General features: G+C 68.8%; 55 protein-coding genes and 1 tRNA gene (1 of these 56 cut by a window edge). 31 read left to right on the top strand and 25 right to left on the bottom strand.

Annotated features, from left to right (window positions below):
• Window positions 1–7 precede the first annotated feature (7 nt).
• From RN51_RS09785 to RN51_RS09820, 8 genes are all read left to right on the top strand, one after another.
• Entirely contained in the window at window positions 8–823 is an 816-nt protein-coding gene (locus RN51_RS09785; RefSeq protein ID WP_045263859.1) for a sugar nucleotide-binding protein, read from the top strand.
• A gap of 49 nt (window positions 824–872) precedes the next feature.
• Window positions 873–1,508: a DUF1684 domain-containing protein gene (locus RN51_RS09790; protein ID WP_045263860.1), complete on the top strand. Its 636-nt coding sequence runs from the start codon at window positions 873–875 to the stop codon at window positions 1,506–1,508.
• A 153-nt stretch (window positions 1,509–1,661) separates the two neighbouring features.
• The gene (locus tag RN51_RS09795; protein ID WP_045263861.1) at window positions 1,662–2,180 is read left to right on the top strand and encodes an Asp23/Gls24 family envelope stress response protein; all 519 of its coding nucleotides are present in this window, start codon (window positions 1,662–1,664) and stop codon (window positions 2,178–2,180) included.
• Window positions 2,177–2,365: a DUF2273 domain-containing protein gene (locus tag RN51_RS09800; RefSeq protein WP_017829702.1), complete on the top strand. Its 189-nt coding sequence runs from the start codon at window positions 2,177–2,179 to the stop codon at window positions 2,363–2,365. The genes RN51_RS09795 and RN51_RS09800 overlap by 4 nt, the downstream gene beginning before the upstream one ends.
• Window positions 2,365–2,757 (top strand): hypothetical protein, encoded by a 393-nt coding sequence (locus tag RN51_RS09805; RefSeq protein ID WP_045263862.1) that lies wholly within the window; start codon window positions 2,365–2,367, stop codon window positions 2,755–2,757. The genes RN51_RS09800 and RN51_RS09805 overlap by 1 nt, the downstream gene beginning before the upstream one ends.
• Window positions 2,754–3,338 carry a DUF6286 domain-containing protein gene (locus RN51_RS09810; RefSeq protein ID WP_045263863.1) on the top strand — a complete coding sequence of 195 codons (585 nt, stop codon included), beginning with the start codon at window positions 2,754–2,756 and terminating at the stop codon, window positions 3,336–3,338. Before RN51_RS09805 ends, RN51_RS09810 begins: the two co-directional genes overlap by 4 nt.
• Window positions 3,335–3,949 carry a hypothetical protein gene (locus tag RN51_RS09815; protein WP_045263864.1) on the top strand — a complete coding sequence of 205 codons (615 nt, stop codon included), beginning with the start codon at window positions 3,335–3,337 and terminating at the stop codon, window positions 3,947–3,949. The genes RN51_RS09810 and RN51_RS09815 overlap by 4 nt, the downstream gene beginning before the upstream one ends.
• A 38-nt stretch (window positions 3,950–3,987) precedes the next feature.
• A complete protein-coding gene (locus RN51_RS09820; RefSeq protein WP_045263865.1) occupies window positions 3,988–4,191 on the top strand; it encodes a hypothetical protein in 204 nt (67 codons plus the stop codon).
• 45 nt (window positions 4,192–4,236) lie between these two features.
• Here the strand turns inward: RN51_RS09820 and RN51_RS09825 are convergent, their stop codons facing one another.
• Window positions 4,237–5,241: a LacI family DNA-binding transcriptional regulator gene (locus RN51_RS09825; protein WP_045263866.1), complete on the bottom strand. Its 1,005-nt coding sequence runs from the start codon at window positions 5,239–5,241 to the stop codon at window positions 4,237–4,239.
• Window positions 5,242–5,402: 161 nt separating this feature from the next.
• On the opposite strand from RN51_RS09825, the gene RN51_RS09830 reads away from it, so the two are divergent.
• Genes RN51_RS09830 through rhaI form a run of 6 tightly spaced genes read left to right on the top strand, consistent with a single transcriptional unit; the run spans window position 5,403 to window position 11,656 of the window.
• Window positions 5,403–6,929, top strand: a complete 1,527-nt coding sequence (locus RN51_RS09830; RefSeq protein WP_045263867.1) for a sugar ABC transporter ATP-binding protein — start codon at window positions 5,403–5,405, stop codon at window positions 6,927–6,929.
• A gap of 23 nt (window positions 6,930–6,952) precedes the next feature.
• On the top strand, window positions 6,953–7,945 hold the full coding sequence (locus tag RN51_RS09835; protein WP_045264029.1) for an ABC transporter permease: 993 nt from the start codon (window positions 6,953–6,955) through the stop codon (window positions 7,943–7,945).
• Window positions 7,942–8,994 (top strand): ABC transporter permease, encoded by a 1,053-nt coding sequence (locus RN51_RS09840; protein ID WP_045263868.1) that lies wholly within the window; start codon window positions 7,942–7,944, stop codon window positions 8,992–8,994. The genes RN51_RS09835 and RN51_RS09840 overlap by 4 nt, the downstream gene beginning before the upstream one ends.
• Window positions 8,995–9,040: 46 nt before the next feature.
• Complete coding sequence (rhaS, locus tag RN51_RS09845) at window positions 9,041–10,072, top strand: rhamnose ABC transporter substrate-binding protein (RefSeq protein WP_045263869.1); 1,032 nt, start codon at window positions 9,041–9,043, stop codon at window positions 10,070–10,072.
• A gap of 58 nt (window positions 10,073–10,130) precedes the next feature.
• On the top strand, window positions 10,131–10,493 hold the full coding sequence (locus tag RN51_RS09850) for an L-rhamnose mutarotase (RefSeq protein ID WP_045263870.1): 363 nt from the start codon (window positions 10,131–10,133) through the stop codon (window positions 10,491–10,493).
• Complete coding sequence (gene rhaI, locus RN51_RS09855) at window positions 10,490–11,656, top strand: L-rhamnose isomerase (protein ID WP_045263871.1); 1,167 nt, start codon at window positions 10,490–10,492, stop codon at window positions 11,654–11,656. Before RN51_RS09850 ends, rhaI begins: the two co-directional genes overlap by 4 nt.
• Before the next feature lie 2 nt (window positions 11,657–11,658).
• Here rhaI and RN51_RS09860 read toward each other — a convergent pair whose 3' ends face one another.
• From RN51_RS09860 to RN51_RS09880, 5 genes are all read right to left on the bottom strand, one after another.
• A complete protein-coding gene (locus RN51_RS09860; RefSeq protein ID WP_045263872.1) occupies window positions 11,659–13,056 on the bottom strand; it encodes a xylulokinase in 1,398 nt (465 codons plus the stop codon).
• An 88-nt stretch (window positions 13,057–13,144) separates the two neighbouring features.
• On the bottom strand, window positions 13,145–14,161 hold the full coding sequence (locus RN51_RS09865) for a substrate-binding domain-containing protein (RefSeq protein WP_419865798.1): 1,017 nt from the start codon (window positions 14,159–14,161) through the stop codon (window positions 13,145–13,147).
• Window positions 14,162–14,284: 123 nt separating this feature from the next.
• Window positions 14,285–15,292: an ABC transporter permease gene (locus tag RN51_RS09870; RefSeq protein WP_045263874.1), complete on the bottom strand. Its 1,008-nt coding sequence runs from the start codon at window positions 15,290–15,292 to the stop codon at window positions 14,285–14,287.
• Window positions 15,289–16,881 carry a sugar ABC transporter ATP-binding protein gene (locus RN51_RS09875; RefSeq protein ID WP_231579270.1) on the bottom strand — a complete coding sequence of 531 codons (1,593 nt, stop codon included), beginning with the start codon at window positions 16,879–16,881 and terminating at the stop codon, window positions 15,289–15,291. The genes RN51_RS09870 and RN51_RS09875 overlap by 4 nt, the downstream gene beginning before the upstream one ends.
• A complete protein-coding gene (locus tag RN51_RS09880; RefSeq protein WP_045263875.1) occupies window positions 16,878–17,924 on the bottom strand; it encodes an NAD(P)-dependent alcohol dehydrogenase in 1,047 nt (348 codons plus the stop codon). The genes RN51_RS09875 and RN51_RS09880 overlap by 4 nt, the downstream gene beginning before the upstream one ends.
• Window positions 17,925–18,080: 156 nt before the next feature.
• Between RN51_RS09880 and RN51_RS09885 the strand changes: the two genes are divergently transcribed.
• Window positions 18,081–19,013, top strand: a complete 933-nt coding sequence (locus RN51_RS09885) for a sugar-binding transcriptional regulator (protein ID WP_045264031.1) — start codon at window positions 18,081–18,083, stop codon at window positions 19,011–19,013.
• Window positions 19,014–19,032: 19 nt separating this feature from the next.
• Here RN51_RS09885 and RN51_RS09890 read toward each other — a convergent pair whose 3' ends face one another.
• The gene (locus RN51_RS09890; RefSeq protein WP_045263876.1) at window positions 19,033–20,481 is read right to left on the bottom strand and encodes a rhamnulokinase; all 1,449 of its coding nucleotides are present in this window, start codon (window positions 20,479–20,481) and stop codon (window positions 19,033–19,035) included.
• A 41-nt stretch (window positions 20,482–20,522) separates the two neighbouring features.
• Window positions 20,523–21,308 (bottom strand): SDR family NAD(P)-dependent oxidoreductase, encoded by a 786-nt coding sequence (locus RN51_RS09895; protein WP_045263877.1) that lies wholly within the window; start codon window positions 21,306–21,308, stop codon window positions 20,523–20,525.
• 108 nt (window positions 21,309–21,416) lie between these two features.
• Between RN51_RS09895 and RN51_RS09900 the strand changes: the two genes are divergently transcribed.
• The 5 genes from RN51_RS09900 to RN51_RS09920 all read left to right on the top strand — a co-directional run bounded on the left by RN51_RS09900 (window position 21,417) and on the right by RN51_RS09920 (window position 28,305).
• Window positions 21,417–22,178, top strand: coding sequence for a DeoR/GlpR family DNA-binding transcription regulator (locus RN51_RS09900; protein WP_045263878.1), 762 nt, complete (start codon window positions 21,417–21,419; stop codon window positions 22,176–22,178).
• Window positions 22,179–22,280: 102 nt separating this feature from the next.
• Window positions 22,281–24,317, top strand: a complete 2,037-nt coding sequence (locus RN51_RS09905) for a bifunctional rhamnulose-1-phosphate aldolase/short-chain dehydrogenase (RefSeq protein WP_045263879.1) — start codon at window positions 22,281–22,283, stop codon at window positions 24,315–24,317.
• On the top strand, window positions 24,314–25,723 hold the full coding sequence (locus RN51_RS09910; RefSeq protein ID WP_045263880.1) for a rhamnulokinase: 1,410 nt from the start codon (window positions 24,314–24,316) through the stop codon (window positions 25,721–25,723). Before RN51_RS09905 ends, RN51_RS09910 begins: the two co-directional genes overlap by 4 nt.
• Before the next feature lie 534 nt (window positions 25,724–26,257).
• Window positions 26,258–26,683 carry a hypothetical protein gene (locus RN51_RS09915; RefSeq protein WP_156149155.1) on the top strand — a complete coding sequence of 142 codons (426 nt, stop codon included), beginning with the start codon at window positions 26,258–26,260 and terminating at the stop codon, window positions 26,681–26,683.
• Window positions 26,680–28,305, top strand: a complete 1,626-nt coding sequence (locus RN51_RS09920) for a peptidoglycan DD-metalloendopeptidase family protein (RefSeq protein WP_045263882.1) — start codon at window positions 26,680–26,682, stop codon at window positions 28,303–28,305. The genes RN51_RS09915 and RN51_RS09920 overlap by 4 nt, the downstream gene beginning before the upstream one ends.
• 74 nt (window positions 28,306–28,379) lie before the next feature.
• Here RN51_RS09920 and RN51_RS09925 read toward each other — a convergent pair whose 3' ends face one another.
• Window positions 28,380–29,303: a DUF1295 domain-containing protein gene (locus RN51_RS09925; protein WP_045263883.1), complete on the bottom strand. Its 924-nt coding sequence runs from the start codon at window positions 29,301–29,303 to the stop codon at window positions 28,380–28,382.
• 16 nt (window positions 29,304–29,319) lie between these two features.
• Window positions 29,320–31,149: an AMP-dependent synthetase/ligase gene (locus tag RN51_RS09930; RefSeq protein ID WP_045263884.1), complete on the bottom strand. Its 1,830-nt coding sequence runs from the start codon at window positions 31,147–31,149 to the stop codon at window positions 29,320–29,322.
• A 184-nt stretch (window positions 31,150–31,333) separates the two neighbouring features.
• Here RN51_RS09930 and RN51_RS09935 point away from each other — a divergent pair, with 184 nt between their 5' ends.
• On the top strand, window positions 31,334–31,861 hold the full coding sequence (locus RN51_RS09935; RefSeq protein WP_156149156.1) for a hypothetical protein: 528 nt from the start codon (window positions 31,334–31,336) through the stop codon (window positions 31,859–31,861).
• 54 nt (window positions 31,862–31,915) lie between these two features.
• On the opposite strand, the gene RN51_RS09940 is transcribed toward RN51_RS09935, so the two are convergent.
• Window positions 31,916–31,989, bottom strand: a tRNA-Gly gene (locus tag RN51_RS09940).
• Between the two features lie 102 nt (window positions 31,990–32,091).
• Between RN51_RS09940 and dcd the strand changes: the two genes are divergently transcribed.
• On the top strand, window positions 32,092–32,697 hold the full coding sequence (gene dcd / locus RN51_RS09945; RefSeq protein WP_045263886.1) for a dCTP deaminase: 606 nt from the start codon (window positions 32,092–32,094) through the stop codon (window positions 32,695–32,697).
• Window position 32,698: 1 nt separating this feature from the next.
• Window positions 32,699–33,208, top strand: coding sequence for a hypothetical protein (locus RN51_RS09950; protein WP_156149157.1), 510 nt, complete (start codon window positions 32,699–32,701; stop codon window positions 33,206–33,208).
• Here the strand turns inward: RN51_RS09950 and RN51_RS09955 are convergent.
• The 4 genes from RN51_RS09955 to RN51_RS09970 are packed head-to-tail and all read right to left on the bottom strand — an operon-like array spanning window position 33,205 to window position 38,157.
• A complete protein-coding gene (locus RN51_RS09955; RefSeq protein ID WP_045263888.1) occupies window positions 33,205–34,971 on the bottom strand; it encodes a glycoside hydrolase family 9 protein in 1,767 nt (588 codons plus the stop codon). The genes RN51_RS09950 and RN51_RS09955 overlap by 4 nt on opposite strands.
• A gap of 1 nt (window position 34,972) precedes the next feature.
• A complete protein-coding gene (locus RN51_RS09960; RefSeq protein WP_231579271.1) occupies window positions 34,973–35,890 on the bottom strand; it encodes a carbohydrate ABC transporter permease in 918 nt (305 codons plus the stop codon).
• Window positions 35,891–35,904: 14 nt separating this feature from the next.
• Window positions 35,905–36,819: a carbohydrate ABC transporter permease gene (locus RN51_RS09965; RefSeq protein WP_045263890.1), complete on the bottom strand. Its 915-nt coding sequence runs from the start codon at window positions 36,817–36,819 to the stop codon at window positions 35,905–35,907.
• Between the two features lie 57 nt (window positions 36,820–36,876).
• On the bottom strand, window positions 36,877–38,157 hold the full coding sequence (locus tag RN51_RS09970) for an ABC transporter substrate-binding protein (protein ID WP_045263891.1): 1,281 nt from the start codon (window positions 38,155–38,157) through the stop codon (window positions 36,877–36,879).
• Window positions 38,158–38,408: 251 nt separating this feature from the next.
• On the opposite strand from RN51_RS09970, the gene RN51_RS09975 reads away from it, so the two are divergent.
• A complete protein-coding gene (locus RN51_RS09975) occupies window positions 38,409–39,176 on the top strand; it encodes a GntR family transcriptional regulator (protein ID WP_045263892.1) in 768 nt (255 codons plus the stop codon).
• On the opposite strand, the gene RN51_RS09980 is transcribed toward RN51_RS09975, so the two are convergent.
• From RN51_RS09980 to RN51_RS09995, 4 genes are read right to left on the bottom strand one after another with little or no spacing between them, the layout of a single operon-like run.
• Window positions 39,166–40,104, bottom strand: coding sequence for an N-acetylglucosamine kinase (locus RN51_RS09980; protein ID WP_231579272.1), 939 nt, complete (start codon window positions 40,102–40,104; stop codon window positions 39,166–39,168). The two genes, RN51_RS09975 and RN51_RS09980, sit on opposite strands and share 11 nt — an antisense overlap.
• Window positions 40,101–41,117: an SIS domain-containing protein gene (locus RN51_RS09985; protein WP_045263893.1), complete on the bottom strand. Its 1,017-nt coding sequence runs from the start codon at window positions 41,115–41,117 to the stop codon at window positions 40,101–40,103. The genes RN51_RS09980 and RN51_RS09985 overlap by 4 nt, the downstream gene beginning before the upstream one ends.
• A gap of 28 nt (window positions 41,118–41,145) precedes the next feature.
• A complete protein-coding gene (locus tag RN51_RS09990; protein WP_045263894.1) occupies window positions 41,146–43,092 on the bottom strand; it encodes a primary-amine oxidase in 1,947 nt (648 codons plus the stop codon).
• 34 nt (window positions 43,093–43,126) lie between these two features.
• Complete coding sequence (locus tag RN51_RS09995) at window positions 43,127–44,164, bottom strand: Gfo/Idh/MocA family protein (protein ID WP_045263895.1); 1,038 nt, start codon at window positions 44,162–44,164, stop codon at window positions 43,127–43,129.
• Window positions 44,165–44,372: 208 nt separating this feature from the next.
• Between RN51_RS09995 and RN51_RS10000 the strand changes: the two genes are divergently transcribed.
• The 5 genes from RN51_RS10000 (at window position 44,373) to RN51_RS10020 (ending at window position 49,413) form a co-directional block, all read left to right on the top strand.
• Window positions 44,373–45,647 carry an ABC transporter substrate-binding protein gene (locus tag RN51_RS10000; RefSeq protein ID WP_197073228.1) on the top strand — a complete coding sequence of 425 codons (1,275 nt, stop codon included), beginning with the start codon at window positions 44,373–44,375 and terminating at the stop codon, window positions 45,645–45,647.
• 70 nt (window positions 45,648–45,717) lie between these two features.
• Window positions 45,718–46,602, top strand: coding sequence for a carbohydrate ABC transporter permease (locus RN51_RS10005; protein ID WP_045263896.1), 885 nt, complete (start codon window positions 45,718–45,720; stop codon window positions 46,600–46,602).
• A gap of 9 nt (window positions 46,603–46,611) precedes the next feature.
• A complete protein-coding gene (locus RN51_RS10010; RefSeq protein ID WP_045263897.1) occupies window positions 46,612–47,526 on the top strand; it encodes a carbohydrate ABC transporter permease in 915 nt (304 codons plus the stop codon).
• Window positions 47,527–47,569: 43 nt separating this feature from the next.
• Window positions 47,570–48,946: an aldehyde dehydrogenase family protein gene (locus RN51_RS10015; protein ID WP_045263898.1), complete on the top strand. Its 1,377-nt coding sequence runs from the start codon at window positions 47,570–47,572 to the stop codon at window positions 48,944–48,946.
• Window positions 48,934–49,413, top strand: coding sequence for a hypothetical protein (locus RN51_RS10020; RefSeq protein ID WP_045263899.1), 480 nt, complete (start codon window positions 48,934–48,936; stop codon window positions 49,411–49,413). The genes RN51_RS10015 and RN51_RS10020 overlap by 13 nt, the downstream gene beginning before the upstream one ends.
• 3 nt (window positions 49,414–49,416) lie before the next feature.
• On the opposite strand, the gene RN51_RS10025 is transcribed toward RN51_RS10020, so the two are convergent.
• Both RN51_RS10025 and RN51_RS10030 read right to left on the bottom strand, forming a co-directional pair.
• Window positions 49,417–50,448, bottom strand: a complete 1,032-nt coding sequence (locus RN51_RS10025; RefSeq protein ID WP_045263900.1) for an FUSC family protein — start codon at window positions 50,446–50,448, stop codon at window positions 49,417–49,419.
• 43 nt (window positions 50,449–50,491) lie between these two features.
• A complete protein-coding gene (locus RN51_RS10030) occupies window positions 50,492–51,349 on the bottom strand; it encodes an alpha/beta fold hydrolase (RefSeq protein WP_045263901.1) in 858 nt (285 codons plus the stop codon).
• 72 nt (window positions 51,350–51,421) lie between these two features.
• On the opposite strand from RN51_RS10030, the gene RN51_RS10035 reads away from it, so the two are divergent.
• Entirely contained in the window at window positions 51,422–52,066 is a 645-nt protein-coding gene (locus RN51_RS10035; protein ID WP_045263902.1) for a TetR/AcrR family transcriptional regulator, read from the top strand.
• A gap of 70 nt (window positions 52,067–52,136) precedes the next feature.
• On the opposite strand, the gene RN51_RS10040 is transcribed toward RN51_RS10035, so the two are convergent.
• Window positions 52,137–52,859: a hypothetical protein gene (locus RN51_RS10040; protein WP_045264034.1), complete on the bottom strand. Its 723-nt coding sequence runs from the start codon at window positions 52,857–52,859 to the stop codon at window positions 52,137–52,139.
• 118 nt (window positions 52,860–52,977) lie between these two features.
• Here RN51_RS10040 and RN51_RS18700 point away from each other — a divergent pair, with 118 nt between their 5' ends.
• A complete protein-coding gene (locus RN51_RS18700; RefSeq protein WP_231579273.1) occupies window positions 52,978–53,565 on the top strand; it encodes a MarR family winged helix-turn-helix transcriptional regulator in 588 nt (195 codons plus the stop codon).
• Window positions 53,566–53,600: 35 nt separating this feature from the next.
• Here RN51_RS18700 and RN51_RS10055 read toward each other — a convergent pair whose 3' ends face one another.
• From RN51_RS10055 to RN51_RS10065, 3 genes are all read right to left on the bottom strand, one after another.
• Complete coding sequence (locus RN51_RS10055) at window positions 53,601–54,152, bottom strand: hypothetical protein (protein WP_156149158.1); 552 nt, start codon at window positions 54,150–54,152, stop codon at window positions 53,601–53,603.
• A 99-nt stretch (window positions 54,153–54,251) separates the two neighbouring features.
• Entirely contained in the window at window positions 54,252–55,169 is a 918-nt protein-coding gene (locus RN51_RS10060; protein ID WP_045263905.1) for a cation diffusion facilitator family transporter, read from the bottom strand.
• 48 nt (window positions 55,170–55,217) lie between these two features.
• On the bottom strand, window positions 55,218–55,747 hold the end of the coding sequence (locus RN51_RS10065; protein ID WP_052674672.1) for an MFS transporter. Its footprint extends 877 nt past the window's final position; the window shows 530 of its 1,407 coding nt (coding positions 878–1,407); its start codon lies off the right edge, out of view — the gene reads right to left on this strand; the stop codon is at window positions 55,218–55,220.

Below are 55,747 nucleotides of genomic sequence, written 5' to 3' on the forward strand. Positions count from 1 at the left end.
GATCTCCGTGAGCACTCCCGATCCGTCCTCCGGCCGCACCCTCCTGGTCGGTTACGGCAAGCTCGCCACCCGACTCGCACCGCTGCTCCTCGCCCGCGGTGAGGAGGTGATCGCGCTCCGACGTACCGAGGGGGCGCTTCCCGACGGGGTCGAGGGCATCACCGCCGACCTGGCGCACCCGTTGCCGACCTCCCTCGAGCGGGTGGACGCCGTGCTCGTCACGCTGCCGCCCGGCGAGACCGAGACCTTCTACCGCACTGCGCTGGGGCACCTCGCGCGTGCCTTGCCGGAACCTCCCGCTCGCACTGTCTTCGTGTCCTCGACGGGCGTGTTCGAAGGGGCCGATCCCGAGCATCGCCTCACGGAGCAGGACGAGCCGGCCCCGACGACACCGCGATCGCGCGGACTCGTCGACGGCGAGAGGGCCGCGGTGGAGCTCTTCGACGCCGTCGTCGTGCGCCCGGCCGGCATCTACGGGCCGGGGCGGGAATTCCTGCTGCGGAAGGTGCGTGAGGGCGCGGCCGTGGATCATTCCCGTCGCACGAACCGCATCCACGAGAGCGACCTCGTGCGCGCTCTCGACCTGCTGCTGCGGATGGACGACCCGCCTCGCGTGCTGCATGCCGTCGACCAGGGCCCCGCTCCACTCGGAGACGTCGTGCGGTTCCTCGCCGCACGGCTGAACACCGAAGTGCCGCCGGATTCCGGACCGGCCGGACCGCGTGGAGTCGTCTACGACGGTGCCCTGCTGTGCTCTCTCCTCGGTGGCCTCGAACACCCGACGTACGAGTCGGGCTATGCGCAGATGGTCGAAACCGCTTGACGGGGCGCCGCACCCACCGGATCTCGTCGACGGCGTCTAGCCTGAGGGCATGACCAGCGCCCCTGCACGCACCGCGCTCGAGGTCGCCGACTGGCGACGTCGGGTGTTCGCCCTGTACGACGCCGTGCGCCGTGCCGACTCCGCGGAGGAAGCACACGAGCTCTGGCGGATCGAGCGTGACGACCTGATGCTCCGCCACCCGGCGACGCCCCTTCTGCCCGAGGACCGAGCGCTGTTCGAGGGGCTGCCGATCGCCTCGTACGATCCGCAGTGGCGATTCGAGCTGCCGATCCTCCCCGCCGACCCCGGTGGGTTCGACTTCGCGACCGGCACCGACGGCATCGTGCCCTTCGAGCGCATTGGGCGTGTGGAGGTGCCTGCTGCGGGAACACTGGATGTCTGGCGGCTGACCACGTACGGCGGCGGGATCTTCATCCCCGTGCGGGATGCGCTGGCCGGCCGACCCGGGGGAACCTACGGCGGCGGGCGGTATCTCCTCGACACGATCAAGGGCGCCGATCTCGGATCCGACGCGGAGCGCGGCACGATCGTGCTCGACTTCAACTTCGCCTACAACCCCTCCTGCGCCTACGACCCGGCCTGGGCGTGCCCGCTCGCGCAGCCGGGCAACGTGCTCTCCGTTCCGGTCCCCGTCGGCGAGATGCACGGCGGCACCGGCGACTGAGAGCCCCCTCCTGCGGGTGGCCCGGGCGGCGCGGAAACGACTTTGTGACGAATCCGGCAGCACGTCCGTCCTATCTCCGAGCGAGCGTTTCGCTCCCGGCGGGAGTTCCACACGGGACCCGCGACCGGTCTTCAGATCGAGATGGGACACCTCATGGCAAACCAGGACCAGACCACCCCCGCTCCGGCCGAGAAGGAGCTCGCACAGGCCGCTCCGAAGGCCGCCGGCGCTTCCGCGTCGCGCGTCGACCGGTCGAGCGGATTCTCCGCATCGCGCGTGCCCGCCGACGAGAACGCCGCGGGCAAGACCACCATCGCCGACGGTGTCGTGGCCAAGGTCGCCGGCATCGCCGCGCGTGAGGTCGCCGGCGTCTACGCCCTCGGTGGCGGCGGCGCACGCGCCTTCGGCGCCATCCGCGACGTGATCAACGCGACCGACCTCGCGCAGGGCGTGAAGGTCGAGGTCGGCGACACGCAGGCGGCGGCCGACCTGACCATCGTCGTCGAGTACCCGGCGCCGATCCAGGACGTCGCGAACAACGTCCGTGCTGCTGTCGCAGGTGCGATCAGCCGTCTGGTCGGCCTCGAGGTCGTCGAGGTCAACGTCGAGGTCAACGACGTGCACGTGCCCGGCGACGACAGCGACGACAACGAGGAGTCGCGCGTCTCATGAGCGCCACAACGGTCGGCGCCCTGATCGGCGCACTGCTGGCCCTCGCCGCCCTCCTGTTCGGTTTCTGGGGATTCCTCCTCATGGCCGTTTTCGCGGGCATCGGGGCGCTCGTCGGCCGGATCGCCTCCGGCAAGCTCGACGTCCGCGGACTCGCCGACGTCTTCACCGGGCGGCGTACCTCCTGATGGGTGCCGACCAGCACATCGCCGGCGGCGCGCTCTCCGGAGCCGCCGCCGGCGGGGCCGCCGTCCGCGGTCGCGTCGAGGTGAAGGACCGTGTCTACCGCACCGTCACCGAGAAGGCGTCCGCGACGTTGATCGGGGTGCCTCGCAGCGACGTGAAGGTCGATGTCGCGGAGCACCCGCGCGGGATGACCGTGCGGATCGCCACTCCGCTTCCCGTCCCGAGCCTGGACGATACGGCAGCGATCGCTCGGGCCGTCCCCGTCCTCGAGCGGGCACGCGAACTGCAGGAACAGCTGCAGCAGAACCTGAGCACGATCCTCGGTCGCAACGTCATCCGCATCAACCTCACCATCACCGGTGCCGTCATCCCGGAAAGGAGACGAGTGCAATGAGCACCCCGGTCCTGCGCCGCGTCATCCGACGCGAGACGCACTCGCCGCGAACCGTCGCGATGTTCGTCGCAGTCGTCCTGCTCATCCTCGCCCTCGCGTATATCGGCCTCGAGATCGTGCTGAGTCTCGCCGCGCAGCCCGCCCTCCTGGTCGGTCCTGCTGCGGCGGCGGGCTGGCTGATCGGCCTGCCCACGGCACAGCCCGCCGGGCTCGTGATCGCCGGCAGCGTCGTACTCGCCCTCATCGGGCTGGTGTTCATCGTGCTGGCCGTCACACCGGGACGCCTGTCGAGGCATGTCCTCGATGCGGGTGAACGCGCGGTCGTCGTCGACAACGGCGTGATCGCCAGCGCCCTGGCCCAGCACCTCGCCGAGGAGACGGGTCTCACCCGCGACAGCATCACCGTCGGTGTCGGACACCGCACCGTCGACGTGACCGTGCGCCCCGGCATCGGAGTGCCGCTGGACACGGCCGACGTGCAGGCGGCGGCCGAAGCGGAGCTGCAGACGTACCGGCTGACGCGGAAGGTGCGCACCAGGGTGCGCATCGAGCGTCCCACCGAGAAGGAAGACGAGCTGTGAACAACACGAATCGCGCGCTGAACCGCATCCTGCTGCTGATCATCGGACTGCTGTTCCTCGCCCTCGGTGCGGTGGGCATCGCCATCATGAGCTGGCCCACCCTGTCGGACATCTGGACTGCGGCTGGCAAGGACGCCCGGTCCTGGCTCGACCAGGTGATCGCCGCGACGGCGATCGCCGCTGGCGGCCTGTCGTGGATCGGCATCGGCGCGGTCGCAGCGATCGTGATCGTGATCGTGCTGCTGATCCTCGCGCTCACGAGCATCGCCGGGCGCCGGTCCAAGACGGTGCTGCGTTCCAGCGGAGCGCAGAACCCGCTGGGTCGCGTGACCGTGAACGAGTCGTTCGTCTCCGACGCCGTGAAGAACTCCCTCACCACCCGCGATGAGGTTCTCTCCGCACAGGTCACCGCCAACGACATCCGCCGCCGTCCTGTGCTGCACGTGGCTGTGACGCCGCGACAGAACACCGATCCGAGGGAGCTCGTCGACCACGTCGATCGCCTGCTCGCCAACCTCGCGGTACTGACGGGGCGCGACACCGACACATTCGTCTCGGTGCACACGAGCCTGCGGGCCCGACTCGCCCACGACCAGCGTCGACTCTCCTGACCGGACGCTCCTTCGCAGCCCCACAGAAAGCAGGCATCATGCGCAACAAGATCCTCCTCATCGTCGGCGTCGCCTTCGTGGCGTACGTGTTCGGGAGCAGGGCGGCGACGGTGCAGATCAATAAGGGTGAATCGGTGAGGCATCAGCTTGTGCGGATGTGGAACGACCCGAAGGCCAGGAAGCAGCGCCGGAAGACGGCGGAGCGAGCGGCGAAGAAGGCGAAGAGAGCCCTCGGGCGCTGAATGCCCTCAGGTGCTGAAAGCCCCGCCGCGGCGACCGGCTCGCGCTCAGGCCAGTCGCGCGGTCGACTCCCGCACGACGAGCTCGGGCTGGAACACCACGCGTTCCCGCCCGGCGTGACCGCCGGCTTCTCGCAGCATCAGATCGACGGCCGTGTATCCGATGAGTTCGGCGGGCTGGCGGATCGATGAGAGCGGGACCACGGCGGCGGCCGCGAAGTCGATGTCGTCGTAGCCGATGAGCGCGATCTCGTCCGGGACCCGGATGCTGCTTCGCATCATGAGTGCTTGCAGCACCCCCATCGCGAGGAGGTCGTTCGCGGCGAAGACGGCATCAGGGCGATCATCGGGTGCGCGTGCGCTGAGGGTCTCGCCGGCGGCACGGCCCGAGAGCACGCTCAGCGAATCGGTCAGGATGACCTCGAGGGAGACCCCGGCCTCGTTCGCGGCCCTGCTGGCACCCTCCAGGCGGTCGACCACCTGTCGGATGCCCATCGGACCCCCGACGAAGGCGATGCGTCGTCGTCCCTGCGCCGCGAGATGCTGCACGGCGAGGTAACCACCTCCGACGTCGTCGACCGACACCGAGGAGAAGCTCTCGTCCGCGACTTCCCGGTCGACGAGCACCACGGTGGTGCCGCGATCGCGCAGGCGCCGCAATCGCGGGAGGTCGTCGGCGAGCGGTGAGATGAGCAGGCCGGCGATGCGCTGCTCCTCGAACAGGTCGATGTAGGCGCGCTCGCGTTCGACCTTCTCGTCGCTGTTGCCGAGCGTGACCGTCATCCGCGCCTCGGCTGCCCGTTCCTCGGCGCCGCGGGCGATGTCGGTGAAGAACGGGTTGCGCACGTCGAGCACGACCAGGCCTATCGAGCGGCTGTGCCCTGCGCGCAGCTGCCGGGCGGCGTCGTTGCGCACGAAGCCGAGCTTCTCGATCGCCGCCGTGACGCGTTCGACGGTGGCGGGAGACACCTTGTCCGGGTGGTTCAGGACGTTCGAGACGGTCCCGACCGAGACGGAAGCGGCGAGTGCGACATCTCGAACACTGACGACCACGGCGTGATTCCTTTCCGCGCCATCCGCGAACCTGTCCCTGAAACGTACCACTGGCCAAACCGTGACTTGACAGCAAGCCAGCGAGAGTCGTAAATTTCAGGTGCTCCGCTCTTTAAAACGATTCAATCCGCAGGGACGATCCTGCAGCTTAGGTCCGATCGATGACGATTACCTCTGACACCTCCGGTGCTCCACCGGCGCTCGAACTCCGCGACATCCGCAAGTCGTTCGGCGCGGTGGTCGCCCTCCGTTCCGGGACGCTGTCGGTCGACGGCGGGTCCATCCACGCCCTGGTCGGCGAGAACGGCGCCGGCAAATCCACCCTGGTGAAGATCGTCGCCGGTCTCTACCAGCGCGACGACGGGGTGTTCCGGTTCCATGGAGAGGATGTGGACTTCTCCTCCACCGCACAGTCCAAGAGCGCGGGCGTCGCGGTGATCTATCAGGAGCCGACGCTGTTCCCCGATCTGTCCGTCACCGAGAACATCTTCATGGGCCGACAGCCGACCGGGCGCTTCGGCCGTATCGACCGCAGGGGGATGCGCCACGAGGTCGAGCGCCTGTTCACCCGGCTCGGGGTCACCATCGATCCCGACCGTCCGGCGGAGGGGCTGTCGATCGCCGATCAGCAGGTCATCGAGATCGCGAAGGCCGTCTCGCTCGATGCGAGCCTGCTGGTCATGGACGAGCCGACGGCCGCGCTCTCCGGCGTCGAGGTCGAGCGGCTCTTCACGATTGCGCGGAGTCTGCGCGACGAGGGCCGTGCGCTCATCTTCATCTCGCATCGCTTCGACGAGGTGTTCGCACTCTGCGACACCGTCACCGTCATGCGGGACGGGGCCTACATCGCCACCAGTGCGATCGCCGACACCTCGGTCGAGGAGATCGTGCACCAGATGGTCGGTCGCGAGGTGACCGAGCTGTTCCCCAAGCAGGAGACGACGGTCGGCGCACCGCTGCTCGTCGTCGAGAACCTCACCAGCCCTGGCGTCTTCCACGACATCTCCTTCACCGTGCACGCGGGCGAGATCGTCGGTCTCGCCGGCCTCGTCGGGGCCGGACGCAGCGAAGTGGTGCGTGCCGTCTTCGGCGTCGACCCGTACCGCGAGGGCTCCGTCACCATGCAGGGCGCACGCATCCCCCGCAGTCGACCCACGGAGGCCATGCGTGCGGGCCTCGCCCTCGTGCCCGAGGACCGCCGCAAGCAGGGGCTCGTGATCGAATCGGGCGTCGGCGGCAACATCACCCTCTCCATCCGCCGCCAGCTCGCGAAGCTGGGCTTCCTCACCACCGGCATCGAGAACCGCGCCGCCAGGGAATGGGCGACCAGGCTCGAGGTCAAGACGCACGCCCTCGACACGGTCGCAGCGACGCTCTCCGGCGGCAACCAGCAGAAGGTCGTCCTCGCCAAGTGGCTCGCCACACAGCCGAAGGTGCTCATCATCGACGAACCGACCAGAGGGATCGACGTCGGCACCAAGTCGGAGGTGCACCGACTGCTCTCCGAGCTCGCGGGGCAGGGAATGGGGATCCTCATGATCTCGTCCGAGCTGCCGGAGGTGCTCGGGATGGCCGACCGCGTCCTCGTCATGCGCGAAGGGCGCATCACCGCGGAGATCGCCCGCGCGGAGGCGACTTCCGAGAACGTCATGTACGCCGCCACGCACGCATCGGAGCTCTCCTCGTGACCACCGCCATCCCCGTCTCGTCGATGACGAAGAAGCTCTCCGCGCTCGGTCGGGCGCGCGAATTCGGCATCCTCCTCGCCCTCGCGCTCGTGATCGTCGCCGCCACGACGAACAACTCCCACTTCCTGTTCAGCCCAGACGGCTGGCGCGACCTGCTGCTCACGCCCTCGATCCTCGTGCTGGTCGCCGTCGGGCAGGCCATCGTGCTCATCACCCGCAACGTCGACCTCTCGGTCGGCTCGGTCATGGGGCTCACCGCGTACCTCACCGGCCGCCTGTTCATCGACGTGCCCGGCATCCCCATCGTGATCGTGGTCGTGGCAGCCGTCGTCTTCGGCGCCCTCCTCGGACTCGTCAACGGTGCACTGGTCGCCTTCGCCAAGGTGCCGGCCATGGTGATCACGCTCGGTACGCTCTATGCCTACCGCGGCATCAACGTGCTGTGGACCGGCAGCGACCGGGTGAACGCGTCCGACATGCCGAAGGACTTCCTGGCCCTCGGCACCGGGCAGCTCGTGGGCATCCCGATCCTCACGATCGTGGCCCTCATCGTGCTCGCCGCGGCCGCCTGGTACATGAAGAACACGCGCGGTGGTCGGGAGTACTACGCCATCGGATCCGACCCGGCGGCTGCGGAGCTCTACGGCCTGCGCGTCACCCGTCGCGTGCTGACCGCCTTCGTCGTCTCCGGGGCGCTCGCCGGTCTCGCCGGAGTGTTCTACGCGGCCCGCTACGGCACCATCAACTCGCAGGCCGGAGCCGGGTGGGAGCTCGATGCGGTGGGTGCCGCCGTGATCGGCGGCGTCGCCATCACCGGCGGAATCGGCTCCGTGTGGGGCGCGGCGATCGGTGCGGTGCTGCTGCTCACGATCAACCGGGCGCTCCCCATCCTCGGCATCCCCGACTTCTGGCAGCGTGCCGTCGTCGGCCTGCTGATCATCGGTGCGATCGTGCTCGACCGCGTGCTCGCCGTCCGCCAGAGACGACGGCTCATCGAAGCGAGGGACAAGTCATGACCGCCGCGACCGCGACTGCGACCACCCGGGTCATCCGCGACTTCGACAAGCCGCTCTGGCGCCGCGTCCTCCTCACCAGGGAGATGGCGATCGTCGCCCTGCTGATCGTCGTCATCATCGTCTCCGCGAGCACCGTACGCGGGTTCGGGCAGCCGATCACGCTGACGTACCTGCTCCTCGACATCGCGCCGATCCTCCTGATCGCCCTGCCCATGACGCTGGTGATGATCACGGGCGAGATCGACCTGTCGGTCGGCAGCATGGTGGGCCTCTCCAGCGTCGTCACCGGGGCGCTCGTGCAGGGCGGGATCCCGTTCGAGGTCGCCGCTCTCGCGGCACTGCTCGTCGGTCTGATCGGCGGCGCCTTCAACGGATTCCTCGTGACCGTCGTCGGTCTGCCGTCGCTCGCCGTGACCATCGGAACGCTCGCGCTGTTCCGTGGCCTCGCGGTCGGCCTGCTCGGAACGACGGCGGTCACCGAGTTCCCGGAGTTCTGGACCGATCTCGCCAAGGCGAAGCTCGCCGGCACCACGATCCCCGTGATCATGATCCCGTTCCTGCTCCTCCTCGTCGCGTTCATCCTGCTGCTGCACTACACCCCGTTCGGTCGCGGTGTGTACGCGATCGGCCTCTCGAAGGACGCCGCACGGTTCTCGGGCGTGCACGTGGAGCGTACGAAGTTCATCCTCTTCGTGCTCTCCGGGGTGGTCGCCGCGTTCGCCGGGATCTTTTACACCCTCCGCTACGGCAGCGCGCGGGGCGACAACGCCACCGGCCTCGAACTGCAGGTGATCGCGGCGGTCGTGCTCGGCGGCGTCTCGGTCTTCGGCGGTCGGGGCAGGATCTACGGGGTCGTCGCGGCGGCGTTGCTCATCGGCTCGCTCGCCAGCGCACTGCGCCTGATGAACGTGACCTCCGACGTGATCAACATCATCACCGGCGCCCTCCTGGTCATCTCCGTGGTGGCCGCGAGCTTCCTCGCCTGGCTGCAGAAGGCTCGTCGCAGACCGGGACGATCGACCACCGGCGCCGCACCCACAGCTTCATGACGCCGACGCCGCGGTTGCGGCACACCCTCACGAAAGGAACAGAACAATGATGTCTGCACGTAGACGCGCGACGGCTTTCGCCGCGCTCGCGGTCGCCGCCGCGGTCGCCCTGTCCGGATGCGCGAGCACCGGTGGCGACAGTGGTGGAGGCGACGGCGGTGACGGCAACCTCGCCGTCACCTTCCTGCCCAAGAACCTCGGCAACCCCTACTTCGACACCTCCAGCAAGGGCGGCAAGGCCGCCGTCGAGGAGTTCGGCGGCACGTTCGCAGAGGTCGGGCCGGCCGAGGCGACTCCCGACGCCCAGGTCAGCTACATCAACACCGCGACGCAGCAGGGCGTCGGGGCACTCGTCGTCTCGGCGAACGACCCGAAGGCCATCTGCGACGCGTTGAACGAGGCCCGCGACGCGGGAGTGAAGGTCGTCACCTTCGACTCCGACACCAACCCGGAGTGCCGCGACGTCTTCGTCAACCAAGCTGACTCGGAGGGCATCGCGAAGGCGCAGGTCGACCAGGTCGCCGAGCAGATCGGCGGTGCAGGAGAGATCGCCGTGCTCTCGGCCTCGGCGAACGCGACCAACCAGAACGCCTGGATCGAGCTGATGAAGGACTACCTCGCCAGTGACTACCCCGACATCACCCTGGTCGAGACGGTCTACGGCGATGACGACGACCAGACGTCGTTCGACAAGGCCGCGGCCCTGCTGCAGACGCACCCGAACCTGAAGGGCATCATCTCGCCCACGACGGTCGGTATCGCCGCAGCCGCCCGCTACCTGTCCACCTCGGACTACAAGGGCAAGGTCGCGCTCACCGGTCTCGGCACTCCGAACCAGATGCGCGAGTACGTCGAGGACGGCACGGTCACGTCGTTCGCGCTGTGGAACCCGGAAGACCTCGGCTACCTGGCGGCCTTCGCGGCGCAGGCGCTGATCGAGGGCGACATCACCGGCAAGAAGGGCGACACCTTCACTGCCGGCGACCTCGGTGAGTACACGGTCGGGGAGGACGGCGTCGTGGTGCTCGGCGATCCGTTCGTGTTCAACGCCGACAACATCGGCGAGTTCGACTTCTGATCAACCTCGGGCGTCCGGCCGGCACGAGTGTCGGCCGGACGCTCCCGGAAAGGTCCTCATGATCCGCGTATGCGTGAAGCTCCAGGTGCGTCCGGAGCTTCTGGACGAGTACCGCGAGCGTCACGCGTCGGTGTGGCCGGAGATGCTCGCCGAGATCGCCGCGGCCGGTCGCCGCAACTACTCGCTCTTCCTCGCTCCCGATGGTGAGCTCATCGGCTACTACGAGACCGACGACGATGTCGCGGCGCAGGCATACCTGGCCGCGTCGCCGGTCGCCGCCCGCTGGGAAGCCGAGATGGCCCGCTTCTTTATCGGCCTCGACGGCCGTCCTGACCAGGCGGCACCCACACTTCCCGAGGTGTTCCACCTCGAAGACCAGCTCTCCACCTCCGGTCTCCCCAACGAAAGCAGTGCATCGTGAGCATCCTCAGTCCCTCGAACCTCGCCATCCTCGCCCAGCAGGGCATCGAGCTTCCCAGCTGGGCCTTCGGCAACTCCGGCACGCGCTTCAAGGTGTTCGGCACTCCCGGCACCCCGCGGGACCCGTGGGAGAAGATCGCCGACGCCGCTCAGGTCAACCACTACACGGCACTCGCGCCCGCGGTGGCGCTGCACATCCCGTGGGACGTGGTGGATTCGTACTCCGACCTTCGCAAACACGCCGAGGACCACGGGGTGACTCTCGGCACCGTCAACTCCAACACGTTCCAGGACGACGACTACAAGTTCGGCGCCCTCACGCACGAGGACGCGGCCATCCGGCAGAAGGCGGTCGACCACCACCTCGCCTGCATCGACGTGATGGATGCGACCGGCAGCCGCGACCTCAAGATCTGGCTGGCCGAGGGGTCGAACTATCCCGGCCAGGCCGACATGCGGGGGCGTCAGGATCGACTGCAGGACTCGCTGCAGAAGATCTACGGCCGCCTCGGCGACGACCAGCGCCTGGTGCTCGAGTACAAGTTCTTCGAGCCGGCGTTCTATCACACCGACGTTCCCGACTGGGGAACCTCCTACGCGCAGGTCAGCTCCCTCGGCGACAAGGCGATGGTCTGCCTCGACACGGGCCACCACGCGCCCGGCACGAACATCGAGTTCATCGTGATGCAGCTGCTGCGCCTCGGCAAGCTCGGTTCGTTCGACTTCAACTCGCGCTTCTACGCCGACGACGACCTGATCGTCGGAGCCGCCGACCCGTTCCAGCTGTTCCGCATCCTGTTCGAGGTCATCCGCGGTGGCGGCTTGAACAACCCCGACGTGGCGTTCATGCTCGACCAGTGCCACAACGTCGAGGACAAGATCCCCGGCCAGATCCGCTCGGTGCTGAACGTGCAGGAGATGACCGCCCGTGCGTTGCTCGTCGACCGCGACGCCCTCACCGCCGCGCAGAAGTCGGGGGACGTGCTCGCAGCGAACGCCGTCTTCATGGATGCGTTCTACACCGACGTGCGTCCGGCCCTCGCCGAGTGGCGCGAGACGCGCGGTCTTCCCGCAGATCCGATGGCCGCGTACCTCGCATCCGGATACCAGGAGAAGATCGCCGCCGAGCGTGTGGGCGGCGTGCAGGCCGGCTGGGGCGCCTGAGCTCAGCTCCGCGCGGCGTACTGCTCGCGGATGATCGGCCGATGGTCGACCGCGAAGGCACGTGCCTCGCCGTCGTGCCACGACGGACGCTCGCCGGTGAGCGCCCACGCCGCCTGTACCGCAGCACCGCGGGCGACCGCCTCGTCGATTCCCGGCACCACGATCGGCACGTCGAAGACCTGCGCCGCGATCCGCGAGACCGCCGGGTTGCGGGCTGCTCCGCCGATGAGCAGGATGCGCGAGGCCGGTACTCCGCACCGACGGATCGCATCGAGGCCGTCGGCGAGACCACACAGCAGTCCTTCCACCGCCGCCCGCGCCAGGGTCTCGCGACGGGTGGAGGCGAGAGACATGCCGAACAGGGTGGCCGTGGCATCCGGACGGTTCGGGGTGCGCTCTCCCTCGAAGTAGGGCTGCAGCACCAGTCCGCCCGCACCCGGCTCTGACTCCAGCGCCAGGCGCGCGAGTTCGCCGTGATCGACGCCGAGAAGCCCCGCGACGGCATCGAGCACCCGCGCCGCGTTGAGCGTGGCGACGAGGGGAAGATGGTTCCCGCTCCCGTCCGCGAAGCCGGCGACCGCTCCGGTGGCGTCGGCGATCGGGTGTTCGGACACGGCGAAGACCGTGCCGCTGGTGCCGATCGAGATCACGGCGTCGCCCGGTCGGGCATCGAGTCCGAGCGCACCCCCGGCGTTGTCCCCCAGACCCGCGCCGACCACCGTGCCCGTGGGGGTGACGCCCATCCTCTCGGCAGGTCCGAGCACGCGGGGGAGGCGCGGGACGCGACCGAACGCCTGCGCGAGCAGATCCAGATCGTAGGCACCGGTCGAGGCACTCCAGTACGCAGTGCCGCTGGCATCGGAGCGGTCGGTCGCGAGGGCATCGAGGTCGGGGCCGAGTTCGCCGGTGCCGACCGGCCCGAAACCGCGGAGCCGCCACGAGAGCCAGTCGTGGGGGAGTGCCACCGCAGCGACCGTTGCCGCATTGGCCGGCTCCTCATCGCGCAGCCACCGCAGCTTGGCTCCGGTGAAGGACGCCACGGGCACGACTCCGACCCGGCGTGCGTACTCCTGCGCCCCGACCTCCGCCACGAGCGCCGCCGCGGCATCGGCGCTGCGGACGTCGTTCCAGAGCAGGGCGTCGCGCACCACGTGCCCCTGTGCGTCGAGCGCCACGAGCCCGTGCTGCTGGGCGGCGACCGAGATCGCGGCGACGTCGTGCAGCCCGCCGGCGTCGACGATCGCGCTCTGGAGCGCCGACCACCAGGCCTCGGGGTCGACCTCCGTGCCGGACGGATGCGTCGCCCGGCCGGTGCGCACGACCTCGCCCGTCTCCAGGTCGTGCACACTCACCTTGCAGCTCTGCGTGGACGAATCCACCCCGGCGACGTACGTCGGCATCTGCTTCTCCCTCATCCGTGAACGACAAGTCCGTGAAAGACCAGAGCCGCGAAGACACCGAAGCATCTCCGCGGCCCTGGCGCGGCGGTCACTCGGACTGGCCGGTAAGACCCTCGTAGGCGATGTTGCCGCTCTTGAGGTTCTTGTTCGTCATCTCGCTCAGGTTCTTGAGGAACGCGTCCCGCTCCGTGACCACGTGGCCGATCGCCTCTTCGACGTTGTCCTTCGTGATCGCGGGCATCAGGTAGACGGGGTTCTCCTTGACGTCCTCGCCGCGCACGATGGCGGCGGCGTAGGCGACACCGGCCGACAGCTCGACCGTGCCGTTCTGCAGCGAGGTTCCGATGAAGTCACCGTTCTTGACGGCTTCGAGGCCGTCGGCGATGCCGTCGATCCCGACGATCGGCACGTCGGTCATGCCGGCTTCCTTGAGCGCCTGCAGGGCACCGAGGCCCATGTCGTCGTTCTGGGCGATCACGCCGTCGATGTCGTCGCCGAAGGCCGAGATCCAGTTGCTGACCTTGTTGACGGCCTCGTCGCGCTTCCAGTTCGCGGTGTCCTTGGCGAGCACCTTCACGTCGGGGTTCTCGGCGAGCACGTTGTCGATGCCCTTTCCGCGGTTGATCTCGCCCGAGCCTCCGAGCGGTCCCTGCAGGATGATGACGTTGCCCTTCCCGTCGAGGGCGTCCATCATCATCTGGGCCTCCTGCTCACCTGCTGCCACGTCGTCCGGCTGCACGGAGCCGGTGAGGTCTTCGCTGTTGAGCGAGGCGTTGACATCGAAGAACGGGATGTCGGCGGCCTTCGCTGCGGCGATCTGCGGCTGCAGCGAGTCGGCCTGCACGGGGATGACGACGATCGCGTCGACGCCGGCCGTCACATACTGGTCGACCTGGCTGGCCTGGGTGTTGACGTCGAGGCCCGCGGAGTTCCACAGGATCTCGATGTTGTTCTCCTCGGCGTAGCGCTCGATGCCCTCTTTGCCCTCCGTGACGAAGGACGACATGTCGTACACGCTCACGCCGATCGTGATGCGCTCCTGACCGCTGTCGTCGGCGCCGCCGGCGTTCGCGTTCGGGTCGCCGGCGCCGCACCCGGCGAGCATCAGCGCTGCGACGGACGTGACGGCGAAAGCCGCGGCGATGCGGCTCTTCTTGGTGAACATGGGTTTCCTCTCGTTGGGTGGTGCGATGAAGCAGGGTCTTCTTCGTCGGGTGGTCGTCGGGAGCTAGCGGCTTCGTCGTCGGGTCGCCCACACGTCGACGGCGACCGCGGCGACGATGAGCACACCCTTGATGACCTTCTGCCAGTAGGCGGGCACGGTCAGGATGTCGAGACCGTTGTTGAGCGTCTGGATGAGGAGCAGACCGAGGGCCGTTCCCCAGATGGAGCCGCGTCCGCCGAGCAGGCTCGCCCCGCCGATCACGACCGCTGCGATCGCGTCGAGTTCGTACCCGACGCCGAGGTTCGGTGCACCGAGGGTGACGCGGCTGGCGAGCATGACGCCGGAGATCCCCGCGAGCATGCCGGAGATGGCGTACACGCTGAAGATGGTGCGGCCCACGTTGATGCCGGCGATGCCCGCGGCGATCGGGTTGCCGCCGATCGCGTACACGCGCATGCCCCACGTGGTGCGGCGCATGATGATCGCGAGTCCCAGGATGCCGACGATCATCAGGATGACCGGGAGCGTGAGCCCGCCGAACTGCGCGTTGGCGATGCGGGAGAAGTCGGCGGGCAGCCCGGTGATGGGGGCGCCGTTGCCCGCGACATAGGCGACGCCGGATGCGAGCGTGAGCATCCCGAGCGTCGCGATGAAGGGTGGCACCTTGATCACCGACACCACGAACCCGTTGATCGCGCCGGCGATGAAGCCGACGACGACGCCGGCGACGATCGCGAGCCAGATCTGGTCGGGGAAGGCCTTCGCGGTCAGGCTGCCGAAGACGGCGGATGCGGCGATGACGCTGCCGACCGACAGGTCGATGCCGCCGGTGAGGATCACGAGCGTCTGTCCGAGGGCGATCAGGGCGAAAGGTGCCGCGGCGACGAGGATCGTCTGCAGGTTGTCGACCGTCCCGAAGCGCGCGCTGCGGTAGAGGAAGAAGGCGATGATGAGCACCATCACGATCACCATCGCGTAGCGGATGGCGAGGTCGCCGAACCAGGTGGGGCTGAAGCGCTTCACTTCCGACTCGGGCACGAAGGTCTGCGCGGCGGTGCGGGTGTCGGTCATCGGTCGTCCTTTGCGGAGGGGGCGGTGCTGCTGGCGGGGGCCTCGGAGATGTCGAGTCCACTCGCGAGGCGGAAGATGCGGTCCTGCACGTCAGGCTGCTGGAGGGCGGCCCGGTCGAGCTCGGCGACCACGCCCCCGTCCTTGAGCACGAGAGCGCGATGCGACAGCGCGAGGATCTCCGGCATGTCGCTCGAGGCCATGACCACGGCCATGCCGGAGGCGGCGAGGTCGGTGATGATGCGGTAGATCTCGCTGCGGGCGCCGATGTCGACGCCGCGGGTCGGCTCGTCGAGCAGGAGGACCTTGACCTCGCCGGTGAGCCAGCGCGCGAGCACGACCTTCTGCTGGTTGCCGCCGGACAGTGTCTCCATGAGCTGCCCGAGGCCGCGGCTGCGCAGTCTCACCGAACTCATGACCTCGGAGACCGCGTCGACGCGGGTGCGGCCCTTGAGCCATCCGGCGACGGAGAACTGGTCCATGCGCGGCAGGGTGGCGTTCGCCAGGATGTCCATGCTGAGCACGGCGCCAGCGCCCTTCCGGTCCTCCGGGACCAGCGCCATGCCTGCGGTGATCGCGTCGGCAGGGCGTCCGCGGCGGACGCGACGGCCCCCGACGGCGATCTCGCCCGCGGTCGAGGAGCGCACTCCGAACAGCGCCTCGATGAGCTCGGTGCGTCCCGCGCCGACGAGCCCTGCGAGTCCGACGATCTCGCCGCGGCGCACCTGCAGGTCGACCGGCTGCGGGGCCGGCGTGTAGTCGAGGCCGCGCACCGAGAGGGCGATGTCGTCGGACGCGGGCGGCAGGTCGGGGAAGAGGTCTTCGAGCTCGCGGCCGATCATCGCGGTCACGATATCGTCGTCGCTGAGTTCCGAGAGCGGCGCGTCCGCCACGAGGCCGCCGTCGCGGAGGACCACGACCCGGTCGGCGATCGCGCGAATCTCCTCCATCTTGTGCGTGGTGAAGAGGATCGCGACGCCGCGGTCGCGCAGCATCCGCATGTTCTCGATCAGACGGGCCACCTCGCGTTCGGCGATCGCGCTGGTCGGCTCGTCCAGCAGCAGCACGCGAGCGCCGGTGCTGGTCGCCTTGACGATCTCGACGATCTGGCGCAGGCCCACCGGCAGGGACCCCATCCGCGTGGCGGGGTCGATGTCGACGCCGAACTCCGCGAGCATCTCCTTGGCCTCTCTCGCCATGCGGCGGCGATCCACGAGTCCGAGACGACCCCGCAGCTCCCGGCCGACGAAGATGTTCTCGTACACCGTGGTGTCGAGGATCGAGGCGAGCTCCTGCGGCACGATGGCGATCCCGCGCTGATGGGCGTCACGTGCCGATCCCGCGGCCAGCTCCTCGCCGCGGACCAGCACCTGACCGGCGTCCGCCTTCATCTGGCCGGAGGCGATCTTCATGAGCGTCGACTTACCGGCGCCGTTCTCGCCTGCGAGGGCGGTCACGGTGCCCGGCTCGAGATGCAGCCCGACGCCCTTGAGCACGGGCACCCCGCCGAACGCCTTGCGGATGTCGACGCACGCGAGCATGTCGGGCTGCTCGTCGAGGGTGATGCCCCCCGTGCGCTCGAGGTCGGTCACGATTCCCTCGCGTGCTCGCGGTCCGGACGCACGATGCTCTTCAGCGTGGACGGGTGGGATGCGGAGTCGAGCGCCGCACGCACCTCGTCGAGGCCGAAGGATCCGGTCACCAGGGCATCGAGGTCGACGGCGCCGGAGGCGACCAGCTCGATAGCAGTCGGCCAGGTGTTCGCGTAGCGGAAGATGCCGGTGACGACCAGCTCGCGGTTCTGGATGGTCGAGACGGGAAGGGCGATCTCGTCGGCGCCCATGCCGACCAGTACGGCCACGCCACCGGGCTTGAGCGCCGAGATGCCCTGCTTCACGGCGACGGGGGAGCCCGAGGCGTCGACGAAGGAGTCGTATCCCGAGCCGAGGGGACCTGCGGCGGGGTCGACGGCCTGGGTCGCACCGAAACGCAGGGCGACGTCCCGGCGTTCCGCCATCGGGTCGCTGATCACGATCTCGGTGGCGCCGAAGGCCCGTGCGGTCTGCGCGGTCACGATGCCGATCGGACCGGCACCGGTGATGAGCACGCGGCTGCCCGGGCGCACACCCGCCTTCTGCACGGCGGCGATGGCGACGGACAGCGGCTCCATGAGGGCCGCGGCGTCGTCGCTGACGGAGTCGGGGACGGCATAGGCGAAGTCGCCCTGGATCGCGACGTACTCGGCGAAGGCGCCGTCGACGGGCGGGGTGGCGTAGAACTCGATGTGCGGGCAGAGGTTGTAACGGCCGCTCCGGCAGAACTCGCACACGCGGCACGGGCGCTGCGGCTCGATGGACACGCGCTCGCCGAGGCGGGAGTCGTCGATGTCGGTGCCGACCGCGACGATGGTGCCGCCGGCCTCGTGGCCGAGGACGAGGGGTTCTTCCACGACGAAGTCGCCGATGCGTCCCTCGTGGAAGTAATGGACGTCGGAGCCGCAGATGCCGACCGCGTTCACCCGGACGATCACCTGATCGGGGGCGGGCGTCGGCACGCGGCGGGTCTCGACCGTCAGCTCGCCGGCTCGGACCAGCACGCTCGCACGCATGGTCGTCGGCAGTTCAGTGCGCTTCATCGGGCTCCTCGTGGTGCGTGTGCAGTCGCGCGGTCGTGATTGCTCGACCGACATTAGCCATGCGTGACGGATGAGACAACTGGGCGCTCAGATGAGCGGAAACGGTGGAATCCGGATATGCTGATCGGACGTGACGGCGTGAGAGGAAGAGGCGACATGGGACCCGATGAGCTGGTGCGGATCTCGCACGTCGCACGCCGGCATTACCTCGACGGACGGACGAAGATCGAGATCGCGGAAGAACTCGGCCTCTCGCGCTTCAAGATCGCCCGGATGCTGGAGGATGCGCTCGAGCAGGGGCTGGTGAAGATCACGATCGAGGCGCCGGACTCGCTCGATCTCGACCTGTCGATGCAGCTGCGCGCCCGGTTCGGCCTCACGCGCGCTCTCGCGGTGATCACTCCGGGGACGACGCCCGAGCTGATCCAGGATCGACTGGGTCGTGCCGCCGCCGACCTGCTCAGCGAGATCGTCACCGACGGCGACGTGCTCGGGCTCACGGCGGGTCGCACCCTGACCGCGATGGCCGGGCACCTGCGCACCCTGGCGACGTGCGAGGTCGTCCAGCTCGCCGGTGTCGCCGCGCCGACGCCCGAGAACGGCGTCGAGGTGATCCGCCAGGTGAGTCGCATCTCGGGGGGTCGCTCCCGTGCCATCTTCGCGCCCCTGCTCGTGGAGACCGCAGCGACCGCCTCCGCGCTGCGGCGCGAACCCGGCATCATGGAGACCTTCCGCCGGTTCGACTCGGTGACCAAGGCCGTCGTCGCGGTCGGGTCGTGGAGTCCGCCCGACTCCCAGCTCTACGACAACGCGGGGCGGGCGGGTGCGCTCGACGAGTTGCTCGCCGCCGGCGTCAAGGCGGAGATCTGCGCGACGCTCATCGACGAGAGCGGAGCCGTGGTGGGGTCGGTGGCCGAGCGCTCGCTCGCGGTGTCCACCGAGCAGCTGCGGCACATCCCCGAGGTGATCGCGGTGGCGGGCGGCCCGTCGAAGACGGGTGCCGTCATCGCTGCGCTGCGTTCCGGGATCGTCGACTCCCTGGTGACGGACGCGGCTCTCGCCCGACGGCTTCTCGAGTCGCCGGTCTGAGCGCGACCTGCGCACCGCATCAGCGCGGGGCGGGTTCGTAGTTCCGCAGCTCGGTGGAGGCGCGCACCATGCGGCGCAGGTCGGCGAGGCCTCCATGCACTGCGCCGTGCGCACGGGCCTGCACCAGGAGGTTCCCCATCGATGTGGCCTCCGAGGGCCCGGCCGTCACCGTCCGGCCGGAGCGATCCGCGATCGCCTGGGCGAGGATCGACGACTCGGAGCCGCCCCCGACCAGATGGATCACCCGTACGTCCACGCCCGAGAGCGTCGCCGCTTCCTCGACCTGCCGGGCGACGAAGGCCCCGAGGCTCTCCAGCACCAGCCGCACGACGGCGGCGCGATCGGTCGGCATACGTCCACCGGACTCGGCCACAAGCTCGGCGATGCGCGCGGTCATCTGTCCGGGGCGCAGCAGGCGGGGGTCGCCGGTGTCGACGAGCACTCCGGAGCTCGGCGCGGCGTCCGCGCGGGCCAGCAGATCGCGGCGGGCTGCTGTGCTGCGCGTGCCCCAGCCGTCCAGTCCCCACTCCCGCATGCACTCGTTGACGATCCAGAGTCCCGCGGCGATGCGCAGGAATCGCACGGTGCCATCGAGACCGAGCTCGTTCGTGAAGCCGGCGTCACGGGCGCGGTCGCTGGTGATCAGGTCATCGACCTCGACACCGGTGAGGATCCAGGTGCCGCACGACACAAACGCGAAGTCCTGATCCCGGGCGGGCACGGCGATCACCGCGCTCGCGGTGTCGTGCGAGGCCACGGCGGTGATGGCGGTCGCGTCGCCGGGGGCGAGGACGCCCTCGGTGACACGGCCGGTCACCATGCCGGGCGAGACGACCTCGGGGAAGATCCTCGACGGCAAGCCGAGCGCCTCGATCCGGCTGGCATCCCAGCCACCGCCGCGGGGGAGTGCGAGACCGGTGCTGGAGACGTTCGTGGCCTCGGCGACGCCCTCGGCGCCGAGCCAGCGTCCGAGCAGGTCGGGCATCAACAGCATCTGCTGCACGGTGTCGAGTCGTCCGGCCTTGCGGTCGGCGGCCAGCTGATAGATCGTCATGATGGGGAGGGCGGTGACCCCGGTCACGCGGAAGGCCTCGGCGGCGGGCAGGATCTCCTCGACGATCGGGAAGCTGCGCTCGGTGCGGGCGTCGCGCTGATGGAAGGGGGCGTCGAGCAGGCCGTCATAGCCGAGGAGGCCGTAATCCCCCGACCACGCGTCCACGCCGACGCTGGTGAAGGCCGGCCCTTCCCTGCGCAGACGGGTGAGGCCGACGAGCGCATCTCGATACAGCCGTTGCGCGTCCCACCGCAGGCCGAGCTCATCCGTGAACGCACGGTTGCGGAACCGGTGCACCCCGTCTATCCGCAACCGGTCGCCGTCGACGGTCGCGCTCACGACACGACCGCTGGACCCGCCGAGATCGACGGCGGCAGCTCGGAAGGTCGCCGAGCCGAGGGGCAGTTCGGGCATGCCTCTCAGCCTATGGTTCGGGCCGATGGTCCGGTGAGCCCTCAGACGCTGGTGTATCCCCCGTCGATGAGGATGCTCTGCCCCACGACATAGCTCGACCGCTCGCTCGCGAGATAGACCAGCAGGTCGCCGAGCTCTTCGGGCTGTCCCATGCGCCCCGCCGGGATGCGCCGCACCCACTCGTCGGCCATCTCGGGGTTCTCCGCCACGAAGTCCCTGGTCATGTCGCTGGCGAAGTATCCAGGGGCGATCGCGTTGACGCGGATGCCGAGGGGCCACCATTCGATCGCCGCGCTCTTCGTGAACATCGACACTGCGGCCTTGGAGGTGTTGTAGACGGCCTGGGTCTGCGGGATGTTCACGGCGAACGCCGACATCGATGACACGTTGACGATGCTGGCCGGATTGCCGCGGGCCGACTCGACGTGCCGTCGCGCGAACTCGCGGCTGGTGACGAAGGTGCCGGTGACGTTGACGTCGAGCACGCGCCGCCAGTCTTCGGGGGTGGTCTCGAGAAGAGGTGTGCCGAGCGTGATGCCCGCACTGTTGACGAGCACATCCGCCGCGCCCAGGCGTGTGGCGACCGTATCGAAGGCAGCGACGATGGAGGCCTCCGACGTGACGTCGACGCTGACGCCGAGGCAGCGACGCCCCGACGTGGATGCCAACGTCTCGGCGGCTTCGGCGACGGTGTCGAGGCGGTCGAGGAGCGCGATCGCGGCACCCGCGGAGGCGAGGGCTTCGGCCATGGCGTAGCCGAGGCCCCGCGCTCCGCCGGTGACGACGGCCACGCGGTCGAGAAGGGGTTCCGTGGTGTTTCCGAGCATGAGCAGAGCTTAGTGGTGGCGCTCATCTCGCGACAGGACCCGCTCATCTGAGCGGATCGTGCGAAGTGTGCGATTCGTCTCACGGTGTGCACCGGATAGATTCCTCCCATGGCTCTTTCCGGCAATCTCGAGGCGCAACGTCGCCGAGACGAACTCGTCGAACTCGCCAACGGCCCGCAGGGCGTGATGATCGAGGCCGCGGCCGAGCTCTTCGCTGTGTCGTCGATGACGATCCGTCGGGACCTGCTCGAACTCGAGGCCGAGGGTCGGGTGCGCCGGGTGCGTGGTGGTGCGACGGCGGCGCCGCGCGCCCGGCCCTTCGATGCGCGTCGTGCGATCAGGGCCAGCGCGAAGCGAGCCATCGCTGAGAAGGCGCTGCGTCTCGTCCCCGCCCAGGGGAGCGTCGCCTTCGACGCCTCGTCGACGGTCAACATGCTCGCGTCGACGATCGGGCCGCGCGCGGGGCTCACCGTCTACACGAACTCGTTCGAGTCGTTCCAGGTGCTGCAGCCGCTCGACGGCGTCACTGCGGTGATCTCCGGAGGGACGGCCGAGCCCACGACGGGCAGCCTCGTCGGGCCGATCGCCCACCGGAGCGTGAGATCGGTCTACTTCGACGCCTTCTTCTCCTCCGCGGATGCGCTCGACGGCGTCGACGGCACGTCCGAGGTGTCGGTCGAGGAGGCCGAGCTGAAGCAGGCGATGGCCGCGAACGCCGGGACGACGGTCGTATGCGTCGACTCCAGCAAGCTCGGGCGCCGCTCCGTGGCTCGCGCGCTCGACAAGGACGAGATCTCCGTGCTGATCACCGAGCTCGATCCCGCGGACGAGCGGCTCGATGCCTTCCGGGAGGTCGCGGACATCCTCTGACCATCGGCGCTCTTCTCTTCGACGTCGCTTCATGTTATCTTTCACATGAAGTAACAGCACTAGTGTGCACGGTCGTGTGCACCGCCCCTGTCTTGGAGAGTCATGACCAACGCCACCGCTGCCGCTCTGATCGCCCGGTCGAACCGCCTCGGCGCCGACCCGAAGACCACCAACTACGCCGGCGGGAACACCTCCGCAAAGGGCACCGAGACCGATCCGGTGACGGGGCAGCCGGTCGAGCTGATGTGGGTCAAGGGGTCGGGCGGCGACCTCGGCACCCTCACGGAGAGCGGTCTCGCGGTGCTGCGCCTCGACCGCATGCGTGCTCTCGTCGACGTGTACCCCGGGCTCGACCGCGAAGACGAGATGGTCGCCGCGTTCGACTACTGCCTGCACGGCAAGGGTGGGGCTGCGCCGTCGATCGACACCGCCATGCACGGCCTGGTCGACGCCGCCCACGTCGACCACCTGCACCCCGACTCGGGCATCGCGATCGCCGCCGCCGCGGACGGCGAGGCGCTGACCGCGAAGATCTTCGGCGACAAGGTCGTCTGGGTGCCGTGGCGGCGGCCCGGCTTCCAGCTCGGACTCGACATCGCCGAGATCAAACGCCAGAACCCGCAGGCGATCGGCTGCATCCTCGGCGGACACGGCATCACCGCCTGGGCCGACACCTCGGAGGAGGCGGAGGCGAACTCCCTCTGGATCATCGACACCGCAGCCGCTTACATCGCGGAACACGGCAAAGCCGACCCGTTCGGCGGCGTCCGCCCGGGCTTCGAGGCCCTCCCGGCTGGGGATCGGCGTGAGCGCGCGGCGGCCCTCGCCGGCACGATCCGCGGCATCGCCTCGACCGACAAGCCGATGGTCGGCCACTTCACCGACGCCGACGTGGTGCTCGACTTCCTGGCCTCCGAGAAGGCCCCGACGCTCGCGGCCCTCGGTACCAGCTGCCCCGACCACTTCCTGCGTACCAAGGTCAAGCCGCTGATCCTCGACCTTCCGGCCAGCGCATCCGTCGAGGAGCAGACTGCACGCCTGCACGAGCTGCACGAGCAGTACCGCACCGACTACCAGGCCTACTACGACGCGCATGCCACGGCCGAGTCGCCCGCCATCCGCGGCGCCGACCCCCTCATCGTGCTGATCCCCGGGGTGGGCATGTTCTCGTACGGGGCCAACAAGCAGACCGCGCGCGTGGCCGGCGAGTTCTACGTCAACGCGATCAACGTGATGCGCGGCGCCGAGGCTCTGTCGACGTACTCGCCGATCTCCGACGCGGAGAAGTTCCGCATCGAGTACTGGGCGCTCGAGGAGGCGAAGCTGCAGCGGATGCCGAAGCCGAAGTCGCATCAGGGACGCATCGCCTTCGTCACCGGTGCCGCCTCGGGGATCGGCAAAGCCATCGCCACCCGTCTCGCCGCGGAGGGCGCGTGCGTCGTGATCGCCGACCTCGACCTCGAGAAGGCCCGGGCAGCGGCTGCCGAGCTGGGAAGCACCGATGTCGCTATCGGCATCGCCGCGAACGTGGCAGACGCCGAGGCCGTCCAGGCTGCGTTGAACGAGGCCGTGCTCGCCTTCGGTGGCGTCGATCTCGTGGTCAACAACGCCGGCCTCTCGCTCTCGAAGTCTCTGCTGGAGACCACGGAGAAGGACTGGGATCTGCAGCACGACGTGATGGCGAAGGGGTCGTTCCTGGTCTCGAAAGCCGCGGCGCGGGTGCTCATCGACCAGAAGCTCGGTGGCGACATCATCTACATCTCGTCGAAGAACTCGGTCTTCGCCGGGCCCAACAACATCGCCTACTCCGCCACCAAGGCCGACCAGGCGCACCAGGTGCGGCTGCTCGCGGTCGAGCTCGGCGAGTACGGTATCCGTGTGAACGGCATCAACCCCGACGGCGTGGTCCGCGGCTCCGGCATCTTCGCCTCCGGGTGGGGTGCGAACCGTGCCGCCACCTACGGGGTCAAGGAGGAAGACCTCGGTCAGTACTACGCCAACCGCACGATCCTCAAGCGCGAGGTCGTGCCCGAGAACGTCGCGGACGCGGTGTACGTGCTGACCGGTCCCGAGCTCAGCCGCACCACGGGCCTGCACATCCCGGTCGACTCCGGCGTCGCCGCGGCGTTCCTGCGATGACCGTTCGCGCGGTCGCGGCCGTCGATCTCGGGGCGACCAGCGGCCGCGTGATGATCGGGCGGATCGGAGAGGGGCGACTCGAGCTCGAGCTCGTGTCGCGCTTCCCGAACGGTCCCGTGGAGCGGGAGGACGGACTGCACTGGGACTTCGACGCCCTGTATGCGCACGTCGTGGACGGGCTGGCGGAGGCGGTGCGGCGCGAGCCGGGGATCGAGAGCATCGGGATCGACTCCTGGGCCGTCGACTACGGTCTGCTCGCGGACGGCGTGCTCCTCGCCGAGCCGTTCCACTACCGCGACGCCCGCACGCAGCGGGGGGTCGCGGAGGTGCACGCCATCGTGCCGTTCGCTGAGCTCCACGCCCGCAACGGGCTCCAGTTCCTGCCGTTCAACACCCTGTACCAGTACCGGGCGGACGACCGGACGGCCGACGCGGACACGGCGCTGCTGATCCCCGATCTGATCGCGTTCCTCCTCACTGGCGTCCGTGTCGCCGAACGCACGAACGCCTCCACGACGGGGTTGCTCGGCGTCGACGACGGGGAGTGGGACACAGACCTCGCGACGCGCATCGGCATCCCGCCGCGTCTCCTACCACCGTTGATCGACCCCGGCGCGGTGATCGGGTTGTTGCGCCCCGAGCTCGTCGCTCGGGTCGGCAAGGATCTCCCCGTGATCGCCGTCGGATCGCACGACACTGCCTCCGCCGTCGTCGCCGTCCCCATGACGTCGTCGTCCGCCGCCTACATCTCGTGCGGCACGTGGGGCCTGGTGGGTCTGGAACTGACGGAGCCCGTGCTGACGGATGCGGCGCGTGAGGCGAACTTCACCCATGAGCTCGGCGTCGACGGTCGATACCGCTTCCTGCGAAACGTCACAGGTCTGTGGCTGCTGAGCGAGAGTGTGCGGTCGTGGGAGGCGGAGGATGGTGCACACATCGACCTTCCCGAGCTGCTCGCGGAGGCGGCCGCCGTGTCCGATCCCGTGCCGCTCTTCGATGCGAACCATCCTTCGCTCAGTGCACCCGGCGGCATGCCCAGCCGCATCGCGACGCTGATCGAGACGTCAGGAGCCTCTGCTCCGACGGAGCGAGCCGCGTTCACGCGCAGCATCGTGGAGAGCATCGCTGCTGCGTTCGCCGAGACCGTGCGCGCGGCGTCCGACCTCTCCGGGCGTGACGTCGACGTGATCCACCTCGTCGGCGGCGGGTCTCTGAACGCGCTCCTCTGCCAGGCCACCGCCGATCGCTCGGGCCTCCCAGTGCTGGCCGGGCCCGTCGAGGCGACCGCGCTCGGCAACGTGCTCGTCCAGGCTCGTGCGCTGGGCGCAGCGGTCACCGCCGTGGAGGGGCTGCGAGAGCTGGTCGCCGCGACCCACCAGGTCCGTCGGTTCGAGCCGCGCGGCTGACCGCACCGTTGACTCGATGGTCACCCGGGCGGGCACGACGTCAGATGACGTGCGTACTCGGCAGCAAGCTCGGGGTCAGGCGTGCGTAGGCGCGGCGCCGGGTGGAGATTCGGGCGGGCGGCGGACGGAACGCTCCGATCGACCGCCACGACCGTGAACTCCTGGATCTGGGCGGGCGCATCGGGGTGAGGTGGATCATGCAGATCAGCTCGCCGCGCTCGCCGGGATGGACCACGCGATGTGTACCCAAAGGCCGTCGGGTCCGACGAGACCGTATACCGGGCCCGGCGACGGGCGCGTGGCTCCGGGGCGAAGCCACGCCAGTGGGCACTGAGTGTCGGCAGCGGATGTGTGCGGGGAAACGAGATCGTGACGCGCGTCACGCAAGCGATGATTCTGACTGGTAGCCAGCCGCCGGTGTCGTCGGGCGCGGCTTGGTCGTATTCCGCGACAACGTATCAGGGTCGGCCTCGTCGTGTCTGTAGACCGAAGAGGGGACAGCGGGAGGGCTCGGTTCGTCCATACGGTACGAGTATGAATTCACCACGCACGTCTCGCCTCGTTGAAGGGGCCGTCCTGTTTCTGAGCGTCGCCGCGTTCGCTGGTTGCGCCATGCATCCGGAGTCGTCCGGAACTGCCCCGGTGTCAACCGCGACGGGGTATGGCGATTTCTCTCAAGAGGATCTCGCGAGTATCTGTATCGATGCGACCTCGTCGGCGTTCGAGGAGGGAGTGGCGTTCGATGCGGATCGCGTCCGTGTTGAAGAGCGCGCCGTAGATCCGCAGTGGTTGGTACTGGTTCCGGCGCACGCTACCGGGTTCGCCGGTGAGGCGCAGTGCACTATCGGAGGAACACCCGCGTCACCTGAGGTCGAGATATCGAACGCGTCTATCCAGCCCCTTCCCGAGGCGCAGATCCAGAACCTCATCGACGGCAAGAATGAGGGAGGGGATCGATGATGTGCGATGAGCTGAACGAGGAAGCCGCCTTCGTCCCCACCGCTCCCGCGATGACGCGGCGTTCGCTCCTCGTCGCTTCCGGCCTCACGATGGGACTGGCGGCGTTCGGACTCGGCGCCTTCGCCCGGCCTGGAGTCGCAGTCGCAGCGGGTACCTATCTGCGTCCGTGTGGAAACGTGCCGATCTCCGATTCGTGGCAAGGGCACAAGAACCGGATTCCGCCATCGGGTGAGCCGGGAACCGACTACTCGGTCGGCAGGGGAACACCAGTCCTCGCCGCTACCGACGGAGTGATCGTCGACCGGAAGGACACGACCTCCACAGCGACCGGTAGGTACCTCGCCCTGCGAGCCAGTGACGGAAACTACATCCGTTACCTGCACCTGGACTCCAGCGCCGTGAGTGTTGGCACATCAGTGACCAGAGGCCAGGTGATCGCGTACTCCGGCGCGTCCGGATTCGGCAGCGACAACGGCTACGGCGCGCACGTGCACGTCTCTCTCTGGATCGGCGGCACACCGAACCAGCTCGGCTACCCCAACACGGTGGACTTTGAGAACTACGTCGGCGCCGGCGGTCCTGGCATCCCCGCCACCGGGTCTGCGTTCGGCCCGACAGCGATCATCGATCCGTCTGATCGGGTTTCGCTCTACTCGATCCGCACCGACGGAAATCTGTGGGGTGCGAGTCAAGCGGCAGCTGGTGCCGGGCTTTCGCCGTGGCAGAAGCTGGGCGGCGACATAGGCACGCTGAGAGGTCGCCCATCGGTCCTGCGACTGTCGAACCAGACCCTTGCCGTTTACGCTCGGACCACGGCCGGAACTATCGTCGGATCGAACCAGGCGGCGCCTGGCGGGGCCTTCACATCGTGGACCACCATCGGATCGGGTGGCAATGGAATCATCGGAGACCCGGCCACTGTTCAGTTCCAAAACGGCGCGATCGGCATTTATGCCGTGACTGATGCGGGAAGCGTCGCCGGAGTCGCCCAGACATCCGTGGGATCCGCCTTCGGTGGGTGGACGACCATCGGCAATTCGAGCATGCCGTTGCTCGGCACTCCCGCTCTCGTCCACTTCGCGGATAACCGCATCGCCCTGTTCGCTCGCTCGTCGACCTCTGAAGTTTTTGCCAGCGCACAGACCAGCTCCGGGTCGACGTTCTCGGCGTGGAGCGCTCTTGGCACTGGCGGGGCCGGGGTCAGCACGGACCCTGCAGTCATCAATGATGGAGACAGGCTCACCGTCTTCGCCGGGGCGGGGACGACGGTCTCGAGTGTGAGCCAGGCAGCACCCGGGACACCATTCGGCTCGTGGGTGAACCTCGGTTCGGGCCCGGTTTCCATCGGCGCGGCGACGCCGACGGTGCTCAAGACGGGCGCGACCTATTCGGTGTATTGCCTCGGCAGCGACGGCACCGTCTGGGGAAGCACCGTTCCGTCGATACCGGCACCCGCTGGCTGGGGGCAGATCGGAAGCGGTGCCGCTCTCATGACCGCTCTCGCCAGTGTGCGAACGTCGGCGGGCCTCAACGCGGTTTATGGAACGACCACCGCTGGCGCGGTGGTCGGCAGCGGCCAGTCAGTGCCTGGTGGCGCGTTCAGCCCGTGGGCGACTATGTGACGCGAAGCCACGCGGCGAGAAGTCCCGTCCATCCACAGGATGGGCGGGACTTCTCCGGGAACACCGGGCCCCGTCTACCCGGCCGTCTCCTGCACCGTCGGCCGGGTGAGCTTCGGGATCAGCACCGGTGTCTGCTCGCGGTAGGCGACGTAGTCGGCACGGTCGCCCCATTTCTTCTCGGCGCGGGCTTCCAGCAGCGGGATGCCGCTGACGCGGGTGAGCAGCAGGATCACGAACAGGGGTGAGAGTACCGCGACCCACTGCCATCCGACGAGCACAGGGGCGGCGGTGACGAAGACTCCCACCCAGATGACGATCTCGCCGAAGTAGTTCGGGTGTCGGGATCGGGACCACAGGCCGCTGCGGATGAACTCGTCCCGGTTGCGCGGGTCGGCGCGGAACGCGGACTTCTGGGCGTCGGCGACGACCTCGATCACCATGCCGAGAGCCCAGACGACGATGCCGACGACGGTCAGCCATCCGATCGGCGCGCGGGACGAGGCATCCGCACCGATCGCGATCCAGGCGGCTGCTGCGGTCAGCGACACCCATGCGCCCTGGATGACCCATACCTGTAGGAACCGCAGCGGCGACCCCTTGATCTGGTCGAAGCGCCCGTCGGATCCGGCCTTGTGCACGCGCAGGGCCAGGAACGAACCCAGGCGCGCGGCCCACAGCATGACCATCGCCGCCAGGATCCAGCTCCGTGCGTCCGGCATCGGCGTCAGCAGGACGAGCGCCGCGGAGATCACAAGGAACGTGAGGCTGCCCGTCAGGTCGAAGAACCGCTCGGTCTTCAGCAGCATCGCCGGGATGAAAGCGATGATCTGGATCGCCAAGGCGGCCGCGACGGCGATCGCGAACAGCGGGACGCCACCGACGGTCGCGCCGCCCTGGCTGCCGACGATCGCGACGAGGGTGCCGATCACGAGGGCGACGACGATCGCGATGAGCGAGGAGCGCGAGGAACTCGCACGGGTGGGTGTGGGGGAGGACATGTGTGCTTTCCGATGCTCAGAGGTACAGGTCTTCGACGGCGTGTGCTGCACGATCCAGCACGACGCTCCGCTTCAGCTTCAAGGTCGGGGTGACGAGTCCACGGTCGTCGAGGTCGGCGAAGACCACGCTGAACCGGCGGACCTGCTCGCTGCGCGCGACGAGTGCGTTGGCCTCGTCCACGGAGCGTTGCAGGTGGGCGTGCAGCGCCGGGTCGTCCACCGCGCGGATGTCGGTCGTGCTGGTCGGGGGGATGCGGGTGCCCTGCGCTTCGGCCCAGGTGCCGGCCTGTTCCGGGTCGAGCACCAGCAGAGCCGACAGGTACGGCTTCCCCTCGCCGACCATGACCGCATGTGAGACGAGCGGATTCGCCTCGACCGCGCTCTCCCAGCGGGTCGGCACGATGGTCTTTCCGTTCGAGGTGACGATCACGTCCTTGATCCGGCCCTCGAGGATCAGTCGGCCGTCGTCGTCGAGCCGACCGAGATCACCGGTGCGGAAGAACCCGTCGATGAACGCGCCGTCGTCGTGCGCGGCATCCCGGTAGCCGTCGAAGACGCCGATGCCCCGGGCGAGCACTTCGCCCTCATCGCTGATGCGGACCGTGAGTCCTGGTAGCGGTGCGCCGACGGTACCCGAGGCGATGCGCCCCGGCAGGTTGCCGGTGAGCGGTGCGGTCGTCTCGGTCAGCCCGTAGCCCTCGATGACGGGAACCCCGATGCCGCGGAAGAACAGCGAGAGGTCGGCGTCGAGGGCCGCGCCGCCGGACAGGACGTATCCGACCCGCCCGCCCATCACCGTGCGAAGGCGCTTGTAGAAGAGGGCATCGAAGAGACGGTGGCGCAGGCGCAGGCCAAGGGAGCGCGCAGCGCCACGACCGGCATCGACCCGCTCGGCGCTGCGACCCCACGCGATGGCCGTCGCCTCGGCATGCGCCCAGATCTTCGCGAGACCTTTGTCGGCCGCCTTGCCCGCGGCAGCTGCCTGGATCTTCTGCAGCACTCGCGGAACGACCACCAGGAACGTCGGTCGGAGCGTGTCGAGCGTCGCGACGACGGTCGAGGGGTCGGACAGGTGCGCGATGCGCATGCCGCTGGCAAGGCAGATCAGCTGCAGGCCGCGCGCGAGCACGTGGGCCAGCGGCAGGAAGATGACGGTGTTGCCGGACTCGTTCACGATCTCGCTGTAGGCCGCGGCGATGTTCAGCACCTGGCCGAGGAAGTTCCGATGCGTGAGCACGGCACCCTTGGGCTCGCCCGTCGTGCCCGAGGTGTAGACGATCGTTGCGGGGTCATCCTGCGTGGCCGCCGTTCGGCGAACCTCGAGTTCCTCATCGGGCACGTCGATGCCGCGTGCGACCAGGTCGAGGAGCGTCCACGGCGAGGTCTCGGCGCTCATCACCCACGCCCCGAGGGTGACTCCGCCGGCGTGCGAGAGCGCCGACTCGAGCAGCGCCGCATGTTCGGTCGTGCCGCCGATGGCCAGGCGCACCCCGGCATCCGCGACGATCGCGTCCACCTGTGACGGCGACGAGGTCTCGTAGATCGGCACGACGACAGCACCGGCGTACCAGGCAGCGAGGTCGGCGACAGCCCATTCGTAGCGGGTGGGCGCCATGATCGCGATCGGGTCGCCGACCTGGATGCCCTGGGCGATGAACCCCTTCGCCAGAGCGCGCACCTCGTCCTCGAACGCGCGAGTGGTGACCGGCCGCCAGGAGCCCGTCGAGGCCTCCTCGACCTCGAACGCCACGTGATCCGGCGCGGCGGCGGCCCGCGCAGCCAGTAGATCGGTGACGTTGCGGTGGCCGTCGAGGGCGGCGAGCGGTGGGGTCGACGATTCGATCATCGGAGCTTCTCTCGGTCGTGCGGACGGCGCGGAGGGCGCACGAAACCGCCCTTCCTGTCTCTGTTCGGAACCGGAGCCGATTCGGATGGGATGCTTCGACGCGGCCTCAGCGGGTACGCTCGGGATTCACTCCGCGGCCAGCGCGCCGTGCGGGGTGAGCATGCGGAGCGGAGGGGGAAGCGACGTGGCGGACGATTCGATGGCAACGCTCATGGCCGCCATTGGCTGCATGGCTGACTGGCGTCTCGTGCGGACCTTCACCTGTGAGGTGGTCGTCCGCGAAGAATGCGGTCGTGTGGAGACGTTCGAGATGCACGCCGAGCCGATGCACTCCTCGTATTCGCTGGTGAACACGACATCGGGCATCGAGGAGTCCTATGTCGATGCCAGCCGCACTATCGTGACCGACGGGATGCAGGTCGAACGGATGCCGAATGCGCTGCTCACTGAACCACTGCCTGCGCGGCTCGCATTCCCGATGGCGCTGCCCATCTGGAGCCGACGCCATGACTTGTACCGCATGACCGGGGCAGAGCGAGAAGGAGATCTGGTCACGGTGGCGCTGGAACACCGGACCAACCCTGCGCGATCCGGCACCCTGACCGTCGACCTCGACCGGAGCCTGGCCGTCAAGATCAGTGCTCCGACACTCGGGATCGAGTATCGGAGCATTGTGCCTGCGCGTAGTCGCTTCGGAACGGCGCGAGCTTAGAGCCTCGTTTCCTCCCCGTCGCTGACCTGGCAGTCGAAGTCGGTGGCTCACACGTGGAGGGGCTGACGGGAATCGAACCCGCGCTGTCTGCTTGGGAAGCAGAAGTTCTACCATTGAACTACAGCCCCGTACCCGCATCCGAGGAGCGGGCGAACGCCAGCCTACCCGTCCGGTGCTCTTTGGCCAAAGCAGGCACGGCGTCGGAAGCCCGTGGCAACTAGGCTGGTGCCGTGCTTCTCAGCGACCGCGACATCAAGGCAGAACTCGCATCCGGCCGCATCGGCCTCGACCCGCGTGAAGACGGGATGATCCAGCCGTCGAGCATCGACGTGCGTCTGGACCGGTACTTCCGCCTGTTCGACAACCACAAGTATCCGTTCATCGATCCGTCGGTTGACCAGCCGGAGCTCACGCGCCTGATCGAGGTCGACCCGGACGAGCCGTTCATCCTGCACCCTGGTGAGTTCGCGCTCGGGGCGACGTTCGAGCAGGTCACGCTGCCCGACGACATCGCGGCGCGTCTCGAGGGCAAGTCGTCGCTGGGACGCCTCGGACTCATCACGCACTCGACGGCGGGCTTCATCGATCCCGGCTTCACGGGGCACGTCACGCTCGAACTCGCGAACGTCGCGACCCTGCCCATCAAGCTGTGGCCGGGCATGAAGATCGGTCAGCTGTGCTTCTTCCGGCTCACCTCTCCCGCCGAGAACCCCTATGGATCCGGCCCCTACGGCAACCGGTACCAGGGACAGCGCGGACCGACGGCCTCCCGGTCGTTCCAGAACTTCCATCGGACGGATGTCGGTACCACCGATGTCGGAGCAGTCGGAGGCTGAGATGACGGACGTCAGCGGCACGCAGCCGGAAGAGCCCGTCTCCCCGGAGGAGACACCCTCGGCGGATGGGCTCGACCTTCCGGACGAGTCGCTGGTCCCGCCCGCTGACGTGGTGATCCCGCCGCCTCCGCCCGAGATCCCCATCCCGGACGGGCTGCTGACTCCGCCGCCGTCTGATCTGCCGCCCGACGCCGCGACGTCGGACGCCTCCGCGCTCGACGCGGTGATCCCCCCGCCGGCGACGCGTCGCGCCGACCGTGCTCGCCCCACGCCTGCCATCCTCGAGGGCGAGCCGCCCGCTGCGGTGGCCGATGGCTGGGCGCTGCCGTCCGTCGCGCCGGAGGAGCCGACGTCGGGCGGCTACCGCGTGCTCACCGTCGTGATCTTCGCGTTCCTGTTCCTGCTGCTCGTCGCCGCGATCATCGTCGGCGTGTACCTGCTGAACACGACGAGTTTCCCGTTCGCAGACGCGGATGCCGCCGCGACGCCTTTCCTCAGCGGCGTGCTCTAGTCGGGACGTCCCGCCCGGCTCTCCGATGCCGCTCCGGTCGCGCTGACGGCGAGGAGGAACCAGGCCGAGTGGGGGATCCACTGCTCCGCCCACCGCCACGAATCGGGCCTCTCGGCGGTGTCCGGTGTCAGGAAGGCGATGCCGTGCTCGTCGTCGGGGTGACTCGTGATGCCGTTCACGATCCCGCCGGGGAGGTTGGGGAAGTCGGGCGTGTACTCGACGTTGTGGCGTCCGCGGCCCTGCAGCATGCACGCGTCGAACGGGTTGCGTCCGAGGACCCAGTCCACCTGATCGGAGGCGAACCTGCGCAGGCGCGACGCGAGTTCCCGGTCGCATTCGGGCAGGCCGGCGACCAGGAGAGCAGCGAAGGCGAGAGAGCCGAGGTTGGCGTTCTCGCCCTGCCACCAGTACCCGGTGTCGTTGTCGTGCGGGAAGAAGAAGGCGTCGCGCGTCTCACCGGAAAGCGGCTGGATGCGCTGGCGCGGGTAGCCGAACGGGTTGGGCACGGCGGCGGTGCGCTGCAGCAGATCTCCCATCACGGTGACCGCGAGCTCCCGGGCGGCCCCGGCGTGTCGGGCGTCCGGAACGAGGTCGACGTACCGCAGCAGAGCCACCACCGGCAGCCCGCCCTCGACGGCGGAGAAGAACGGGCGCCCATCCTCCCAGGCCTCGAACCAGCCCGGTTCCCCCGGAGAGGTGCGGTAACGGTCGATGAGGGCAGCCGCGCGCCGATCGGCTGCGGCGGCGAACCGCTCCCGGTCGTCATCGGCGGTGGCCACGAGCTCGGAGGCGGCGAGCAGCGCGCAGTAGTCGTCGACGATCGACTCGGAGCTGCCCGTCAGTGCGCCCGTCTCCAGGTCGAGCCCGAACAGGTAGTCGGCATTGCGCCGCTCGAGGTCGTCGAAGGCCCCGACGGCCGCCGCGAGGTACTCGGCATTCGTGAAGTCGCCGTGCTCCCGTTCGCGTGAGGCGCGCGCCAGGGCGGCGATCGCGAGACCGCCCCCGCCGCGGTACGAGGCGCGATACCGATCGGTGCGCACGCACTCCGGCAGGGGCGCGTTGATGACCCTCTCGTCGAGTCGCTTGGTGAGCGCGTCGAAGATGCCGCTGTAGAACGCCCCATCCGGTGCGCGGAAGCGCACCAGGAAGTCTGCGCCGAACAGGGCCTCGTCGCGCAGCCTGGCGCCCAGAGCGCGATGGAACCGAGGGTGCAGCGTCGCCAGCTGATCCCGCGCCTCCAGGAACGCCCATGCGCACAGCGGGATCTGCTGCGGGCTCATGGTCGGCGAGTAGGTCAGGTGGCTGAGGAACTTGCTGGTGTCACCCGACGCATCCAGCCAGCCCCCTCGTGCGTCCACGGTGACGCCGGAGTCGTCGCCGTAGAGACGAGCGGCGGCGTCCTTCCGCTCGATCTCGCCGCTGGATCGACCGGCCTTGAACGCGAACAGGATGTCCGACAGGGTGCCGGCGGCGACGCGCTCCTCGCCGATCGTGAACGGCTCGGACGAGACCACCTGGTCGTCGACGGCGGCGACGATCCGATATCGGCCCTGGGCCTCGACGTGGTCGAAGTCGACGCGTGCGAAGGCGCCGGTCTTCCACGCATCGACCTGTGCCGCCGGTCGGGCCTCGAGGTGCACGCGGGAGTCGTCGTCCAGGGACAGCAGCTCGACGCGGGGAGTCGCCCCCGGCAGCGACATCTCGATGAGCGCGGACTTGGGTGCCCCGGCGTCGTAGCCGAGGTGCGAGGTGAGGATGCGCATGTCAGCCCTTGAGGGCTCCGGCGAGAACGGCATTCTCCATCTTCTCCGCGAAGACCGCGTACACGAGATAGGCGGGGATCAGCGTGATGAGGATTCCGGCCGCGAGCACGCCGTACTGGGCGGCGTTCGCGATCGAGAGCGTCGGCAGCGCCACCTGGGCCGTGCGCAGCGACGCCTCCGGTCCGATGATCACGAGCGAGAAGAAGTACTCGTTCCAGAACGACAGGAAGTTCAGGATCGCGACGACCGTGAGGGTGGGGATGGCGAGCGGCACGTAGACCGACCACAGCACCCTCAGCGGGCCCGCCCCGTCGAGCAGAGCGGACTCCTCGAGCTCGGCCGGCACCGCACGCATGGCCTGGGTCAACAGGATGACCGTGAGCGGCATGGCCGATGCGGGCAGGAAAAGGATCAGGAACTCGCGGGTGTGGAACAGGCCCATCATGATCGACAGCAGGACGGTCGGCACCAGGGCCGCGAATCCGGGGATCAGGAACCCGAGCGCGAACACCCTCTCCACCATCTGGCCGACGGCGCCCTTCGCCCGAGCCAGCGCGAACGCCGCCGGGACGGCGAGAGCGAGCGTCAGGATCTCCGCGCCGACCGTGATGTACGCGGAGTTCAACAGCGCCGTGCCGAGTGAGGCCTGCGAGAAGGCGAGGCCGAAGTTGTCGAACGTGAGCGGCGTGAACGGGGAGAAGGGCTGCGTGAAGATGTCGGTGTTGTGCTTGAACGCCGAGATCACGAGGTAGTACAGCGGTGCGGCGAGCAGCACCACGTACAGCCAGACGCCGGCGTGGGCGAGGTACTTCATCGGCCCCGTGCGGGCGAGCGCGCCGCCTCGTGACCGACGACGAGCGGCGGGACGTGCCTGACGAGAAGACGGGAGCGGGGTGGCGGGTGCGGTGACGGTGGTCATGCGGGCGGGTCCGATCAGTACTTCTGCCGGAACGCCCGGCGGATCACGAGGATGCCGGCGACGCCGACGATGAACAGCACCACGGCGACGGCCTGGCTGTAGCCGACCTTCGACTGGTTGAAGGCGAAGTCGTAGACGAGGAAGGACAGCGTCGCGGTGGCATTGCCGGGGCCGCCCTTCGTGAGCAGCAGCACGACGGCTGCGGAAGAGAACAGCGTCCACAGGAACTGCAGCATCGTGACGACGCCCACGAACTCGCGGCACATCGGCCAGGCGATGCTCCACATGCGACGGAAGTGTCCGCAGCCGTCGATCTCGGCGGCCTCGAAGACCGAGGCATCGATCGAGTTGAGCCGGGCCGCGAGCATGATGGCGGAGACGGACATGCTGCACCAGATGGTCACGATGATGATCGCCCACATCGCGCTGTCGCCGTTCGCGAGCCACGGCCGGGCGAGCTGGTCGAGGCCGATCGCATCGAGGAAGCCGTTGATCATGCCCTGCGGGGCGAAGACGCCGACGAAGACCATCGCGAGCGCCGACGCGGACAGGAGCACCGGGGTGAACATCAGCGCGCGCACGAATCGGTGTCCGCGCGGCTTGAGGTTCAGGTAGTAGGCGATCATGAACGCCCCGACCACGACGATCGGGAGGGTGACCACAAGCTGGAGGACGGTGTTCCAGGTCGCGAGCCACACCACGGGGTCGTTGAACAACCGGGCGAAGTTGTCGAGTCCTGCCGGCGTGCGCGGGGCGATGAGACCCCGCCAGTTGACCGTAGAGAAGTAGAAGAGGCTGACCAACGGTCCCAGGGTGAAGACGAGGAACCAGAGCAGCGCCGGAAGGGTGGCCGACAGCTGCACGAGCTCGCCACGTCGTCGGGCCTTCGCGCGTCGGAGGGCGACGACGTCGGGGGAGTATGCGGTCATGGGGGGCTCCAGCGGTGAGGAGGGCGGTCCGGCACGAGGCCGGACCGCCCTGGCGGCTTACTTCGCGGCGGCGTAGATGTCGTCGACGGTCTTGCAGATCGTCGCGGCGTCGGTGCCGGGCGTGAACGCGATCGAGGTCGCGCGGTACATCGGGTTGGAGACGTCGGCCGGCACGTAGATGTCGGGCATCACCGGGAAGTCCACAGCCTCGGGGAGCTCGGTGAGCGACTGCGCGAGGAGGGGTGACGTGACGCCGGAGGTGTCTCCGCCGAAGTCGGCGACGGGGATGACGCCGCCCTCGTCGAGGATGCCCTTCAGCACGTCGTCGCCGTACATGTAGGTGATGAGCTTCTCGACGGCGTCGATCTTCTTCTCGCCGTTCGGGCTGATCCACCATCCGGCCGAGGTCGAGCCGCGGTAGGCGAGAGGCTTGTCGAACGGTGCTCCGTCCGCGACGGGGAGACCGCCGAGCACGGTGGCCGCGGCGAGCTCTTCCGATGCCGCCGGGTATGCCCACGAGCCGAGCGGGGCGATCGCGGCCTGGCCGTCCATGTAGGCGGCCTGCGCCTGGTCGGCGGTGTAGCCCTCGACGCCGTCGACGAAGACGCCGGCGTCGCGCAGCTCGACCAGCAGCTCGATGCCCTTCATCGCACCGGGGTTCTCGCAGGTGTCGCCCTCGGCGTAGACCTGCTTGGCCTCCTCGGTGGAGAGGAACATCTCCAGGAACTGGAGGAAGATCTTCTGCCCGGACCAGTCGATGCCGCCGAGCACCACCGGGGCGATGCCGGCCGCGCGCAGCTTCTTCGCGGCGTCGACGAGCTCGTCCGTGGTGGTGGGAACAGTGTCGACCCCTGCCTTCGCCAGCAGGTCGGTGTTGTACCACCAGGGCCACGTGAAGCCGGAGTAGGGGAACGCGCGCACGTTGTCCTCGGCGTCGGTCCAGTCCACCAGCGCGTCGTCGGGCAGACGGTCGGCAATGCCCCACTCCTCGATGTAGTCGTTGACGGGGACGACGGCGCCGTTGATAGCCCAGTCGAGCTGCTTCTCGAGGAGTCCGACCAGCAGCACGTCGGCTTCTTCGCCGGCGAGGAGGGACGTCTCGTACACCTGGTTGAGGTTGTCGCCCGATTCGAGCACCTTGACCTCGATGCCCGTCTCATCGGTGAACGCCTTGAACGCGTCGAAGAGGGGCTTGTTCTGGGCCTGACTGGCCGTCCAGTTCGTCTGCACGACGATCTGGTCGGGCGATGACGATTCGCCGCTCGCGCAGGCGCCGAGAGTCGCGGCGAGCACGAACGCGGTGGCACCTGCCAGGGGGATGGACACGCGCTTCTGCACGGAGGACCTCCTTCTCGGCCGGCGGGGCGCCGGCGGTTCCTCGAATGGTACTGTCCCGGACTCAAAGTGGTCAATACTGGTATTTCTTCTCGTGATCAAACGGTGATGCTTCCGATCAGGCGGCGAGAGGCGCCAGCGTCTGCCTCAGATGCTCGGCGGGTGATCCAGAGGACTTGCCATGGTCATTACTGGTATGGTTCCGCGGTGCCGTGTACGGTGCAGAGTGGAAAGCCACTTCCAAGGGGGCAGGAATGACGAGCAGTATCAGTGAGTCGCCGATTCGCGCGGACTACCCGGAGCCGTTGTGGATCCAGGCCGTGAATCTCATCAAGGTCGAGATCTCGTCAGGGCGCCTCGCCGAAGGCATGCGGCTTCCCCCGGAGCGAGAGCTGTGCACGCAGCTCGGCATCAGCCGCGTGACCCTGCGCAAGGCGCTGCTGCAGCTGGTGGAAGAGGGTGTGCTCAGCTCGTCGCACGGCCGCGGCTGGTACGTCGCCTCCGCCCCGGTCGCGAAGGAGTGGCCGAACAGCCTGGAGTCCTTCAGCGAGACCGCGCGCCGCATGGGGCTGGAGGCGACCTCGATCGTCCTGCGCGCCGAGACCGGCCACGCGAGCCTCGACGAAGCGGAGGCCATCGGCGTCGCGCCAGGCACCCCGATCTTCCGCCTCGACCGCATCCGACTGCTCGACGGTGTGCCGATCGCTCTGGATGCCTCGGTCGTCCCCGCCGCGCTGCTGCCGGACGTGTCGAAGACGGACTTCGCCGTCGATTCGCTCTACGAGCTGCTCGATGCCGCAGGATCCGGCCCCGAGCGCGCCGACAGCACCATCGAAGCGCGCGAAGCCGATGCCCAGGCGGCCGAGTCGCTGAACGTCGCCGTGGGCAGCCCTCTGCTGGTGATGCGACAAGCCGCGCACGGCTCGGACGGGCGCGTGGTCTCGCTCTCGACCATCCGCTACGTGGGCGAGCGCTACCGCCTGCGGACGGTGTTCACCCGCGGTTCGGGTCCTACGCGCTGACGGGCGCGCCGCCGCCGAGCCGGTCGGCGAGGAACCAGGCTCCGGCGACCGGCTGCTCTATGAGGAGCACGAAGCGCAGATCGGGGTGCCGCTCGGCGAGCAGCACGCGAACCCCGTCGGCGAGACGCGGCTGAGCGGTGATCACACCACCGGCTGCCACCACATGAGTTCCTGAGGCGCCGCGACGACGCAGCTGGTCCACGAGGCGCACGAGATGCGCGGCCCCGTGCGCGACCACCTGAGCGGCCAGCGCCGAGCCGGCGTCTGCGGCGCGGAAGACCGCCGGTGCATGCGGTGCCCAGTTCGACATGGTGGGGTCGTCGTTCACCGCGCGGGCGAGTCTCTCGGCGTCGGCGACACCGAAGTCGGAGAGCAGAGCCCCCAGCAATCCATCGTCCGGATCGCCGTCGTCGTGAGCCAGCAACGCACTGCGCGCGGCTTCGCGCACCAGTCCTGCCGCCCCGGCTTCGTCACCGATCACCCAGCCCCAGCCGCCCGTCACGAGCGGTGTGCCGGACTCATCGGTTCCGACGCCGATCGCTCCGGTGCCTGCGATCAGCCCGATCCCGGCGTCGAGGCCGGCCGCCGGAACGAGAAGCGCCGCATCGTTGACGCAGCGCACGAGCGCATGCCCGTGCGCGCGCAGCGCCTCCTCCAGCCCGAGGGCAACCTCGGCGCGGTCGAGTCCCTGGGCGCCGATCGCCAGGGAGCGGATCGTCTCACCGGTGGGCAGGGCGCGGGCGAGGACATCGACCAGCCACTGGGCCGCAGCGTCGGCGGGTTCGGCATCCCACTCCGCCGAGCTCAGGACGACGTCCGCGACGACGCGACCACGAGCGTCCGTGGCGCGGACGGCGGCCTTGGTGCCGCCCACGTCCATGCCCACCGTCAGGCCCGACCCCGTCGGGATGCTGTCCGGCGTCGTCACTGCGACGCCCCGGCATCCACCTTCGTGTCGTCGTTGTGGAACACGAACTCCTCGATCTCCACCCCGCGCGCCTGCGCGACCTCGGCGACGATCCCCTGCAGGAAGAGCGCCTCGAGCACGGCCCTGGCGTTCGACGAGGTGTGCGGCAACCGCACCACCTCCAGGTCCGCCGCGCTCTCCACGTCGTCGGTGGTCACGAGCACGACTCGGTGCCCCGCCTCGCTGAGGGTCCGTGCGACCTCGTGCTCGCGCTCGCCGCCGAACAGCAGATGAGCGCCTTCACCGGCGGATTCCATCGAGCCGTGCAGGTACTGACGGGTGCCCATCGCGCTCGCGGGGATACGGGCGACCTCGCGGAAGAGCAGCGCCCCGGCCTCGGCCGATCCGGTGGAGGCGCCTCCACCGACGAAGTCCAGGCTCGGCGCCGAGGCGATCAGAGCGGCGGCACGGGAGGTCTGGGATGCGAGCACGCCCTCAGTCTTGCGGAACAGCGCCGCGAAGTCGTGCCAGGCGGGATCGATGCGGCCTCCGCCCCACGACTCGGCCAGCATGCTGACGGCGACGACCGTCGCGGTGTACCCGATGGTCGAGGCGTAGCTGTCGGGGATGGAGCCCAGGCCCACCAAACGGGTCGCCAGCGCGGACAGCGGTGACGGCACGGTGTTGACGACGCCGTAGCGGAGGTGCGCGGGGATCGTGTTCAGCGCGGCGATCGTCTCGCTGCTCCGGCCGCTTTGCGAGACGCCGATCACGGGGTGATCTCCGGTGGCGAGGGGCAGCGGGGTGTCTCCGGCATCCAGCCGCCACGCCGTGATCCCGCGCTTGCGCAGGTGCCAGACGGCGGGAGCCGTCGCCGCGAGGCTCGCGCCGATGCCGAGGAACAGGGGCCCGACGTCGCCGAGAGCGCCTTGTGCGGCGAGCTCGTTCACCTGCCGCTCGATGTGCGGGATCGCGGTCGCGAGGGCGTCCGCCTGCGCAGCGGTGGCTGCGGTGTAGCTGATGTATCCGTCCATGTCGTTCCTTGTGCTCGTGCGCGCCCGGTCAGTGCCCGGCGTGGTGGTCGTGGTGGTCCGGAGCGGACGCGCAGTGGCCGACGGCTCCGGGGATGTCGAGGGAGGGGTTGCGGCCGAAGAACCCGTGCGGCTTGAGCACGAACCCGGCGGTGTCGACCGGCATGATCGGCCAATCCTCGATGCGCGGGAAGTGCGTGAGACCGAACGTGTGCCACAGCACGATGTCCGTGCCGTCGATGGAACGGTCCGCCTTGACCCACTCGGGGATGCCCGCGCCACCCGGGTGCAGGTTGACGAAGTCGCCCGCCGGGTACTGCTCGCTCGGCTCGTATGCCGTGACCCACAAGTGCTTGGTCGTGAACGTGGCCCGCTTGTGGATGTCGGAGTCGGCGTCCGCGAGCAGCAGCGGCTTGCCCTCGGGGTAGAGCGTCCAGCCGACGGGCTCGCCGAGGCGGTTCTGCACCTCGGTGTTGCCGACGAACCAGACGCGCCCGGTCAGGTTGTCGGCGACGCGCTGCGCCTCCGACTCGCTGCGAAGGCGCGTGACCTGCTGCGTGAAGCCGGTGCCGTGCGGGTTCTGCGGGCCGCGCGGCACGGCGACCGCCTCGATCTCGTCGACCGCGTTGGCGAGACCGTCGATCGCGACGTCCAAACGTGCGCTGAACAGGTGCTGGTGGTTCGGGGCGCCGAGGCCCGGCGCGACCTCGGTCGCGAAGGGGTAGCCCTTGCCGGGGTAGGCCGAGGTGAACACGATGCCGGTGGCCTTGACCTCGAACTCGATCGTGCCGTCCAGGCCGAAGTACCAGTAGAACCCGTAGTCGTAGTTGCCCACGGTCATGAAGAAGCTGACGACGAGGCGGCGGTTGCGTCGCGTCTCGGACGAGCCGTTCCAGTTGTCGGAGTGCTTCCACAGCACCCCTGCGTCCTCCTCGTGGATGCAGATGGCCTGGCGGATGACGCGAGCATCGCCATCGTTCCCGGCGACGACAGCGTCGAGGTAGGTGATGTCGCCCACGCAGTCGCAACCCAGCTCGAGGGAGTTGGCGAAGCCGCCGAAGAGGTACTCCCCGCCGTCGAAGAAGTTCTGGAACCAGCGCTGCGGACTCGGGTCGCCGTAGGGCACGACCATCTCGGCGATCGACGCGCGGTACAGCACCGAACGCTGCACATCGCCGTCGGCGATCGAGACGTCGTGGAGCACGAGGCCCTCGCGCTGGTCGAACGAGACCTGCAGGCGCCACCCCGCCCAGTCGAGCACGCCGTTGTCGTCGATCGTGAAGCTCGGCCCCTCCGGCTGGGTGATCTCGATGGGTTTCAGGCCCTCGCGGTCGGGACCGCGCCAGGACTCCAGGTGGTAGTTGCCGTCCTCCTGCGGGACGGGCAGGTCCACGTAGTCGATCACGTCGAGCACCTCACCGCTGACGACGTCAACCATGACGGTCACGCCGTCGACGGGATGCGCCCAGCCGAGGTCGTCGGGAGCGCGCTGCACGAACGTGAAGCAGCGCTGGATGCGACGACCGCTCTCGTGGTCGGCGAGCACACCGGCCGAGAGCGGGTTCACCCGCAGCTGCGAGAGGTCGGTGAGGCCGCGCTTCGCCATCGCCGCGATCCAGCGCTCATCCTTGTGGACGACCTCCTCGACGTAGCCGAACTCCCGGAGCACCACCGGCACGGCGCCGTCGACCGTGGGATCGAGCGCGCGGGACGACACGACGACGCCCGACGACGGCTCGACCACCACGTCGTGCGAGAGTCCCGTCACCATGTCGATGAGGAAGCTCCGCACGAGCCGCGGAGGCACCTGGCCGGCGAACAGGCGGCGCTTGTCCGGTGCCGCCACGCCCACATAGGCGTAGTGCGTGTCCGGGGTCGCGATGCCGGCGGCCTCGAGGGCGGCGCGGTTCGCGGCGATCTCCTCGATGGTGAGGGTGGCCAGCAGCGCATTCGCCGCGGAAGGCAGGGTGTTCGTCATTCGTCCATCTCCTTGGGTGGGTGGCGAGGGGTGCTCAGCGCTCGAGGAGCACCGGCTCCCAGGTGCCGGAGCGCATGGCTCGGTAGCAGGCGTCGAGGATGCAGTTCACGACCCAGCCGTCCTCGAACGTCTCCATCGGTGTGGTCCCAGCGGCGTAGTGGTCGATGAAGTGCCGCATCTGCTGCGAGAAGCCGTAGGCGCGGGTCTCCTCCGGAACGGGGTGCACCCACCCCGTCTCGGAATCCGCCTTCTCCACCAGGTAGCCGGTGGGGGTGCCGAGGAAACCCCAGACCGGCGTCACCGACGTATCGGTCACGATCCGGCCCTCGGTTCCGCTGAACTCGTGACGGAGCTGCATCCCGCCCTTCTCCGCCCAGGAGGATTCGATGATCGCGAGCTGTCCGCCCGCGAACTTCAGGAGCGCGACGGCAGTGTCCTCGCCGGTGGTCTTGTCGGTGTGCAGCAGGGTCGATCCCCAGGCGAACGCTTCGATGACGGGATTGTCTTTGCCGAAGAAGTGCCGCGCCGATTCCACGGTGTGGCATCCCATGTCGAGCAGGGCGCCTCCGCCGGCGGTCTCGGTGTCCCAGAAGTGCGCGGCGTGCGGGCCGGAGTGCGCTTCGCGCGCTCGCATCGTCAGCAGATCGCCGATGCCGCCTGCCTGCGCCATCTCGTGCGCCTTCTGCACGATGGGGGAGAACACCGAGCTCTCGGCATAGCCGTGCCAGACGCCGGCATCCTGCACGATGCGCAGGATCTCGGCGGCCTCTGCGCCGGTGCGAGCGAGTGGCTTGGTGCAGATGATCCCCTTGCCTGCCGCTGCGGCGATCCGCACCGCGTCGACGTGCGCCTCGTTGGGCAGCGCGATGACGACGACGTCGATGTCGGGGTTCGCGCACAGCTCCGCGATGTCCGTGTAACTCTTCGGGCTGCGCCAGCGCGCGGCGAAGTCGGCGGCGCGGTCGGCGTCGCGGGAGAAGTTCGCCGCCAGCACGCCGTCGCGGACGTCGAGCAGAGAATCGGCGTACGAGTCTGCGATGAATCCGGAACCGAGGATGCCGACACGAATCACGGGAGTCTCCTTCGAGGGTGTTGTCCACAAGATACCACTTGTCTTATGAATGTCTAGCAGAGGCGGTGCGAGTACGACAATCCTGCAATTCTGCAAATACCTCTTGCTACCTCTTTGAGACCTATATATGCTGACCAGCACCGCGCGCCGCCGCAAAGGTGTGGCAGGTCGTCCCGAGACCGCGCGTCCTCTCAGAGAGAAGGTCATGATGCGTTCTGCCAGAGCACCACTCGCCGCCCTCGCCGTCACCACCCTCGCCCTCGGCCTCGCCGGATGCGCCACAAGCACGGGTGACGACCCCGATTCCGTCACTCTCACCCTGGGCACCTGGCGCACGGAAGACGCCACGATGTGGGAGAACGACATCATCCCCGCATTCGAGGCAGCCCACCCCGGGATCAAGGTCTCCTACGCGCCGATCGACACCAACGACTACAACGCCGCCATCCAGTCGCAGATCGACGGCGGCACGGGTCCCGACGTGATCATGTGTCGACCGTTCGACGTCAACCGCTCCTGGATCGACAAGGGATACTTCGAGCCGCTCGACGGACTCGACGCGATCGGCTCGTTCCCCGAGTCGGCGCTCGCCGCGTGGGAGGGCGACGACGGCACGCCCTACTGCGTTCCCGTGGCATCGGTGCTCGCCGGGTTCTACTACAACACCGCGATCTTCGACGAGCTCGGGTTGGAGGTACCGCAGACGCAGGACGAGTTCCTCCAGGTGCTCGACGCGATCAAGGCCGACGGTCAGTACGCCCCGCTCGCGCTCGGCAGTGCCGACGGCTGGCAGCTCGCCTACAACATGCTCTACCAGGTCGGCCCCAACGCGTGGAAGGGCGAGGAGGGGCGGCTCGGTCTCATCGACGGCACGAAGAAGCTGACCGACCCCGACTTCGTCGAAGGCTTCCGGGTCTTCGACTCGTTCAAGGACTATCTGCCCAAGGGATACGAGTCGATCTCCTACGAGGACATGACCCAGCTCTTCACGCTCGGCAAGGCCGCGATCCTTCCCGACGGATCGTGGCAGATCTCGCAGGTGACTTCCACTGGCCTCGATGTGGGCGTCTTCGGAGCACCGCCGGCCGCCGCGGGTGACCAGCGCTACCAGCAGGAGATGGCCGACATGGCCTTCGGTCTGAACGCCGCGAGCAAGGAGAAGGAGGCGGCGACCACGTTCCTGGAGTGGCTGGGCACGAGCGAGTTCCAGCAGCTGTACGTGAACAAGCTGCCCGGATTCTTCTCGATGGGGACCGAGCCCGTGAAGTACGAGAACGCGCTCGCGCAGCAGTTCGCCGATCTCAAGGTCGACGCCGAGCTCACCTCGCGCCTCGCCCTGGACCGGCTCAGCGCAGGTCAGCCGCCGCTGGACGACGAGATCTGGCGCGTCGCGCAGCTCATGTACAACAGCGGACTCTCGCCGGAGGACGCGACGGCCGAGCTGCAGGCGGGCCTCGACTCCTGGTACACGCCCGCGCCGTGACGCCCGGTCGGGGGCGGAGCACTCCGCCCCCGACCGCACCATCCGTTCTCCGCCGATCGAAAGACGACGCATGATCCGCACACCCGCCCGATACCGCCTGCTGGCGATCTTCGTGCTTCCCGCCCTCGTGGTCTACGTGGCCTTCTCGGTCTACCCGCTGATCAGTTCGGTGGTGCTCAGCTTCTTCGAATCCAGCGGCCAGGCGAGCGCCTTCGTCGGCATCGCGAACTACGTCGACCTGTTCACCAACCCCACCACCAGCGCCCGCTTCTGGAACGCTCTGGGCAACAACGTCGAGTTCTTCCTCATCCACCTGCTGGTCGAGCTGCCGATCGGTCTGTTGATGGCCGCCCTGCTCACGTCCGGTCGACTGCGTCGATCCGTCGGCGTCTACCGCACGCTGCTCTTCATCCCCGCCACCCTCTCGGTCGTGATCGTCGGCTTCATCTGGCGCCTCATCATCAACCCGCTGTGGGGCCTCGTCGAGTTCCCGCTGCTGGGCAACGAGATCACGGCACTCCCGACCATCTCCCTGATGTCGGTCTGGCAGTACATCGGAATCCCGATGATCTTCCTCTACACCGCGCTGCTGGCGATCCCCGACGACGTCATCGAGGCCTCCCGCATCGACGGCGCCGGCTCCTGGACCGCCTTTTGGCGCATCAAGTTCCCGCTCATCGCTCCGCAGTTCGGCTTGATCGTGATCCTCACCTACATCTGGACGTTCAACGGGTTCGACATCGTCTACGCCCTGAACGGCTCCGCCCCAGGACCCAACTACTCGACCGACATCCTCGGCACCTTCTTCTACCGGTCCTTCTTCGGTTCGAGCGGGCAGGTCGCCGATCTCGATCTCGGCGCCACGGTCGCCTCGGTGATCTTCCTCCTCATCCTCGCGACCACGGCTGCCTACTTCTGGCTCGTCCAGCGCCGACTGAAGACCTACGAGCTCTAGGAGCACACGATGGCCATCGACACCCGCCCCGCTCCGGACGCCCGGACCCGTCGCCCCGACCTCCCCTCCACCTCGCCGACGCGGCGACCTCGCCGCCGTGCCGGTGACGTGTTCGCCGGGGTTGGCGTGCACGTGCTGTTGATCGTGATGGGAGTCTTCTCGGTCGTCCCGATCCTCATCGTCCTCATGAACTCGTTCAAGACGACGCAGGGCATCTTCGGGTCGCCGTTCTCGCTCCCCGATGCCGAGACGTTCAACCTGCAGGGGTACGTCAACGTCTTCACCCGGGGCAACTTCCTGCTCAACTACCAGAACAGCCTGATCGTCACGCTCGCCACGATCGTGCTGACGATCGTGCTGGGCACGCTGGCGGCCTGGGCGCTCGTCGAATACAAGGTTCCGATCACGCCGGTGCTCGCGGGGTTCTTCGTCGTCGGCATCATGCTACCGATCCGTCTCGGCACCGTGCCGTTGATCAAGATCATGACGTCGTGGGGCCTCATGGACACGCTCGCGGCGCTGATCCTCGTCTACACCGCGATGCAGCTGCCGCTCGCGATCGCGCTCATGACCACGTACTTCCGGGCGGTGCCGAACGAGCTCAAGGAGGCTGCCCGCATCGATGGCGCGGGCGAGTGGCGCACCCTCGGGATCACGCTGCCGATCGTACGCGTCGGCATCGCTGCCGTGGCCTCGATCACGATGCTGCCGGTGTGGAACGACCTCTGGTTCCCGCTCATCCTCGCGCCGAGCAAGCAGAACCAGACGGTGACCTTGGGCGTGCAGCAGTTCGTCGGGCAGTTCCAGAGCGACTATCCGGCCCTGCTCGCCTCGCTCACGATCGGCGCCGTGCCGCTGGTCATCCTGTTCGCGGTCTTCTCCCGGCAGTACATCGCCGGTCTCACCAAGGGCTACGGCAAGTGACCGTGCCCGTTCCGTCTCCGTCCACCGACCCCAGGGAGTGCTCATGACCATCGCCACGATCGATCCGACGACGGGAGAGCTGGTGCGGGAATTCGCACCCCACACCGCAGCGGAGGTGGAGCGGATCCTGTCGACAGCGGAGGCCGCGAACGCGCTGATGGCGCGGACGACGTTCGCTCAGCGCGCGGAATGGATGCGTCGGGCCGCCGATCTGCTCGATGCCGAACTCGAGCATGCTGCCGGCCTCGCCGTGCGGGAGATGGGCAAGACGATCGCCACCGCCACCTACGAGGTGACGAAGTCGGCCAACGGGATGCGCTGGTACGCCGACCACGCGGAAGCCTACCTGGCCGCGGAGGAACCGGTCCCTGCGGCGTCGGTCGGTGCGTCGTCCGCACGGGTGGTGTTCCAGCCGCTGGGTACCGTGCTTGCGGTCATGCCCTGGAACTACCCCTTCTGGCAGGTCATCCGCTTCGCCGCGCCCGCGCTCATGGCGGGCAACACGGGGCTGCTCAAGCACGCGTCGAGCGTTCCGCAGACCGCTCTGTATCTGGGAGAGCTGTTCCTGCGGGCCGGCTTCCCTGAGGGTGCTTTCCAGACGCTGCTGCTCGAGGGAGCAGCCGCGTCCGCCCTGCTCGAGGATCGTCGCATCCGTGCTGTGACGCTGACCGGCTCGGTGGGAGCGGGTTCCGCGGTCGCGGCTGCGGCCGGCCGCAACATCAAGAAGAGCGTGCTGGAGCTCGGGGGCACGGACGCGTTCGTGGTGATGCCCTCGGCAGACGTCGCCCGCTCCGCACGGTTCGCTGCGCTCTCGCGCACGCAGAACAGCGGGCAGTCCTGCATCTGTGCCAAGCGCTTCTTCGTGCACGCCGATGTCTACGATCAGTGGCTCGACGCGTTCATCGCCGAGATGGGGGAGATCTCCACCGGAGACCCGATGGTCGACGGCACCGGATTCGGCCCCATGGCGACGGCGCAGGTGCGTGCGGATGCGCATGAACTGGTCGAGGATGCCATGGCGAAGGGCGTGACGGTCCGGCTCGGCGGTGTGCTCCCCGAAGGGCCTGGGTGGTTCTACCCGGCGACCGTGCTGACGGAGGTCACACCGGAGATGCGCATCTTCCGTGAGGAGTGCTTCGGGCCCGTGGCGTGCGTGTACCGCGTGGCGTCCATCGACGAGGCGATCGAGCGGGCGAACGACTCGGACTTCGGACTCGCCGCGGGGGTGTGGTCGGCGGATCCGGACGAGATCGACCGGCTGCAGACGGAGCTCGACTTCGGGAGCGTCTTCGCCAACGGCAACTCCGCGTCGTTCTTCGGGTTGCCGTTCGGCGGTGTCAAGGACTCCGGGTACGGGCGCGAGCTGGGCTCCTTCGGCATCCGCGAGTTCGTGAACGCGAAGACGGTGTGGACGGCCTGACCCTCGGCGTCACTCCACGGCAGCCCCGACGGCGCGGACGGTCGTCCGGCGTCGTCGGGCATGTCGCCGCGGCCGCGGCGATGGGCGCTCTCATGGTGCCCGCCATCGCAGAGGGGCACGCCTCGCTGGCCGGCATCGGCGTGACTCTCGCCTTCTTCGGCTGGGCCGCGGTCGCCGGCGCGAGGGGCCGTGTGCGAGCCGCGGCTCCCGGTGCGGTCGGCGACCCGTTCGCGATGGGACTGCTCATGGCGGTGCCCTATCTCGCGCTGGTCTTCGCCGGGCACGGGCATGGATCGCAGACGGCAGCGACCGGCGGCGGCGCGATGCTGCTCGGCGTTGCAGTGGTGGGGGGATGGGTGCTGCTGCGTCGGCGCAGCGCCCGCGTACCCGGGGCGGAGCGGTTCGGCTTCGTGTGGTGCTTCCTGATGCTGCTCGCGATGCTGCTGGTGATGAACCTGCACAGCTGAGTGTCAGGCGCGCTTCGGCGTCTGCCTGCGGCGGAGGGCCGCCGACGCGACCGCGACGACTGTGCCGACAGCGACCCCGATCACGGTCTCGATCGCCCGGTCCTGCAGCAGCATGTCGACGGGGGTGGGTGCGGCCAGGTGCACCATGAGCAAGGCCAGCGGGGTGATGAAGACCATGGCGATGCCGTAGTTGCGGCCGACGAACAGCTCCGCGGCGGCCTGCAGCGCGACCACGAGGGCGATGACAGCGAGCGGCGGGAGGTCGATCGCGAGGATCCCCGCCGCGACGAGCACTCCGAGCAGCGTGCCGACGAGGCGCTGGATGCCGCGGATCACGCGGGCGTTGAGTTGAGGACCGCTCACCGCGGCCACGGCGCCGACGGCCGCCCAGTACCAGTGCGAGTCCATGATCAGCAGTCCGGCGAAGCCCGCGCCCAGGATGGCGACTCCCACCGATGCGGCCATCTCACCCGCGATCGGGCCGACGGGCTGCAGGGTCTTCGGCGGCACGTCGTCGGTGCTGCGGGTGAGGACGCCGATGAGGGCGGTGACCGCGAGGCCGAACAGCACGCTCGGGCCGCCGACCAGCAGCACGTCGCCGAACGACGCGGCGGTGGCGGGGATGGTCGCGCAGGCGCCGACCGCGAACACCGGGAACAGTGGCCCAGGAGGGTGCCATCGCATCGTGTAGGCGAGCAGGGTGACGGCCGACGCGATGACCGCGACCACCACGATGCTGACCGGGGCCGGTGCGGCGAGGACCGACAGCGCCGTGCCGACGAGCATCGAGGCGAGGATCACGCCACCGGCGCTCGCCTGCATGCGGATGCGATCGCGGAACACGTCGTGGCGCCCGTACAGGGCGGCGAAGGCTCCGAAGCTCGCATAGATGCTCAGGTCGAGACGGCCCAGCGCCCACAGCACGAGAAGCGGCACGGCCACGCTGACCGCGGCGCGCAACGCCACTCGGTGGTCGCCGCGGTGCGGCTCGACGCGCAGAACGCCGGTCCACACCCTTCCCCGCGAATCCGCCACCGATCCAGCCTACGTCCGACTCCGGATCCGACCCCGCGGTGTCTCACGCGGCGAGCTCGCCTGTGGCCAGCGCGATGACGGCAGCGAGCGTCGCATCCGCCGCCAGCACCCTCGTGTGCCCCTGGCCCTCGGTGCGCACCAGGCGCGACCGTGCGCCGTGGGCGTCGTGCAGGCGGAGCGAATCGTGGTCGGGCATCCTCCGGTCGCCGCGGTCGTGCACCACGAGCAGGGCGGTCTCGGCGGGGAGAGGATGCTTCACGGCGTCGTATCGTGCGGTGACGGCGGACTGATCCATGTGCAACCTCCTGCGGAATCGCTTCGACAGACGGGCCGTCGTCGCGGCGTCGAGGTGCAGGTCCGCGGCGAACTGTGTGAGGAAGGCCTCCGGGGCGGCGGCTCCCGCGATCGCGGCGACTGCGGGAGAGGGCACGGTTGAACGAGCTGCGGTCAGTGCCGCCAGGGCTCCGAACGAGTGGCCGACGATCATGGTGAACGGCCCGTGCTCGGCGTGCAGCTGCTCGGCGGCGTCGATCCAGTCGCGGATGTCGGTGCTACTCCCGGACGACGAGCCGTGCGCGGGGGCGTCGAACGCGATCACGCGGAACCCTTCGGAGCGCAGTTCCCGCACCAGCGGCGCGAACTGCGAGGCACGCCCTCGCCACCCGTGCAGGAGCAGCGCGGTGCGCGGTCCTCTGCCCCATTCGTAGGTGACGACGTCATGGCCGCGCACCGTGAGCCGGCCGCGTCGGGCGTCGGCGTGTGTGGGGGCATCCGCCTCGCTCACCGGCATCCGCGGCGACGTCGTGAAGAACAGTCGATAGGCGATGTTGCCGGCGAGCGTCGGGGAGACGGCGGCGGCGAGATGGATGCTGCGGACGAGCAACGCGGGCACGGACGGCATGAGGCTCCTTCGCCAGAACAATACGAACGATCATACGTATATTAGGCGAACGATCGTTCGTATACTAGGCGCATGACCGAGAGCGGCGTCCTGGACGGACGGAGGGCACGTGGCGATGCATCGCGCCGCATCGTGCTGCAGAGCGCGACCGACCTCGCATCGGTCGAAGGGCTCGACGGACTGAGCATCGGGCGACTCGCCGAGGCCTCCGGGTCGAGCAAGAGCAGCATCGCCACGCTGTTCCAGAGCAAGGAGGGGCTGCAGCTCGCAACCGTCGCCGCCGCCCGCGAGATCTTCACGGCGCGGATCGTCGAGCCGGCGCGAGTTCATCCGCGCGGTGTGCACCGCCTCGCCGCGCTCCTGCGCAACTCGCTGACATATTCGCGGGATCGGGTGTTCACCGGCGGGTGCTTCTTCGCGGCGACCGCGGCCGACGTCGACTCGAAGTCCGGACCCGTGAGCGATGCAGTGCGGTCGGCGCTGGTCGACTGGTACGGCTACGTCGAAGCCCAGCTGCGTCGCGCCGTGGATGCCGGGGAGGTCGAGGCCGACCCCGAGGTTCTCGCGTTCGAGCTCGTCGCCCTGAACGAGGAGGCCAACTCGCGCTCGCTGCTGCTGGACGACGACCGCCCCTACGCGATCGCTGCCGCCGCGATGCGGGCGCGGCTGCGTGCTGTCGGCGCGGACGAATCGGCCGTGGCGTTGCTGGATCTCTGACTCTCGAGCCCGGAGAGCACGGAACGCCCCACCCGAGTGTCGGGTGAGGCGTCTCGCAGTGTTGCGGGGGTCAGGCGTCGCGACCGCGGGCGAAGCCCGCATCGAAACCGCGCTCGAACGAGTGCTGGGCGATCCGCTCCGCACGTTCTGGACCATGACCGCGGTGGCCGTGGGTGCTGCGTCCGGCGTGTCCAGGGTGTCCGTGTCCGCGGTCGTGACCGCGGTGGCCTGCGCCGGGCTCGCCATGGCGGCATCCGTGCTCGGCGTCTGCAGCAGGGCCGAAGCCGAAGCCACGACCGAAGCCGCGTCCGAACGGGTGCCCGAATCCGCGGCCATGGCGGGACCCGTCGAAGCCGCGCCGGCGCCCGCGGGGAAGAGGGGTCTCCTCGTCCCAGCCGAACGCACGGGCGATCTTCTCGAGCGAGGCGAGCGTGGTGGCCATGTCCTTAGGGGAGACGGCTTCCTCCACCTTCGTGCGGATGTCGTCGACGATGGCGCCGAGGCGTTCCTTCGCCGCACGGCCGTCGTCCGTGAGCGTCCAACCCTCGGTCTTGCGAGAGACCCAGCCGCGCTCGACGAGTCGGTGCAGCTTGTGGCCGTTCAGCGGGCGGTCGAACGAGGCGGTGCCGTCGACGATGTTGAGAGCGCGCCAGTCGCGACGACTCGCGTGCTCGCCCTCGAAGGCGGTGGCGAACTCGGCCGCCATCAGACGGTCGACTGCCTTCAGCCAGTAGCCGAAGGGGCGGGAGGTGTTCTGTGTGTCAGGGGTGTTCTGTGATTCGGAGGTGTTCATGTGAAGTCCTTTGGTTGAGATGATCTGATTGTCACTGTGCATGTATATGTCACTGTGCATGTACATGTAGTGTGACATGAGGTTCTGATGCATGTCAAATCGCATGTAAAATCGACCCATGGCCACCGAACAGAACGATCCCGCCGAAGCCATCGCGCAGGCGCTGTCCCGTCTGCGCGGACGACGTCCCGGCGAGCGCGGCCCGGGGGGAAGAGGCGGTCGCGGTCACGGCGGCCCCCACGCGTGGCAGGGCGGCACGCACGGCGGCCCCGATGAGGGACACGGTGGCGACGATCCGCACGATCACTTCGCCCATCACCGCGGTCACCCGGGGATGCCCCCGTGGATGGCCGATCCCTCGGGACGCCTCGGCGGCCCCGCCCGCATGCGGATGCTCGAGGCGCTCGCCGCCTCCTCCGCCCCGCTCAGCGTCAGTGACCTCGGCGCGGCGATCGGTGTCGACCAGCCCCGCGCATCACGGCTCGTTCAGCAGGGCGTCGAACGCGGATTCGTGCGCCGCGAGGCCGACCCCGACGACGCGCGGCGCACTCGCATCGCGCTGACCGACGAAGGACGCCGCCTCGCCCGCGGTATGCGTGGCGAACGTCGCGAGATGCTCACGGCAGCACTCGCCTCCTTCAGCGAGGAGGAGCGCGTCGAGCTCGCCCGACTGCTCAACAAGCTCGCCGACAACTGGCAGCGCTGAGCACGCGGAGCTGAGGAGGCAGCGCTGAAGGGGCGCTAGCGGCGGAGGGCTCCGACGCCGGCGGCGACGTCGATCACGGAATCGACCGGGATCGCGGTGTCCGCCGATGGCGAGAGCAGCATGCCGGTGGCCACGATGGTCACCGTGCCGCGGGGTGAGAGCAGCTGGACCGACCCCACCTCGCCGAGAGTGTCACCCTCGCCCAGCAGCAGCACTCGTCCGTCGAGAGTCGCAGCGCGTGGATCGTCGATCGCCCCCGGGAGCGTGCTCAGCTCGTCCGCGCTCCAGGTGGTCTCATCGATGCCCACCGCGAGGGATGCGTAGTCCTCGAGGGCGGTCGACGCCGACGCCACCGCGTCGTTGACCCAGACACAGGTGGTGCCCGAGGCGTCTTCCGAGGAGTCGTCGGGAGAGAACGCGAACCCTGCAGTGATCGGCGCGGCGAGCGGCTCGATGTCCGCGCAGGTGATGACGGTGTCCGTCGAGTCCGCTGGTGCCGCTGTCGGTGCGCCGGCGTCGTCGGACGGTGCGGAGGTCTGGTCGGCGGGAGCGGAGGAGCAGCCGGTGAGCAGCAGAGCAGTGGTCACGGCGAGAAGGCTCAGGAGCGGGGGAGTCGTCGGGCGCACAGCCCCGATCCTGCCACACCTCGCTTGTCCGGTTCTCGCGGTCGCACGGCCGGCGCAGCCTCAGCTCGAGGCGAACCCGACGGATGGCTCGTCGTCGACCGACAGCGACAGCACGGCGGTCTCGACGGCGTCGTGCTGCTCGATCCGCTGCTCCAGCTCGCGCAGTCGGAGTGCCACGTCGTGCTCGCGGGCGTCGCCGGCGAGATCGACCTCCGCCACGATGAAGAGGCGATTCGGTCCCACGTACTCGATGTGCAGGTAGGTCACGCGCTCGATCTGCGGCAGCCCGAGCAGGGCGTTCCCCACCCGCGCTCGAAGCTCCGGTGCGGCGGTCGCGCCCACGAGGAAGGCGATGTTCCGCCGGATCAGGATGATCGCCACCACCCCGAGCAGGATGCCGACGAGGATCGATCCGATGGCATCCCAGGCGGCGACGCCCGTGATCTGGTGGAGGAGGATCGCGCCGCCGGCGAGCACGAGTCCGATGAGCGCGGCGGAGTCCTCGAAGAACACGGCGCGCAGTGTGGTGTCGCTCGTCTCCAGCACGAAGTCCCAGGTCGACGAGCCGCGCTCCTTCGCGAGGCGGCGCGACTTCACCATCGCCTGCGTGAACGACGCCCCCTCGAGCACGAACGAGATGTCCAACACGATGTAGGCGACCAGCGGGCTCTCGACCGGACCGGTGTCCGACAGCTCCTGGATCCCGTGCATGATCGACACGATGGACCCCGCCGTGAAGATCCCAAAGGCGGCGATCAGCGACCACACGAAAGCGTTGCGCCCGTAGCCGAGCGGATGCCGCGCGTCCTTCGCCTTCGATCCGCGACGGTCGGCGATGAGGAGGAACACCTCGTTGCCGGCGTCCGCCCACGAGTGCGCTGCCTCGGCCACCATCGACGCCGACGAGGTGATGATCGCCGCGACGGTCTTCGCGATCGCGACGAGGATGTTGGCGAGGAAGGCGAGGATCACGGTCACGCGGTCAGGCTACTCCCGCGCCGCGGCTCACGGCTTCCGCAGCGCTTCTCAGCGAGGCGCCTTCACCGGGAGCAGCAGCAGGAAGCCCGCGAGGAGCACCAGCACGATGCCGAGGATGCCGAACGCCGTCTGGCTCGTCATCACGATCAGCAGCGTCCAGGCGCCGGAGGCCATCCAGCTCGCGGCTCGACCCGTCGTGGCATAGAGGCCGAAGATCTCGCCCTCGCGTCCGGCCGGGGTCACCCTGGCGAGGAAGGATCGTGCGGCCGCCTGTGCGGGGCCGACGAAGGCGCAGAGGATCAGGCCGCCGACCCAGAACACGATCGCGCCGGCGTCGCGGAGGAAGAACACCGCGAGACCTGCGACGATCATCGACCCGATCGAGGCGAGGATGATCCGCTTCGGTCCGAGCCGGTCGTCCAGCCGGCCGGCGGCGATGGTCGAGACGCCGGCGATGAGGTTCGCGACGATCCCGAAGACGATGATGTCCTGCGCGCCGAACTTGAACACCGCGGTGCCGATGATCGCCCCGAAGGCGAACACGCCGCCCAGCCCGTCGCGGAAGACCGCGCTCGCCA

Source organism: Microbacterium oxydans, assembly GCF_000956405.1.
GTDB classification, from domain to species: Bacteria; Actinomycetota; Actinomycetes; order Actinomycetales; family Microbacteriaceae; genus Microbacterium; species Microbacterium oxydans_C.

Excerpts from the sequence above, each read along its gene's own strand:
- RN51_RS09860 (WP_045263872.1), bottom strand. The coding sequence starts at position 13,056 with ATGCCGACGTACGTCGCCGGGGTGGATTCGTCCACGCAGAGCTGCAAG.
- RN51_RS09890 (WP_045263876.1), bottom strand. The coding sequence starts at position 20,481 with ATGCCCGAACTGCCCCTCGGCTCGGCGACCTTCCGAGCTGCCGCCGTC.
- RN51_RS09965 (WP_045263890.1), bottom strand. The coding sequence starts at position 36,819 with ATGACCGCATACTCCCCCGACGTCGTCGCCCTCCGACGCGCGAAGGCC.
- RN51_RS09880 (WP_045263875.1), bottom strand. The coding sequence starts at position 17,924 with ATGAAGCGCACTGAACTGCCGACGACCATGCGTGCGAGCGTGCTGGTC.
- RN51_RS09895 (WP_045263877.1), bottom strand. The coding sequence starts at position 21,308 with ATGCTCGGAAACACCACGGAACCCCTTCTCGACCGCGTGGCCGTCGTC.
- RN51_RS10040 (WP_045264034.1), bottom strand. The coding sequence starts at position 52,859 with ATGAACACCTCCGAATCACAGAACACCCCTGACACACAGAACACCTCC.
- RN51_RS09900 (WP_045263878.1), top strand. The coding sequence starts at position 21,417 with ATGGCTCTTTCCGGCAATCTCGAGGCGCAACGTCGCCGAGACGAACTC.
- RN51_RS09870 (WP_045263874.1), bottom strand. The coding sequence starts at position 15,292 with ATGACCGACACCCGCACCGCCGCGCAGACCTTCGTGCCCGAGTCGGAA.
- RN51_RS10035 (WP_045263902.1), top strand. The coding sequence starts at position 51,422 with ATGACCGAGAGCGGCGTCCTGGACGGACGGAGGGCACGTGGCGATGCA.
- RN51_RS09975 (WP_045263892.1), top strand. The coding sequence starts at position 38,409 with ATGACGAGCAGTATCAGTGAGTCGCCGATTCGCGCGGACTACCCGGAG.
- RN51_RS09985 (WP_045263893.1), bottom strand. The coding sequence starts at position 41,117 with ATGGACGGATACATCAGCTACACCGCAGCCACCGCTGCGCAGGCGGAC.
- RN51_RS09805 (WP_045263862.1), top strand. The coding sequence starts at position 2,365 with ATGGGTGCCGACCAGCACATCGCCGGCGGCGCGCTCTCCGGAGCCGCC.
- RN51_RS10010 (WP_045263897.1), top strand. The coding sequence starts at position 46,612 with ATGGCCATCGACACCCGCCCCGCTCCGGACGCCCGGACCCGTCGCCCC.
- RN51_RS09910 (WP_045263880.1), top strand. The coding sequence starts at position 24,314 with ATGACCGTTCGCGCGGTCGCGGCCGTCGATCTCGGGGCGACCAGCGGC.
- RN51_RS09990 (WP_045263894.1), bottom strand. The coding sequence starts at position 43,092 with ATGACGAACACCCTGCCTTCCGCGGCGAATGCGCTGCTGGCCACCCTC.
- RN51_RS09950 (WP_156149157.1), top strand. The coding sequence starts at position 32,699 with ATGACGGACGTCAGCGGCACGCAGCCGGAAGAGCCCGTCTCCCCGGAG.
- rhaS (WP_045263869.1), top strand. The coding sequence starts at position 9,041 with ATGATGTCTGCACGTAGACGCGCGACGGCTTTCGCCGCGCTCGCGGTC.
- RN51_RS09790 (WP_045263860.1), top strand. The coding sequence starts at position 873 with ATGACCAGCGCCCCTGCACGCACCGCGCTCGAGGTCGCCGACTGGCGA.
- RN51_RS09920 (WP_045263882.1), top strand. The coding sequence starts at position 26,680 with ATGATGTGCGATGAGCTGAACGAGGAAGCCGCCTTCGTCCCCACCGCT.
- RN51_RS09925 (WP_045263883.1), bottom strand. The coding sequence starts at position 29,303 with ATGTCCTCCCCCACACCCACCCGTGCGAGTTCCTCGCGCTCCTCGCTC.
- RN51_RS09820 (WP_045263865.1), top strand. The coding sequence starts at position 3,988 with ATGCGCAACAAGATCCTCCTCATCGTCGGCGTCGCCTTCGTGGCGTAC.
- RN51_RS09810 (WP_045263863.1), top strand. The coding sequence starts at position 2,754 with ATGAGCACCCCGGTCCTGCGCCGCGTCATCCGACGCGAGACGCACTCG.
- RN51_RS10005 (WP_045263896.1), top strand. The coding sequence starts at position 45,718 with ATGATCCGCACACCCGCCCGATACCGCCTGCTGGCGATCTTCGTGCTT.
- RN51_RS10015 (WP_045263898.1), top strand. The coding sequence starts at position 47,570 with ATGACCATCGCCACGATCGATCCGACGACGGGAGAGCTGGTGCGGGAA.
- RN51_RS09960 (WP_231579271.1), bottom strand. The coding sequence starts at position 35,890 with ATGACCACCGTCACCGCACCCGCCACCCCGCTCCCGTCTTCTCGTCAG.
- RN51_RS09800 (WP_017829702.1), top strand. The coding sequence starts at position 2,177 with ATGAGCGCCACAACGGTCGGCGCCCTGATCGGCGCACTGCTGGCCCTC.
- RN51_RS10030 (WP_045263901.1), bottom strand. The coding sequence starts at position 51,349 with ATGCCGTCCGTGCCCGCGTTGCTCGTCCGCAGCATCCATCTCGCCGCC.
- RN51_RS09850 (WP_045263870.1), top strand. The coding sequence starts at position 10,131 with ATGATCCGCGTATGCGTGAAGCTCCAGGTGCGTCCGGAGCTTCTGGAC.
- RN51_RS09830 (WP_045263867.1), top strand. The coding sequence starts at position 5,403 with ATGACGATTACCTCTGACACCTCCGGTGCTCCACCGGCGCTCGAACTC.
- RN51_RS09795 (WP_045263861.1), top strand. The coding sequence starts at position 1,662 with ATGGCAAACCAGGACCAGACCACCCCCGCTCCGGCCGAGAAGGAGCTC.
- RN51_RS09955 (WP_045263888.1), bottom strand. The coding sequence starts at position 34,971 with ATGCGCATCCTCACCTCGCACCTCGGCTACGACGCCGGGGCACCCAAG.
- RN51_RS18700 (WP_231579273.1), top strand. The coding sequence starts at position 52,978 with ATGGCCACCGAACAGAACGATCCCGCCGAAGCCATCGCGCAGGCGCTG.
- RN51_RS09915 (WP_156149155.1), top strand. The coding sequence starts at position 26,258 with ATGAATTCACCACGCACGTCTCGCCTCGTTGAAGGGGCCGTCCTGTTT.
- RN51_RS09930 (WP_045263884.1), bottom strand. The coding sequence starts at position 31,149 with ATGATCGAATCGTCGACCCCACCGCTCGCCGCCCTCGACGGCCACCGC.
- RN51_RS09835 (WP_045264029.1), top strand. The coding sequence starts at position 6,953 with ATGACGAAGAAGCTCTCCGCGCTCGGTCGGGCGCGCGAATTCGGCATC.
- RN51_RS09905 (WP_045263879.1), top strand. The coding sequence starts at position 22,281 with ATGACCAACGCCACCGCTGCCGCTCTGATCGCCCGGTCGAACCGCCTC.
- RN51_RS09865 (WP_419865798.1), bottom strand. The coding sequence starts at position 14,161 with ATGCTCGCCGGGTGCGGCGCCGGCGACCCGAACGCGAACGCCGGCGGC.
- RN51_RS09840 (WP_045263868.1), top strand. The coding sequence starts at position 7,942 with ATGACCGCCGCGACCGCGACTGCGACCACCCGGGTCATCCGCGACTTC.
- RN51_RS10000 (WP_197073228.1), top strand. The coding sequence starts at position 44,373 with ATGCGTTCTGCCAGAGCACCACTCGCCGCCCTCGCCGTCACCACCCTC.
- RN51_RS09885 (WP_045264031.1), top strand. The coding sequence starts at position 18,081 with ATGGGACCCGATGAGCTGGTGCGGATCTCGCACGTCGCACGCCGGCAT.